This window comes from Streptomyces sp. NPDC050418, from assembly GCF_044458745.1.
GTDB lineage: Bacteria > Actinomycetota > Actinomycetes > Streptomycetales > Streptomycetaceae > Streptomyces.
This window is the reverse complement of sequence record NZ_JBITIG010000002.1, coordinates 335,953-393,623: the sequence shown is the minus strand read 5'-3', so window position 1 is coordinate 393,623 and position 57,671 is coordinate 335,953. Positions and strand designations below refer to the sequence as shown.

The following is a 57,671-nucleotide window of genomic DNA, read 5'->3' as shown; positions in this document are numbered from 1 at the left end:
GACGCGGGGTCCCACACGGGCTCGATCTTGTTCCAGACGCCGAGCGACTCCGTGCCGCCGGGCACCGCGAGCCGCTTGCCGTCCCGTACGACGTACTGGTGGTCGCCGAGCCGGGCGTCCAACGGGATCCCCGCCGCCGTGAGCTGGGTGACCGCGTCCGCGAGGGCGCGGGCGAAGGCCGGCGAGGCGGTGTTGAGAGTGTGCGGGGTGCGGACCGGATCGGCCGGGTCGAACGGCGACGCCCAGACGCCCTGCGGGCCGAGCGCCGCGCGCATTCCGCGCCAGAACCGGTCGTACAGGAGCGCGCCCCTGCTGTCCGCGTCCGTGGTCCGGTCCCAGCGGCCGATGACCTGGCAGGCCTCGGTGACGTCGACGGCCTTGCCGTCACTGCCCGTCGCCGTGCCCCCGGGCAGCGCCGCACACGCCTTCGCCGCGTCCGCCGCGCCCATGGTGCCCGCGGGCGCGCGATTGGCGAACTGCTGGCGCTGGAGGTCCTTGACGGTCAGCCTGCCGCGCTTCGCCATGGCGGACACGTCCTCGATGGCGCCCCGTGTGCGCATCGAGCGGGGTGTGTCGATGGTGCCGAAGACGCGCTCGTAGCCGCGCAGCGGCCGCTCCGCGTTGGCCAGCCAGGCGCTGTCGTTGGAGTTCTCGGCGTACGGGGCGTCGACCAGGGTCGGCATCCGCGACGGGCCCAGGATGCCGTCCTGCAGCGCGTCCTTGTCGCGGCCCAGACCGCAGTCGGAGCGCGAACCGTCGAGGACCGCGAGGCCGGCCGTCGGATACGTGACCTGGCCGAGCAGCGTGGAGCAGCGGGCCGCGATCTCGTCGGTGATCCGGGGCAGCACCTGCGACTGGGTGTAGAGCGAGTGGCCCTTCGAGTCCGCCGCGATCGTGTTCACCCATGGAAGGCCCTGCGTTCGGCGCAGCACGTCCTGGACACCCTTGACACTGCGGGCCTTGGCGAAGCCGAGCGCCGTGTCGGAGGCGCGCAGGTTCGAGGCGTTGGGGTCGTTGAGCGCGTACGCCGTCTGCGCCGTCCACGGCAGCGGCAGCTCCGCGCCGAGCGAGGTCACGACGGGCCCGTACTCCGTCCACCATTGGTCACGGGAGACGGGTGCGCCGCCCTTGACCTCGATGGTGACGGTCCGCTTCTGCATCTTCCGCGGCTTGCCGTCGACCAGATACGTGGTCGGGTCCGCCGGGTCCAGGGTCAGCTGGTGCAGATTCATCGGGACGCCCGTCGCCACGGTGTGACTCCAGGCGACGTACGGCGTGAACCCGATGGACGGGGTGACCGCACCGATCAACGAGCCGCCGGAGACGTTGAGTTCACCGGGGATCGTCTGCTGCACCTGCCAGAAGCGGCGGCCGCCCGCCCACGGGTAATGCGGGTTGCCGAGCAGCAGACCGCGGCCGTTGGCGGTCGTGCTGCCGTTGAAGGCGACCGCGTTGGAGCCCATCGCGCCGTCGTCGGTGGCGAAGAGCTCGCGTGCGGCCTTCGCCTTCGCCTCGGCCGAGGTGTCCGCCGCCTTCGTACCCGCGGCCGGCGGCTGGGCGCTGACGACCGCGTCGGCCGCGCGGCCCTGGCCGCCGAGCACGGACAGGGCGAACGCCAGGCGCGACATGTCGAGTTCGGTCACCGGCCGGACCCAGTCCGCGCCCTTGCACGCGGGGTCGGTGATCCGGTTCTGCTTCAGCCACGCGTTGTAGCCCGCCGCGAAGCCGCGGGCGAGCTTCTTCTGCTCGGGGCGGTTGCCCAGCGGCGGCGGCAGTTCGGCGAGCTTCTCGACCGTGCCCGCCTGCTTGATCCCGCGGAAGAACAGGTCGCTGGAGGCGTTCGTGGAGGCCGACGAGAGCGAGCCGTCCGGCTTCCGGTCCGCGGCGAAGTACTTCGAACGCTCGCCGTTCAGCGTGACGAAGTCCTCGGCGAGGATGCAGACGTTGTCCTCGGCCTGCGCCCAGCCGGTACCGAAGCCCAGGTCGGTGTAGTCGTCGGCGAGGATGTGCGGGATGCCGTACTCGGTGTACCGGATGGTGGCCGAGAGCCCGCCGTGCGACGGATGCCGTTCGCGGCGGTCCTGGTCGGCGGCGGGCGCGGGTGACGCGGTGGCGGCCGCGGTGAGCAGTGCGGTGATGAGCAGCAGACACTGTCTCAGGCGTCGGCGCATGGATCCTCCCAACAGGTGTGCGGGCAGGGGCGGTTCAACGTACCAACCGGTAGGTCTCCTGTCGTCGTCCGTGCACATGGTTGTGCGCGGGAACGGGGGAGGTGTGCGCTCACGCCTCTTGACCTGGGGTCGGGCTCCGCACAGGATCGCGGGCATGACGGGTGTACACAGCAACACGGTCGACGCCATGCTCCGCCGCAGCGCCCGGCGCACCCCCGAGCGGGTCGCCCTGCGCTACGCGGACCGCACCTGGACCTACGCCGAACTCGACGACGCCGTCTCGCGGGCGGCCCGTGTCCTGAGCGACGCGGGACTCGTACGCGGCGAGCGGGTGGGGGCGTACGGGCACAATTCCGACGCGTACCTGATCGGCTTTCTCGCCTGCTCGCGCGCGGGCCTGGTGCACGTGCCCGTCAACCACCACCTCACCGGCGACGACCTCGCGTACATCGTCCGCCAGTCCGGGTCCGCCCTGGTCCTCGCCGATCCGCAGCTCGCCGGCCGGCTGCCCGAGGGCGTACGGGTCCTCGCGCTGCGCGACCAGGACGACTCGCTGCTCGCGCGGCTGCGGACGGCTCCCGCGTACGACGGTACGGAACCCTCCGCGGACGACCTGGTGCAGTTGCTGTACACCTCCGGCACCACCGCGCTCCCCAAGGGCGCGATGATGACCCACCGGGCCCTGGTCCACGAGTACGTCAGCGCGATCCACGCGCTCGGTCTGGCGGATACCGACCGGCCCGTGCACTCGCTGCCGCTCTACCACTCGGCCCAGATGCATGTGTTCCTGATGCCGTATCTCGCGGTCGGCGCGGAGAACACGGTGATCGATGCGCCCGCCGCCGACCGGATCTTCGACCTGGTCGAGGCCGGACACGACAGCCTCTTCGCGCCGCCCACGGTGTGGATCGCGCTCGCCAATCACCCTGATTTCGCCAAGCGCGACCTGAGCGCCCTGCGCAAGGCGTTCTACGGGGCGTCGATCATGCCGGTGCCCGTACTGGAACGGCTCCGCGCGAAGCTGCCCGGGCTGGGCTTCTTCAACTGCTTCGGGCAGAGCGAGATCGGGCCGCTGGCCACGGTCCTCGGGCCCGACGAGCACGAGGGGCGGATGGACTCGTGCGGACGGCCCGTGCTGTTCGTCGAGGCGCGGGTCGTGGACGAGGACGGCAAGGAGGTCGCGGACGGTACGCCCGGCGAAGTCGTCTACCGCTCCCCGCAGTTGTGCGAGGGCTACTGGGACAAGCCGCAGGAGACGGCGGAGGCCTTCCGCGACGGCTGGTTCCGCTCCGGTGACCTCGCGGTGCGGGACGCCGAGGGGTACTTCACCGTCGTCGACCGCGTGAAGGACGTCATCAACTCCGGGGGAGTCCTGGTGGCTTCTCGGCAGGTCGAGGACGCGCTGTACACCCATGAGGCGGTGGCCGAGGCCGCTGTGATCGGGCTGCCGGACGAGCGCTGGATCGAGGCGGTCACGGCGGTCGTCGTGGCACGCGGCGAGGTCACCGAGGCCGAGCTGATCGCCCACGCCAAGGAGAGCCTCGCGGCCTTCAAGGCGCCCAAACGCGTCCTGTTCGTCGAGGAACTGCCGCGCAACGCGAGCGGCAAGATCCTCAAGCGGGAGCTGCGGGACCGGTTCGCCGACGCGGGCTGAGGGGCGGGGCGCCGGGCCCGTGGGTCTGTCAGCAGTGTGAGACGGCTGTGTACGCCATCGTGAGACGGCTGCGCACCGCTCGCGTCCGCAGGCCTATCGTCGGCGGCAGGACCTGTCGCCGACGTTGCGGCGCACCCGCCGCCAGGAGTACGCCATGCCGTCAGCCCCTCTCGCCGAGGATGCCGAGCCGTGTGAACCGAGCCCGGCCGGGCCGCTCTTCGTCCCCGTCCGGCCGGGTCCCGCGGGCTGCGCCGCCCGTGTCTTCCGCACGCCGCTCGGCTTCCGCACCGCCGTGGCCTTCACCTCGCCGCAGCTCCTCACCTCGCTCCTCGGCGCGCACCACCCCTACATCCGCCTCGCCGAACCGGCCCTGCGCGCCCTGACCGCACCCCTCGGCGTCACCCGGCTCACGGTCGACCCGCTGTTCTCGGCGCCGAGGGCCGGACGGCACGAGCACGCGTTCCGTACGACGCGGACGACCATTCCGCAGCCCGCGATGCGGGGGCACGCGGTGCGCTGATTCGCCGGGCGGGAACGCGGGCGGCTCATGCGGCGGTGGGCCGGTGCCACGTGAGCAACCAGCCGGCGGTGAGCACCGCCGCACACTGCTCGGCGAGGCGCTGGTCGCCGGTGCGGGCTGAGGGTTCACGTCACCGTTGCGTACCGGCGGGCCGGTGTCCTGTCGGACGATCGTCCAGCAGCCCGAAGCGCGCGGCCACGCGGCGCGCCAGGTCCTCGGGCGGGACCGTCCCGTCCACGGTGACGGTGGCGAGCCCGAGGTCCGTCGCCTGCCGGCGGACCTCCGCGTCCCAGAGCGCGTCGCGCGCGAGGCGCTTGGCCAGCATCCCGTCCGTGGCGGTGGCGCCCCATGTGGCACGGCTGCGCTCGGCGTCCGCGTAGCGCGAGGTGAGCGCCTGCGCCCTGAACTCGGGGGTGGGCAGCAGGAAGACGGCCTGCTCGGGGTGGAGGAGGAGGGGCGCCAGGTCGTTCGGCAGGATGCCGAAGTAGTCGACGAGGACCGTCCGGTCGTCCGGCAGTTCCAGCAGGTCCTCGACGAGGAAGCCGGTCATCTCGCCGTGCAGGCTCGGCATCGAGCGGAAGACCTCCTCCGCCTCGTTCTCCCGCCACAGGCTGCCGGGCGGCAGGTCGCGCAGGGCGGCGAGCCGGGGATGAAGCCGCGGCGAGCAGCGGGCAACCCAAGGTCCTTCGGCGCGGTCTCCGTCGAGGACCGCGGTGCCGTGGCGAGCGGCGAGGAGACGGGTCAGCGTGCTCTTGCCGGTGCCCGTGCCGCCCGCGATCCAGCGGACGTGGGCGAGGCGGTGTGCGAGGGCGGATGAGGCGGCCATGCCTCCATCGTGACGGAGAGATCGTCAACTCGGTTCCGGTGAGACCTCTTTGCTCGTACGGGCCCGTGTGCCATGGTCCGTTGCCCTCGCTGCCGCTTCCGTCGCCCTGGCTGCCGCTTCGGTTCCCGCCGTCCGCAGGCCCGGTGCGAGCGTGAGGGTCACCGTGAGCGAGAGGGCGGCCATCGCGGTGATCGCCGTCGTGGGGGAGGTGAGCTGGGCGACGGTACCCGCGAGCGTCGCCGCCACGCCCTGCAGCGTGAGCATGCCCGAGGAGTGCAGGCCCAGGGCCTGACCGCTCAGGTCCGGCGGGGTGAGCGTCATCAGGCGCTCCTGCTGGACGAGGCTCGCGGCGAAACCGGCCGAGGCGAGTGCGGCGAGGACGAGGGCGAGTGCGCGCGGCGGGTGCAGTGCGAAGAGGAGGTAGGGGCCGGCCAGGAGCAGAAGGAGGGGGATGCCCAGGCGGCGGCGGAGGGCGGGGGAGATGAAGCGGCCGATCAGGATGTCGCCCAGGAGCATGCCGCCCGCGGCGAACGCGAAGAGCAGACCCGCCTGCGAAGGCGCGTACGAGACGAAGAGCGACTCGACACCGGCGATCAGTCCGTTGGGCAGCCACAGGGCCAGATAGAGATGACGTCGGGAACGGTCCGACCACAGCAGGGAGTTGGTGCGCCACGTCTGGGAAACCGACGCGCGCCCCACCGCGCGCGCCGGGCGGCCCGACAGGCCGAAGCGGGCGGTGAGCGCCGCGACCAGGTAGAGGGCGGCGGCCATGAGGAGTGTGCCGCGTGCCGAGAGCGTCACCACCAGGACGCCGCCGACGGCGAAGCCGGTGACCTGCATCAGGCCTGCGCACATGTTGAGGAGCGAGCGCCCGAGGACGTAGCCGTCCTTGGGCAGCACCTCGGTGACCAGGCCGTAGCGCACCCCGCCGCCCAGCGATCCGGCGAGACCGAGGAACAGGAGCACGACGAAATTGCCCCACACCGGCATGCCCGGGACCGCCTGGAGTGCGGTGCCCGCGGCGAACAGGGCCGCAAGAGCCGTCATCGCCGCGCGCGGCGGCAGCCGGTCGGCAGCGGAGAGCAGCAGGGTCGCGCCGAGCACCTGCGCGAGCGAAGGGCCGAACATCGCGAGCGCGGTCAGGAGCGGTGAGCCCGTCGCCGCGTGGACGAGGGTGCCGAGCGCCAGACCGCTCATCGTCTGACCGGCGACGTGTCCGGCGGAGGCGAAGAACAGCGGCTTGAACTCGGGGACGGCGAACAGTTCGCGGTAGGTGCGCATGGGGGAGTGTGCGCATCAGGCCGACTGCGCCCGTTAATGTTTCGCGTACCCGCGAAAGGACGGATGCCATGGGGCTCTGGCACATCAGCACCGACACCCTCGCGGACAGCCGCTTCGTGATCTCCCCGCTCGCCGAGACCACCGCCTGCCTCAAAGTCCTCGAAACCGGAGCGGCGCAACACCCCGGCGAGCGGGCCTGGCTCGACGCCCATCTGCCCGCCTACCGTGAGCGCCTCGCCGCCGATCCGCTCACCGCGCGGACCATCAAGGCCGCGTTCGGTCCCACCTGGAACGCCGACTACCTCACCCGCCCACCGGACCCGGAGGGCAGGCTCTCCTTCGAGGAGGAGCTGGCCGAGATCAGGCAGACGCCTCCCGAGGCCGTACGCGCGGACCTGACCGTGTCGCTCGGCGGCCCGCTCCCGCCCGAACTCGACCGTGACGACCTGCCCGAGCGCACCGCCGACCTGCTGCGGTGGGTCTGGACCCGTACGGTGCAGCCGTCCTGGGAGCGCCGGCGCAGAATCCTCGAGGCGGATATCGCCGCACGCACCGCCCAGCTCGGCCGGGCCGGGTGGAGCGCCGCACTCGACGGGCTGCGGCCCGGCATGCGCTGGCTCGGCGACGGCAGGCTGCGGATCAACGCGTTCGACTATCCGCCGCGCCAACTCGACGGCACGCAGCTCCTGTTCGTGCCCGTGACCTTGAAGGCCGGCTGGGTCGCCTGGCGCGCCGATCACACCCGGCATGCGCTCGTGTACGCGTGTTCCGGTGCGCTGGCCGAGGCGGGGCGTGCCCACGTACCGGATTCCCTGGGTGCGCTGCTCGGCCCGGCCCGCGCACGGGTCCTGGTGCTGCTCGACACGCCGAAGAGCACCTCCCAGCTCGTCGCCCTGACGGCACAGGGCCTCGGCTCGGTCGGCCGCCATCTCAAGGTGCTTCTCGACGCGGGGTTGGCGGTGCGCCGACGGTCGGGGCGTTCGGTTCTGTACTTCCGGTCGGCGGCCGGAGAAGTGCTGGTCAACGCGGCAGCGGGAGACGCGGAGGGGCCGAAGCGCCGTAGCGGCGAAGGTTTCTGACGGTCGGCGCCCGGTCCTGACAGGCGGCCGCCTTCCACTCCTGACAGCACGTCAAACGGACACCCCGTCATCCTGACGGCACGTCAAGCCATTGGCCGAACTTCCTGACGGCCAGTCATCCGATTGGACCCCGCCGAGCGGCGGCGGCGCTCGCGCGGGGTTCTCCTCGTGCACGGGACACAGTGCTGCCTATGTGTTGCGGAGAAGGCTCCGCCCTGTGACCCGTGGAGGACGGATGTACCAGCAGGAGATAGGCGTGGGCTCCGGTCACGCCGCGGCCCTCACCGGGTGAGGGCGGCCGGAGCCGTGGCGCGGCCGGTGCGCGAGGCGTCCTGCTCGGGGACGTGTCACGAAGAAGCCTGCGGCCCGTCCGTCCGGTAGCGACCGGAAGGACGGGCCGCCGCGCGTTCCACGCGGCGCGGAGCCCGGCTACCGGGCGAAGACCCGCGCCCCGCCCACGAAGGTCTGCTCCACACGCGTCGCGCAGATCTCCTCCGCGGAACCCTCGAACGGGTCCCGGTCGAGTACCGCGAGATCCGCCAGATACCCGGGCGCGATCGTCCCCGTCTCGTCGTCGAGATGGTTCACGTACGCGCTGCCCGCCGTGTACGCCGCGAGCGCCGCGCCCAGGTCGATGCGCTGCTCCGGCAGAAACACCTCCGTCCCTTCGGGAGCGTCGGGCAGCCGCCGGTTGACCGCCGTGTGCAGGGCCAGCACCGGATCCGGGCTGCTCACCGGCCAGTCGCTGCCCGCGGCGAGGGTGGCCCCCGCATGCAGCAGCGAACCGAACGGGTACTGGTGGGCGGAGCGTTCGGCGCCGAGGAACGGAATCGTCAGCTCGTCCATCTGCGGTTCATGCACCGCCCACAGCGCCTGGAGATTGGCGCTCGCGCCCAGCGTGCGGAACCGCGGCACGTCGTCCGGGTGCACCACCTGGAGATGGGCCAGATGCGGCCGCGTATCCGAGAAGCCGTTCGCGCGCCGTGCTGCCTCCACCGCGTCCAGGGCCTCGCGCACCGCGCGGTCGCCGAGCGCGTGGAAGTGCACCTGGAAGCCGTGCGCGTCCAGTGCGGTCACGTATTTCTGCAGGTCCTGCGGCGGTACGAAGCTGATGCCGCTGTTGTCCGAGGCGCAGCCGCAGGAGTCCAGGTACGGGCCGAGCAGGGCGGCCGTGTGGTTCTCGGCGATACCGTCCTGCATGATCTTGACGGTCGTGCTGCGCAGCCGCCCCGCCGTGCCGGCCTCGCGCCGGGCGAGGAGTTCGTCGATCTGCTCGGTGCCGCGCGCCCGGTCCCACCACAGGGCTCCCACCACGCGTGCGGTGAGGCGGCCGTCATGGGCTGCTGTCAGGTAGGCGGCCGTCGGGTCCTTGAGGTTGCCGTGCTCGCCGAGGAGCGCGTCCTGCCAGGCCGTGATGCCCAGCGAGTGCAGGAGGTCCTGGGCGCGCAGGAGTCCGGAGAGGACCTCCTGGGCGGTGAGTTCGGGCAGCAGACGCCCGACCAGGTTCGCCGCGCCTTCCTGGAGCATGCCGGTCGGCGCACCGTCCGCGTCCCGCTCTATGCGGCCGTCGGCGGGGTCGGGGGTGCGCGCGTCGAGTCCGGCGCGCTCCAGGGCCGGGGAGTTGACCCAGGCTCCGTGGTGGTCGCGGTTGATCAGGTACACCGGGCGGTCGGGCACCAGCGCGTCCAGCTCGGCGGCCGTGGGCAGACCGCCGGGGAACGCCTCCATCGACCAGCCGCCGCCCGTGATCCACTCGGCGTCGGGGTGCGCGTCGGCGTAGGCGCGGATGCGGCGGCGGTACGCGTCGAGGGTCGTGACGCCACTGAGATCGCACTGTCCCAGTTCGATCCCGCCGCCGACCGGGTGCACATGGGCGTCCTGGAAGCCCGGAATCAGCAACTTCCCCTTCAGGTCGACGACTTCGGTGCGCGGCCCGATCAGCTCGCGGACCTCGTCATGCCCGACGGCGACGATCCGCTCGCCGCGTACGGCAACGGTCGTGGCGCGCGTACGGGCCGGGGAGACGGTGTGGACAGGGCCGCCGGTGAAGACCAGATCGGCGTGCATGCAGACTCCTTGCGGTGGAACGGGCAGCGCCTTGCAACAGGCGGTGCGGGACGTGCTGTGCGGGACGTATGGGCCGGAGGGCTCAGGACATGGACTCGGGCGCGGCGAGTGTGAAGCCGCGCTTCTCGAAGTACGGGGAGCGCCGCCGGTACTTCGCCCAGGCGGCCATCACCAGACCGGAGAGGACCACCCCGGCCGGCACGGCGAGCATGAACCAGCCGTTGTCCGGGCTGAGTTCGAAATGATCGCTCATCGTGAAGTACGAGTGCCCCAGGTAGCCGCCGATCCCGAGCAGCGCGAGGGCGGAGATCCCGGGCGCGAGGACGGAACGGACGGCCTGCGCGGGAGCGGTGCGCAGGTCGGAGCGGAAGCGTACGGCGCAGGCCAGCGCGGTGAGACCGTAGTAGAGGGCGACGATCAGGCCGATGGAGTTGACCGCCGCGAGGATCATCTCGTTGAGCTTCGGGATGGCCAGGGCGAGCAGGGCGACGAGCGCGGCGACCGTCATGACCACGACCGTACCGGCGGCCGGTGAACCGTAGCGCGGGCTGATCCGCGTCCACACCTTGCCCATCGTGCGGTCCCGGCCCATCGCGTGCAGACCGCGCGCCGTCGGGATGACACTGGACTGCAGCGACGCCACCGCCGAGCACATCAGCGCGAGCAGCGGCAAAGTCGCCCAGGGTTCGGCGGCCAGCTTCTCGCCGAGATACGTGAGGCCCTGCGGTCCCTGCTCGATGAGCTCGGGCAGCGACATCTCACGCTGGAACGCCACCGATCCGTACAGGAACATCGCCAGCATCGTGAAGAGCGCGATGAAGCCGCCGCGCCCCACGTCCCGGGTGTCCTTGGTCTCCTCGGTGACGCTGAACGCCGCGTCCCAGCCCCAGAAGAAGAACACCGCGAGCACCAGGCCCTGGGCGAAGGCCGTGCCGTCGTCGATCGCGAACGGGTCGAACCAGGACCAGTCGAAGCTCTGCCCGCCGGTGACGATCGCCCAGCCGCAGAACGCGATCAGCACGCCGTACTCGAAGACGAGCAGCCAGGTCTGGAAGCGCGTCGCGTGCCGCACACCGGTGACGGCGGTGACCGTCACGGCCGCGAGCACCACGAGGCCGAGTGCCGTGCTGAGCGCCGTGGAGTTGGGGTCGAGACGCAGACCGGCGAGGTCGTGAAGGCCCGCCTTGTCGGCGAACTGCAGGACCACGGAGCCGGTCACCGCACTCGTGTACGCCATGAAGATCACGGTGCCGACCAGGGTCACCCAGCCGGTCAGGAAGCCGAACCAGGGGCCGATCGACTTGCCGACCCACACATATCCGCTGCCCATGTTGGGCTCGGACCGGTTGAGGCGGGCATAGGCCGTCGCGATGCCGAGGATCGGCAGGAAGGCCACCAGGAGGATCGCCGGCGCCTGCAGTCCGACGGTCGCGGCGAGCGCGCCCATCCCGATGCCGATGCTGGTGGTGGCGGCGGTGCTGGACGCCGCGAGCGCGACGCCGTCGACGACGCCGAGAGAACGGCGCAGCGGCGGGGGTGCGGCGGGGGTCGTGGTGCTGCTCATCGTTGAGCTCCTCGGGCCAGGGACAAGGAGAGGACGGGGGAAGTGGTGCGGGCCGAGCGGAGGCGATGAGCCAACAGCCTTGCCAAGGTTGCGTCAATGGTGTTGACATAAGGGTGCGTGGACAGCGGGGCACTACGGGCTGGGAGGGAACGGCATGGTGCAGGGACGTGTACCGGTCGAGCGGCGCAGACGGCGGCCGACCAAGACGGGCACGGTGCTCACCGAGGAGCTGATCGTCGACTGCGCGCTGCGGCTCGCGGGCGAGCACGGCCCCGACGCGCTGAGCGTGCGCCGCCTCGGCGCGGCGCTCGGCTGCGATCCGAGCGCGCTCTACCGGTACTTCCACGACACGGACGATCTGCTGCTCGCCGTCGCCGACCGGATCATCGGCGAGACGATGGACGGCTTCGCGCCCGAGGGCGACTGGCTCGCGGGTCTGCGGGCGATGGCCCACCGGGTGTACGCGGGCTACAGCCGCCATCCGCGGATCGCCGCCATGGCCGCGTACCGCGTGACGCGCCGCGCGCACGAGTTCCGGGCCGTGGAGACCGGCGTCGGTCTGATGCTGCGCGGCGGTTTCGACAAGGCGACGGCGGTACGGCACTACGCGGCGTTCATCGACACCGTGCTCGGGCACGCCGCCCTGGACGCCGCGCATCTCGCGCTCGCGCCGGAGCGGCGCGGCGCGGACACGCGGGCGTGGACGGACGCGTACCAGTCGCTGCCGGCCGATACGCATCCCCAACTGGCCGCCGTACGCGAGGAGTTGCCGCTCATGGCGCACAGCTCGTTCGAGACGGCGCTTGAGCTGTTCCTCGAGGCGCTGGAGGCACGGGCAGCGGCGCAGTAGGCAGGGCCGGGGCCCCGGCTAGTCGCGCTCGTCGACGATCCGCCGGATCTTGCCGACCGAGCGCTCCAGCGTCTCCGGGTCCACGATCTCCACCCGCACCGAGACGCCCACCCCGTCCTTCACGCCCTGTGCGATGGCGGCCGCCGCCGCGTCCCGCTCGTCCGAGGATGCCGCCGCACGCGCCTCGGCCCGTACCGTCAGCGCGTCGAGGCGGCCCTCGCGGGTGAGCCGCAGCTGGAAGTGCGGGGCGACGCCCGGCGTGCGCAGCACGATCTCCTCGATCTGCGTCGGGAAGAGGTTGACCCCGCGCAGGATCACCATGTCGTCACTGCGCCCGGTCACCTTCTCCATGCGCCGGAACACCCGGGCCGTGCCGGGCAGCAGCCGTGTCAGGTCCCGGGTCCGGTACCGGATCACGGGCAGGGCCTCCTTGGTGAGCGAGGTGAACACCAGCTCACCCTGCTCGCCGTCCGGCAGCACCTCGCCCGTGACCGGATCGACCACCTCCGGGTAGAAGTGGTCCTCCCAGATGTGCAGCCCGTCCTTGGTCTCCACGCACTCCTGCGCCACACCCGGGCCCATCACCTCGGACAGCCCGTATATGTCCACGGCGTCGATCGCGAACCGCTGCTCGATCTCCGTGCGCATCTGCTCGGTCCACGGTTCGGCGCCGAAGATGCCGGTCCGCAGAGAGGTGGAGCGCGGGTCGATGCCCTGGCGCTCGAACTCGTCGAGGAGCGTCAGCATGTACGAGGGCGTCACCATGATGACCTCCGGACGGAAGTCCTGGATCAGCTGCACCTGGCGCGCGGTCATCCCGCCCGAGGCGGGCACGACGGTGCAGCCGAGCCGCTCCGCGCCGTAGTGCGCCCCGAGCCCGCCCGTGAACAGGCCGTATCCGTAAGCGACATGGATGATCTGGCCGGGCCGTCCGCCGGCCGCGCGGATCGAGCGGGCCACCACATCGGCCCAGACGTCCAGATCGCGCTCGGTGTACCCGACGACCGTCGGCCGGCCGGTCGTGCCGCTGGAGGCGTGGATCCGGCGGATCTCCGAGCGCTCGACGGCGAACATCCCGAACGGGTAGTTCTCCCGCAGATCCGACTTGGCGGTGAACGGGAAGCGCGCGAGATCGGCGAGCGAACGGCAGTCGTCGGGGTGCACCCCGGCCTTGTCGAACGCGGCACGGTAGTGCGGCACGCACGCGTACGCCTGCGCCAGTGTCGCGCGCAGCCGCGTCAGCTGGAGCTCCGCGAGCTCGTCCGCGCCGAGCCGCTCTCCCGCGTCGAGCCCTGCCTGGAGTCCCGCGTCACGTCCCGTGGTGAGCCCCGCGCCGACCCTGTCCGCCATCTGCCGCACTCCTGTCCCGTAACGCCCACGCGCGCCCGTATCGGACGACCGATCATTCGGTAGAGCTTGCCGGGATCAGTAATTCAGGCGAGGGCGGCCGCGGGCAAGGGGTCTGCGGGGGCGAGTTGGCGTGGGGCGAGTCGGCGCGGCGCACCCTGGTGGGGGTGCGCCGCGCCGTACCCGGGTGCGGATGTGGCAGGGACGGGGTGTCACATCCGCGGCGGCGGGTCACCGCCCTTGCGGCCCCCACAGGCGCCGCTTGGGCAGTGGATCCGCGTAACCGCCCGCCTTGCTGGTGGTGAGACCCAGCGCGACGAGGGACTCGGCGAGCCGCACCGCGGCCCCGACCCCGTCCACCACGGGCAGGCCCAGCTTGTCGCCGACCTCCCGCTGCAGACCGGTCATGCCCGCACAGCCCAGGACGAGCACCTCGGCGCCCGCCTCCTTGGCGCGCTCCGCGGCGTGCACGAAGGCGTCAAGGGTGCGCTCGGGATCGGCGAGTTCGAGCACACCGAGCCCGGTGCCGATCACGGCGGTGCAGTGGGCGGCCACACCCGCCGTGTGCAGGCTGTCCTCGATCTGGCCGCGGGCCCGGTCGAGGGTGGTGATCACCGCGTACCGCCGTCCGATCAGGCAGGCCAGATGCGCGGCCGCCTCGGTGATGTCGACGACGGGGACGCCGAGCAGCTCGCGCGCGCCTTCGCGCCCGTGCTCCCCGAAGCCCGCCATCACGACCGCGTCGCACTCGCCCTCGTACCGCCTGAGGGTGTCGAGCACCGCGGCCGCCGACAGATAGCTGTCAAGCCATCCCTCGGCCGACTCCGGGCCCCAGTCCGGGGTGAGTCCGGTGACGGTGGTGCCGGGGCTCGCGGCGGCGCGCGCGCCCGCCACGATCTCGTCGGTCATGGACGCCGTGGTGTTGCAGTTGGTGACCAGGACGTGCATCCGCTCAGGCCTCCGCGTCGGCGGCCCGCTGGGCGGGGACGTCCGCGGCCGTGGCGCGCTCGCCGCGGCACAGCGTGGCGTACAGGGCCGCGGAGAGCGCCACACCGATGAACCAGGAGTACGGGGCCACCACGTCGAAGGCCGGCGCCAGGGCCAGCACCCCGGTGATGGCCGCACTCGGCACGAAGGCCCACAGCGCCTTGGGGTTGAACCCCTTGCGGTAGTGGTACGGCGAGTCCGGTCCCGCGTTGAAGAGCTGGTCTACGTCGACCTTGCCGCGCTTGACCCACAGGTAGTCGACCATGATGACGCCGAACAGCGGGCCGAGGAAGGCCCCGAGGCCGCCGAGGAAGTAGTTCACGACGGTCGGGTTGGAGTACAGGTTCCACGGCGTGACGAGCAGCGCGGCGACGGTGGAGATGAAGCCGCCGACCTTGAACGTGATCTTCTGCGGCCAGACGTTCGCCAGGTCGTACGCGGGGGAGACGAAGTTGGCCACGATGTTCACGCCCATCGTGGCGATGGCGAAGGTGAGCGCGCCGAGGAAGAGGACGAAGGTGTTGTCCACCTTGGCGACGAGCAGGGCCGGGTCGGTGATGGCCTCGCCGTACACCTCCATGCTGCCGGCGGTGACGATCACCGAGAGCACCACGAACGCGGTCGAGTTGATGGGCAGGCCCCAGAAGTTGCCGCGCTTGACCGTGCGGTAGTCGGGGGCGAAGCGCGAGAAGTCGCAGAAGTTCAGCATCAGCGTGCCGTACGTGGCGAGGATCAGACCGATCGCGCCGAACCACAGCCGGAACTGCTCGCCCGTGGACACGGGCGCGAAGCTCTCGGTGAGCGAGATCGTCCAGTCGGCCGCCGAGAGGATCCAGACGGCGAGCGCGATCATCACGACCCAGATCGCCGGACCGCAGAAGTCCTGGAACTTGCGGACCGACTCCATGCCCTGCGTCATGATCAGCGCCTGCACCACCCACAGGGCCAGGAACGACACCCAGCCGAGCGCGTCGAGTCCCAGGAACGAGTGCTCGGTCCAGGACTCCAGACCCGGCCAGGCGGCGAGCAGCATCACGTTCACGGCGACCGAGGCGAGATACGTCTGGATGCCGTACCAGGCGATGGCGATCACGGCGCGGATCAGGGCCGGGATGTTCGCGCCCCAGACGCCGAAGCTGATCCGGCTGATGACCGGGAAGGGCACGCCGTGCCTCTGGCCGATCTTCCCCATCGCGTTCATCCCGATGTAGATCAGGACGAAGCCGACGAGCAGGGAGGTGAAGACCTGCCAGACGCTCATGCCGATGACCAGAAGGCCCGCGGCGAACGTGTAGTTGCCGAGGTTGTGGACGTCGGACATCCAGAGAGCGAAGAGGTCGAAGACCTTCCAGCGGCGCTCCTTCGCGGGCGCCAGGTCTTCGTTGGTGAGGCGGGGATCCGGGGTGGTGGGGGCACCCGGAGGGCGTGTGCCGTCGAGGACGGACATGAGGCCTCCATCGGGAAGGGGACGGGAGGGTGCATCGCGTCGGCCGGTACGCGGGCATGGCGCTGGAACCGCGTTTGGTATACCAACGACGACGCGGTCATCGTCCCGCTGCCACCGGCACGCGGCAATGTCCCGTCGGTTACGAGTAGGTAAAAGGCAGCCGGGGCGTGAGCGGCGATCTCCACGGCGCGAACGGCGTTGCGGGGATGGCCGGTTAGGGCCGCCGGGCTTCGGCCGATCACCGACCCCAGGCCCCTGAAAACGGGCCGGGGCAGGTTAAATGTGCTCATGACCACTGCTGAACGCTCGCTCGGTGCCGTCCGCGAAAAGGTGCTCGCCGAGCTGCGGCAGGACATCGTGGCGGGCCGGCTGCGCCCGGGCGACCGCCTGGTCGAGCGGGAGCTCGCCGAGCGGCTCGGGGTGTCACGGGTCCCGGTGCGCGAGGCGGTCCGAGCGCTGGTCGCCGAGGGGTTCGTGCACTTCGACACCCCGCGGCGCGCGCTGGTACGGCGCCTGGACGCCACCGACGTACAGGAACTCTTCGAACTGCGCGAGGCGTTGGAGGTCTACGCGGCGGGGCTGGCGGCGCAGCGTGCGACGCCGGAGGCGCTGGCGGACCTTTCGGAGCTGCTCGACCGGGCCGCGGTCGCCACCGGAGCGGAGGACGCCGAGACGATCACGGACATCAACACCCTGTTCCACGACAGGATCCTGGCCATGGCGGGCAACGGGCTGCTGATGTCGGTGATGGAGCCGGTCGACGGCCGGCTGCGCTGGATGACCCGGCGCAACGAGGAGTGGCCCACGCTCCTGGCGGAACACCGCGAGCTGTACGCGGCCCTGGCGTCGGGCGATCCGGAGCGGGCGCGGGCCAGTGCGCTGGGGCATGTCCGGACCAACTACCGCAATACGGTGCGGCAGTTGTTCGGTGAAGGGGAGCCGGGCGAGGAGTGAGCCTGCTCGCCCCGGGTCAGCTCGCGTGCCCCGCAGGCCGCCGCACCAGGAACACATCCACCGGATCCTCCGACTCCAGGACGAACCCGTGCCGTTCGTACAGACGGCGGGCGGGACTGCCCTGCAGCACGTTGAGGCGTACGGTCGCGGCGGCCGCGTCCGTTCCGGCGAGCAGGGTGTGCAGGACCGCCGAGCCGACGCCGTTCCCGTGCAGGTCGGGCCGGAGGTAGAAGTGCTCGAGCCACCAGCCGTCGTCGCCGGGGCGCAGCGCCACCGATCCGGCGAACGTGCCGTCGTGGAGGATCACGGAGGTGTGCTCCGGGACGTACGCGTCGCGCAGCCGCTGACGGACCCGCCGGCCGTCGAAGCGCCCGAGCCGTTCGAGGTCGGGCCGCATGACGACGGCACGCAGCTCGACGATCGCCTCCAGGTCGCCGCGTGTGGCCGCCCGCAGCGTCGTCCGCTCTCCGACCTGCGTGATTGTCGTCATGAGGGCAGTGTGGCAGGGGGTGTTCGGCCGGGGACCCGTCAGGGTCGGGGCGCGGGCGTTCACCGGTGGTGAATTGCCTTGCGGACGCGGTGATCCCGCGGTGAAGATCACCGCATGCCCACCTTCGAAGCCCCTGACGGCACCCGCCTCGCCTACCGCACCATCGGCTCCGGAGAGCCGCTGATCTGCGTGCCCGGCGGGGCGATGCGCGCGAGCGAGTATCTCGGCGAGCTGGGCGGCCTGGCCGGCGAGCGGCAGCTGGTCCTCCTCGATCTGCGCGGCACCGGCGCCTCCGCAGCCCCCGCGGACCCGGCGACGTACCGCTGTGACCGCCAGGTCGCGGACATCGAGGCGCTCCGCGCGCACCTCGGGCTCGACCGCGTCGACCTGCTCGCACACTCCGCCGGTTCCAATCTGGCCCTCCTGTACGCGGCGGCCCATCCCGGCCGGGTGCGCCGCCTGGCCCTGATCACGCCGACGCTGTGGGCCGTCGGGATCCCGGTCACCCCCGAGCAGCGGCGCGAGGCCGCGCTCCTTCGTTCCGGGGAGCCGTGGTTCGAGGAGGCGTGGCCGCACTTCGAGGCGCGGCTGCGCGGCGAGACCCCCGACGGTCCGTACGCGGCCTTCTTCCACGGGCGCTGGGACGAGCGGGCCCAGGCGCTCGAAGCGGCAGGGTCAGGACAGATCAATCCGGAAGCGGCGCAGCGGTACGCGTCCGAGGGCGCCTTCGATCCGCCCGCCACGCGTGCCGCGCTCGCGGACCTCGGCGCGGAGGTCCTGGTGCTCACCGGCGCACTGGACGGAGGACCGCTTCCGCGGGTCGCCCAGCGGCTCGACGAGGTGCTGCCCGCCGCGGAGTTCGTGGTGCAGCCGGGTGCCGGTCACTTCCCGTGGCTCGACGACCCGGACGCGTTCCGCCGCACACTTGCCGCGTTCCTCGACCCGTCGGTCCGTACCGTCCGTACCGCCCGCGGTCGCCTGGCCTACACGGTCACGGGGCCGGAAACAGCGACCGAAGCGCCGCCCGTCGTGCTCGTCCACGGCCGGGGCGCCGACCGCCGCACCTGGGCGGACATCGCCGACGAACTCGCCGCCGACCGAAGGGTGTTCGCGCTCGACCTCGGCGGGCACGGGCTCAGCGACTGGCCCGGTACATACTCGTTCGCGGGCTTCCGCGACGACCTGCGCGCCTTCATCGAGGCGCTCGGCCTCTCCGGCGCCACGGTGATCGGGCACTCGCTGGGCGGGGCCGCGGCATGGCTGCTCGCGCAGGAGCAGCCGGGGCTGATCGGGCGGCTGGTCCTGGAGGAGGCGCCGCCCCTGGTCCCGCTCGACCCGCGCCGTGCCCCGGCCGAACGCCCTGCCGGCGCCCTGCCCTTCGACTGGCCCCTTGTCCCCGCCACCGACCGCGACCTCAACGACCCGGACCCCTCCTGGCGCGCGGGCTACGAACGGATCACCGCGCCCACACTCGTCATCGCGGGCGGTACGAAGAGCCACGTACCGCAGCGGCAGATCGCGGCGATGGCCGCCCGCATCCCGCACGCGCGCCTCGTCACGATCGACGCGGGGCATCTGGTGCACGAGGAGCGGTCCGAGGAATTCGTCGCGGCGGTAAGGGAGTTCGGAGTCTGAGGGGTCTGAGGGGTCTGAGGGGTGTGAGGGGCGCGAAGGGTCCTGGCGTCGGACTGATCCCGACGAGTCACGAGCGACGTCTTCTGCTCGGCGGCGCGGGCGCATAGCCTTGCCGCCGATCGGTGACGGGGGCACCCACTTGTGCGCCCGCCCGCGTCGACGGGAGGCCACGGTGACCGAGCAGCTCACTCCGGTGCAGGCGCGCCGCCGTTATGTCGCGGTGTGTCTGCTGTTCTGGCTGCCCACGGCCATGACGCTCGCGCCGGGGATCCTGCTCTTCACCGAGCGCGGGATGGCGCTCGCGGCCATCGCCGGCTTCTTCGCCGCGCACTCGCTCACCGCCGCGCTGCTCGAACTGCCCACGGGCGGTCTGTCCGACGTCATCGGCCGCCGCGCCGTGCTCGCCGCCGCGGGAGTCTTCGACGTCCTCGCGTTCGTGTGCGTCGGACTCGGCACCACCGCCTGGATCCTGGCGCTGGGCATGGCGCTCAAGGGCGTGGGGCGCGCGCTGCACAGCGGACCCGCGGAGTCCTGGTACGTGGAGACGGTGCAGGCGCACTCGGGTCCCGAGGCCGATCTGCGGACGGGGCTCGCGCGCGGTGCCACCGCGACCTCCACGGCGCTCGCCGCCGGCACCCTGATCGGCGGCGCCATCCCCTGGCTGCTCGGACTCGGACCCGACCTCGGCACCAAGCTGGCCGAGGCGACCGGCGGCCAGGTGATCGCCCTGTCCGTCCCGGCGCTTGTCGCCTCCGTGCTGTCCGCCGTCTTCGTCGCGTACGTGATCCTCGCCCTGCCCGAGAAGCCCCGCCCGAAGACGACCCTGGGCGCCACGCTCCGCGGCGTGCCCGGCACGGTCATCGGCGGTCTGCGGCTCGGCGCGCGCGACAGGATCGTACGGCGCGTGCTGATCACCGCCGCCGCCGTGGGCGCGGCGCTCTGCTCCATCGAACTTCTCACGCCGGGACGGGTCGCGGAGCTGAGCGGCGCGGCCGAGTCGGGCGCCGCCCTGTTCGCCGGGCTCGCCTGCGCGGGCTTCGTCTGCTCGGCCGTCGGCAGCCAGTTCGCGCCGCTGGTGGCCCGGTGGGCGGGCAGTGGCGGCCGGGCTGTGCTGTTCGCGCTGGCCGCCGCGGGCGGCGGTCTGCTCGCGCTCGCCGTGACCGTGACGGCCGACGGCGCGCTCGCCGTGGTGATCGCGGCCGCCGGATACTGCCTCGTCTACATCGGGCTCGGTGCCGCGAGCCCCAACCAGAACGAACTGCTGCACCGCCGTGTCACCAACGACGCCCGGGCGACCGCCCTTTCCGTGCAGTCGCTCGCGCTGCAACTGGTCGGCGCGCTCGCCGCACTCGTCGCCGGCGCCCTGCCGCCCGGCCCGCTGCCCTGGCTGGTGGGCGCGGTGGCGCTGCTGTGCGCGGCGCTGCTGTGGGCGGGGCGTGTCCCCGACAGCGCGCAGGAGCGGGAGCAGCCCCGGGCCGCCGGGGAGACGGTCGCCGATCCCGGTCTCGTGGACGGGCAGGCCACGGGCTGAACCGGTCCCCGTCGGCGTGACGAGGACCGGCGGCCGGCCGGTGGCCTACAGTCCGGCTTCCTTCTCGGCCAGCGCCTTGGCCCAGCGGTAGTCCGCCTTGCCGCTGGGGGAGCGCTGGATGTGGTCCGTGACGACCAGCTGGCGGGGGATCTTGTAGCCCGCGACATGGGTGCGGCAGTGGGTCTGGATGGCGTCGAGGCTCAACTGCTCGGCACCGTCGCGCAGTTGGACGACGGCCGCCACATGGTTGCCCCACTTGGGGTCGGGCACGCCCGCGACCAGGGCGTCGTAGACGTCCGGGTGCGACTTGAGCGCCTGCTCGACCTCCTCCGGATAGACCTTCTCGCCGCCCGTGTTGATGCACTGCGAGCCGCGGCCGAGGACCGTGACGATGCCGTTCTCGTCGACCGTGGCCATGTCGCCGAGCAGCACCCAGCGCAGACCGTCGCGCTGGAAGAAGGTCTCGGCGGTCTTCACCGGGTCGTTGTAGTAGCCGAGCGGTACGTGGCCGCGCTGGGCGAGCCGTCCCACCTCGCCGACGGCCACCGGCGCGTACGTGGCCGGATCGACCACCTGCGTCCGCTCGTTGACCTCGATGCGGAAGCCCTTCTCGGGGCCCGAGTCGGCGGTCGCGCGGCCGTTGGAGCCGGACTCCGAGGAACCGAAGTTGTTGAGCAGCATCACGTTCGGCACGAGCTCCTGGAACTCCGCGCGGACCGTGTCCGACATGATCGCGCCGGAGGACGAGAGGCTGAACAGCGAGGACATGTCCGTGCCCGCGCAGGGGCCGCGGAGCGCGTCCACCAGCGGGCGGAGCATCGCGTCGCCGACGAGGGAGACGCTGAAGACCTTCTCCTTCTCGATGGTCCTGAGCACCTCCTCCGGGGCGTACTTGCGGTGCAGCACGACCTTCTGCCCGTAGTCGAAGGCCACGAACGTGGTGAGTGTGGACGTGCCGTGCATCAGTGGCGGCGTGGGGAAGAAGGTCAGGCCCGCGTTGCCCGCCGCGACCCGCTCGGCCAGCTCCTCCGGCCGCTTGACAGGCTCACCGGACGGCGCACCGCCGAACAGCCCCGCGAAGAACAGGTCCTCCTGGCGCCACATCACGCCCTTCGGCATGCCCGTCGTGCCGCCGGTGTAGATGATGAACAGGTCGTCCGCCGAGCGCGCCCCGAAGCCCCGCCCGACGGAGCCGGCCGCCTCCGCGTCCGTGAACGCGACCGCGTCGAGTGCCGGTGCGTCCGCGGGCGCCTCTCCCACCCGGACGAGATGGCGCAGCTTCTCCGTCTTCGGGAGCGCCGACGCCACCCGCTCGCTGAACTCCGCGTCGAAGACGAGGGCGGCGAGATCGGCGTCCTTGTACAGGTACACCAGCTCTTCTTCCACGTACCGGTAGTTGACGTTCACCGGGACGAGGCGCGCCTTGAGGCAGGCCAGCATGGTCTGCACGTACTCGATGCCGTTGTAGAGGTGCAGGCCCAGGTGCTCGCCGGGCTGCAGGCCCGCGGCGATCAGGTGGTGGGCGATGCGGTTGGCCGCTTCGTCGAGCTCCCGGTAGGTGAGCCGGCGCTCGGCCCCCGTTCCCGGGTGGTCGACGTAGACGAGCGCCTCGCGGTCGGGGACCACGTCGACGATCGACTCGAACAGGTCGGCAAGGTTGTACTCCACCGTTCCTCCTGACACCGGACGAACCCCGGCTGAACCCCGGACGGCTCTGCGACGGTCCCTGAAAATCCCCATGAATGTGCTCGCTCGGCGGTCATTAGATCGCCGCATCGGGCAACTGGGAAGAGGCACCGGCGAAGAAATCTGACTGGCTGTCAGAAAACTATTGAACTGGACCTCCGCCTACTGCAACCTGTTCCAGGTCTTGAGGTCAACAGTGCGGGAGGCAGCACATGGGCGGGACCGAACACCTCACCGTGGAGCGCAAGGGCGCGACACTGGTGCTCACGATGAACCGGCCCGAGGCCAAGAACGCGTTGTCGCTTCCCCTGCTCGTGGGCCTCTACGACGGCTGGCTCGAGGCCGACGCGGACGACTCGGTCCGCTCCATCGTGCTGACCGGCGCGGGCGGCGACTTCTGCGCGGGCATGGACCTCAAGGCGCTGGCAGGCAAGGGCATGGCGGGGCAGCAGTACCAGGCCCGGATGAAGGAAGTGCCCGATCTGCACTGGAAGGCGATGCTGCGCGAGCACCGCCCCAGGAAGCCCGTGATCGCCGCCGTCGAGGGCTACTGCGTGGCGGGCGGCACGGAGATCCTGCAGGGCACCGACATCCGCGTCGCCGGGGACAGCGCCACCTTCGGGCTCTCCGAGGTCAAGCGCGCCCTGTTCCCGATCGGCGGCTCCACGGTCCGCCTCCAGCGGCAGATCCCGCGCACCCACGCGCTGGAGATGCTGCTCACCGGCCGCCACTACAGCGCCCAGGAAGCCCTCTCCATCGGCCTGATCGGCAACGTCGTGCCCGCGGGAACGGCCCTCGACAAGGCACTGGAGATCGCCGAGATGGTCAACTCCTGCGGCCCGCTCGCCGTCGAGGCCGTCAAGGCCTCCGTGTACGAGACCGCGGAGATGACCGAGACCGAAGGGCTCAAGTCCGAGCTGGAGCGCGGCTGGCCGATCTTCGCGACCGAGGACGCCAAGGAGGGGCCGAAGGCCTTCGCCGAGAAGCGCCCGCCCGTCTACAAGCGCGCCTGACCGCGGCCGCCCACGCCCCGTCCCCCGTAGCCAAGGAGACACGCACGTGCCCGAACTCCTCAAAGCACCCCTCGTCGTCGAGTTCCCCTTCACCCGTTCCCTCAGCCCCGTGCAGAGCGCCTTCCTCACCGGGCTGCGCGAGCGCACCGTCCTCGGTGTGCGGACCGGCGGGGACAAGGTCCTCGTCCCGCCCGTCGAGTACGACCCCGAGACCGCCGAGGAGCTCCGCGAGCTCGTCGAGGTCGGCTCCACCGGCACCGTCACCACCTGGGCGTGGAACCCGGAGCCCCGCCGCGGCCAGCCCCTCGACCGGCCCTTCGCCTGGGTCCTGGTCAAGCTGGACGGCGCCGACACCGCCCTGCTGCACGCCCTCGACGCCGAGGGACCCCAAGCGGTGCACTCCGGTCTGCGGGTCAGGATCCGCTGGGCCGAGGAGCGGACCGGCGCCATCACGGACATCGCCTGCTTCGAACCGTACGACGGCACCGAGAGCGCCGAAGCCACCGGGCACGACGGGGAGTTCGAGGACAAAGTGAGCGGCATCGTCGCCCCGGCCCGCCTCGACTACAGCTACTCGCCGGGCCATGCGCAGACCGAGTACATCAACGCGCTGTCCGAACGCAAGACGATCGGCCACCGCTGCCCCAGCTGCTCCAAGGTGTACGTACCGCCACGCGGTGCGTGCCCGACCTGCGGTGTGGCCACCGGCGAGCAGGTGGAGGTCGGGCCCGGCGGCACCGTCACCACCTTCTGCATCGTCAACGTCAAGGCCAAGAACCTCGACATCGAACTGCCCTATGTCTACGCGCACATCGCCCTCGACGGCGCCGACCTCGCCTTCAGCGGCCGGATCGCCGGCATCCCGTACGACCAGGTGCGGATGGGCCTGCGGGTCGAACCGGTGTGGACCGAAGGCGGCCGCTACCCCGATCACTTCCGCCCGACCGGCGAACCGGACGCCGACTATGACACGTACAAGGAGCTGGTGTAGATGCGAGAGGTCGCGATCGTCGCCTTCGCACAGAGCGACCACGTGCGGCACTCGGACGAGCGGTCCGAGGTCGAGATCCTCATGCCCGTCCTGCACCAGGTCAAGGAGCAGACCGGCCTCGGTGCCAGTGACATCGGCTTCACCTGCTCCGGCTCCTCCGACTACCTCGCGGGCCGTGCCTTCTCCTTCACGATGACCCTCGACGGCGTCGGCGCCTGGCCGCCGATCTCCGAGTCCCACGTGGAGATGGACGGGGCCTGGGCGCTGTACGAGGCCTGGGTGAAGATCCTCACCGGCGAGGTCGACACGGCTCTGGTCTACGCGTACGGGAAGTCCTCACCCGGCTCCGTACGCGATGTCCTGACCCGGCAGCTCGACCCGTACTACGTGGCCCCGCTGTGGCCGGACTCGGTGGCGCTCGCCGCGCTGCAGGCGCAGGCCCTGATCGACTCCGGTGAGACCGACGAGCCCGCTCTCGCCTCGATCGCCGCCCGCAGCCGCGAGGCCGCGGCCGCGAACCCGCACGCGCAGGTGACAGGTGACGTCCCGCAAGGCGACTACGTCGTCCAGCCGTTGCGCAAGGGCGACTGCCCGCCGGTCAGCGACGGCGCCGTCGCCGTGATCCTCGCCGCCGGCGACAAGGCGCGCGAGCTGTGCGCGCGGCCCGCGTGGATCCGCGGCATGGACCACCGCATCGAGGCGCACAGCCTCGGGGTGCGCGACCTCACCGACTCCCCGTCGGCCCGGCTCGCCGCCGAACGCGCCGGGGCCTTCGACCGGCCGGTGGACACCGCCGAGCTGCACGCGCCGTTCACCTCGCAGGAGGTCGTCCTGCGCAAGGCGCTGAAACTCGGCGACGACGTGAAGATCAATCCGTCGGGCGGCCCGCTCGCCGCCAACACCGTGATGGCCGCGGGCCTGCTGCGCATCGGCGAGGCCGCGGCCCGCATCCACCGCGGCGAGTCAGACCGGGCGCTCGCCCACGCGACCTCGGGACCCTGTCTGCAGCAGAACCTCGTCGCCGTACTGGAAGGGGACGCCCAGTGAGTGCCGCGAAAGAACCGGTGGCCGTCGTCGGCATCGGACAGACCAAGCACGTCGCCGCCCGCAAGGACGTCTCCATCGCGGGCCTCGTCCGCGAGGCTGCGCAACGGGCGTTGGCGGACGCCCAGTTGACCTGGGCGGACATCGACGCCGTCGTCATAGGCAAGGCGCCCGACTTCTTCGAGGGCGTCATGATGCCGGAGCTCTATCTCGCCGACGCGCTCGGCGCGGTGGGCAAGCCGATGCTGCGGGTGCACACGGCGGGCTCCGTCGGGGGCTCGACCGCGCTCGTCGCCTCGAACCTCGTCGCGTCCCGTGTGCACAGGACGGTGCTGACGCTCGCCTTCGAGAAGCAGTCCGAGTCCAACGCGATGTGGGGCCTGTCCCTGCCCGTCCCGTTCCAGCAGCCGCTGCTCGCGGGCGCCGGCGGTTTCTTCGCCCCGCATGTGCGCGCCTACATGCGGCGCGCGGGCGCACCCGACCACATCGGCTCGCTCGTCGCGTACAAGGACCGGCGCAACGCGCTCAAGAACCCCTACGCGCATCTGCACGAGAAGGACATCACCCTGGAGAAGGTGCAGTCCTCGCCGATGCTGTGGGACCCGGTGCGCTACTCCGAGACCTGCCCGTCGTCCGACGGCGCCTGCGCGATGATCCTCACCGACCGTGCAGGGGCGGCCCGTTCACCGCAGCCGCCCGCCTGGATGCACGGCGGGGCGATGCGCTCGGAGCCGACGATGTTCGCCGGCAAGGACTTCGTCTCGCCGCAGGCCGGCAAGGACTGCGCGGCCGACGTCTACCGGCAGGCCGGCATCAAGGACCCGCGCCGGGAGATCGACGCGGTCGAGATGTACGTGCCGTTCTCCTGGTACGAGCCGATGTGGCTGGAGAACCTCGGCTTCGCCGACGAGGGTGAGGGCTGGAAGCTCACCGAGTCCGGTGTCACCGAACTCGACGGCGATCTGCCGGTCAACATGTCCGGCGGTGTGCTCTCCAGCAACCCCATCGGCGCCTCCGGGATGATCCGGTTCGCCGAGGCCGCGCTGCAGGTCCGCGGCCAGGCGGGCGAGCACCAGGTCGAGGGCGCGCGCAAGGCGCTCGGTCATGCGTACGGCGGCGGATCGCAGTTCTTCGCCATGTGGCTGGTCGGTGCGGAGCCGCCGCAGAACTGATGTCACCGGTGCCGGGCGGGCCTCCTCCTTCCGTGGCCTGTCCGGCGCCCGCGCCGCTCGCTAGTCTGGCGTGCGGACGACATACCGGGAGGAGCAGGGACGTGGCCGAGAGCACCACCACCACCCGACAGCACCCGTTCGAGGGCTGGGAGAAGCCCGACCTCGACTTGAGCCGTGCGGACTGGCAGTCGGGCACCCGCAATCAGGGAGATGTGCAGATCGCGTTCGTCGAGGGCTTCATCGCGATGCGCAACGGAGGCCGCCCCGAGAGCCCTTCCCTGATCTTCACGCCCGCCGAGTGGCGGGCGTTCGTACTGGGCGCGAGGGACGGCGAGTTCGACCTCACCTAGCACAACACGCCTGACGCTCCTGGCTCTTGTAGATCCCTACGAAGTCCGGGTCCCGGCAGGCTTGGCTCTTCATGGCTTCGCCTCCTGGCTGTGCGGCCCGCACGGGCGATGTACTCCTCGCATGACACGCGGCACACGCCGCGGCTTCGACGACGTGCGGGGGCACAACGCGATGAGCACACAGCTGTACGACGGGATCGGCGAGGCCTTCGAGGGCTTCAAGGCGCTGCCGCTGGCGCAGTACGGAGAGGTACCCAGCGTGCTGTCCCTGGTCGGGGACGTGACCGGTAAGTCCGTCCTCGACCTGGCGTCCGGGACCGGCTTCTACAGCCGGGAGTTCAAGCGGCGCGGCGCCACCGATGTGCTCGGCATCGACATCTCCGGCGAGATGATCGCGGTGTCGCAGCGCCTCGAGGACGCCGCCCCGCTCGGCGTGCGCTACGAGGTCGGTGACGCGGCCGGGCTGCGCGACCTCGGCGAGCGCTTCGACCTCGCCGTCGGTGTGCAGCTGCTGCACTACGCCGAGGACGAGGCCGCCATGGAGCGCATGTGCGCCGCGGTGCACCGCAGCCTCAAGCCGGGCGGCGAGTTCATCATCCTCAACCAGTCGCCGGACTTCCGCTTCGACGGACCCTCCATCGACAAGTACGGCTTCCGCAGCGAACTGACCGGCGAGGAGGCCGAGACCGGCCCGCTGGTCCGGCTCACCGCGCATCTGCCCGACCACCCGGTCAGCTTCGTGACCGCGCGCCCGCGCCGCGAGGTCTTCGAGCGCTCGCTCGCGGCCGCCGGCTTCCGCGACCTCACCTGGGTGCCGCTGCACATCTCGGACGAGGGTATCGAGGAGTACGGCGAGGAGTTCTGGGCCGACCTCTTCGTCAACCCGCCGCTGGAACTGGCGCGCTGCCGCGCCTGAACCACCGGGGTGCCACGCACGTCCGCCCCGGCTCCGGAGCGCGTCCGGAGCCGGGGCGGGCCTGTGCGGTCAGTGCCATGGACTGTGCGGGTCACTGCCTCAGCGGCGGGCCTTCTCGAAGCGGTCCGCCCAGTACGCGGTCCGGTCCAGATAGGCCGTCTCGGCCGCCTCGCCCTCCTTCCCGTACGCGCCGTCGAAGGTCAGATACCCGTGGCCGTCCGGCGGCGAGCTGTCCGCGGGCTCGATGGAACTGCCCTCGTGCCACTCGTTGAACGAGGTCACGGAGACCCAGGTCGGTGACCCGCCGATCGCCGGGTCCAGGGCGTTGTTCCACTGCCGGTCGTACGCCGCGCCGTCCGCGCGCTCCACCGTGGGCGTCGTGTTCCCGGGCACCGCACGGTCGTCGAGATAGCCGGGGGCCACGGATGGCGCCCAGACCAGACCGTTCGCGCGGGCGTACTCCCCGGCCTGCTTCCAGCCGGGAGCCGTGGCGCCCGCGATCCCGTCGTAGGTGTAGAGCCCCGAGAAGTGCGCGATCTTCGTGGTGTCGGTGGTCTGCGCGAGGACGATGCTGGTGTCGTCGACCGCGTCGAGCGCCGACCAGTCGGAGATCCTGAGACTCTCGAAGACATAGAACGCGGACTTCCCGCCGTGTGCCGCCGAGCGGTAGAACGCCGGATGAGATCCGTATGTGGCGTTGAGGTACTCGATGTCCTCGACCGTGGAGGCCGCCGTGCGGTCCGCGTACGGCTCAAGGTGCCAGGCGACCTTGATGTCCTCCTTCGCCGCGGCGTCGAGCACGCCCTTGGCGAGCCTGTCCTCGTAGCCGCCGCGGCCCCACCAGCTGTAGACGATCACGCCGGCGCCGGACTGCTTCACCCAGCGCATGTGCTGAGCGACCGCGTCCGCCATGTCACCCGAGTCGTACGGACCGAGCGCCGGATAGAAATCTGCGCCGATGTCCTCGGGCGGGGTGCGCCCGCCCTGCTGCCAGTGCCGCCACGTCCCGTGCACCTGCGGACTGCCGTACCAGGGGTAGTAGAAGAGGTGCACGTCGGACGAGCCCGCCTCGGCGGCCGGTTCGGTGCTCAGCGCGAACGTGTCGACGTCGAACAGTGCGCCCGAGCCGCCGGTGAAGCGCAGCACGAGCGGCCCGGAAGCCGTACCGCCGAGCTCGGCGGTGACCGTCGTGAACGTCTCCCAGCCGCCGGTCACCGGCACGTCGACCGTGCCGAGCAGCGTGCCGTCCGCGGACCCGGAGCGGATCTCGATCGTGCCGCCCGTACCGGCCGAGGACACCTGCGCGGTGAAGCGCCGAGCGCCGTCCGTGGGGACGGTGGAATACGCGGCCCAGTCGCCGTGGTCGATGTGCCCGAGCGTCGCGCCGCCGCTCGCGGGGGCGTGCGGGGCGCGCTGCACCCCGGAGCCCGACGTGAACGACTCGGCCTCGACGGTCGCCGCTCCGGTGCGCGGTGAGCAGTCGGCAGGGGCCTGCCCGGCCGCGTACCGCACCGCGCCGAGGAGCAGAGTCCGGAAGGCCGGATCGGCGTACGACTCGGCGGTGTGCCCGAGCCCGGTGTAGAACGAGCGGCCCTGGCCCTGGGCGTGGCACCAGGTGATGGGGTGGTCGCCCGCCATCTCGCCGCCGCTGTACGTCGATTCGTCGAGCGACTGCAGCACCCGTACCCCGGAGCGCGGGTTGGCGCGGTAGTTGTACCACTCGTCGGTCCGTGACCAGGTGGCGCCGAGGTGCGCGGTCGCCGGGTGCTCGCGGTCCTCGGTGACGACGGTGGCCTGCTGGATCGAGGGGTGGCTCTTGAACCAGGCGCCGACCAGCTGCCCGTAGTACGGCCAGTCGTACTCGGTGTCGGCGGCCGCGTGCACCCCGACGTAGCCGCCGCCGGAGTCCACGTACGACTCCAGGGCGCTCTGCCGGCTGCTGTCGAGCACGTCACCCGTCGTGTTGAGGAAGACCACCGCCTCGTATCCGGCGAGGTTCTCCTCCGTGAAGACCGCGGAGTCCTCGGTGGCCGTCACGGTGAAGTCGTTCGCCTGGCCGAGCGCCCGCAGGGCGTCGATGCCCGCCGGGATGGAGTCGTGCCGGAACCCGGCCGTCTTGGAGAAGACGAGCACGTCGAAGGGCGCGGCCGCCGCCGCGGGGACGGGGGCGAGCAGGGTCGCGGCGAGTGCGAGGACCATGGCGGCGGGGCCGCGGCGCAGAAGCTTTCTCATCGTCAACGCCCCTTCTTCGCTGCCGAGTCGGTGCCGAGCGTGAAGGCGTCCATGTCGAAGAGGTTGCCCTGGCCCGTCGGGCCCTTGAAGAGCAGCACCAGGTCGGTCGAACCGGACGGTCCGGCGGACAGGTTCGTCGTGACGTCCTGGAAGTTCTCCCAGCCGCCCGTCACCGGCACGTTCACCGAGCCGAGGAGCGCTCCTGCGGGTGAGCCGGCGCGGATCTCGATGGTGCCGCCCGCGCCGCCGGAGGAGATCCGGGCGGTGAAGGTGGTGGCGCCCGCGAGGGCGTACGGCGTGAAGGAGATCCAGTCGCCGTTGTCGGTGAACCCGACGGTGTTGCCGCCCTCCGCGGGGCCGTGGCCGGCGATCTGGATGCCGGACTGGTCCGAGAAGTGCTCGGCCTGCCGGTGCCGCGGCTGCAGGATCCGCTTGGAGTGCGAGGTCAGACCGTCGTTGTCGGTGTACTCGGCGTCGAAGACCCCGTACAGATTCGCCGCGCTGTCGTGCTCGCCGTCGGCCGGCACGGTGAGGGTGCCGCTGCAGCCGTTCTTCGAAGTGATGGCGTGCTCGTGGCTGTCATGGCCGAGGAGATAGGTGACCTTGACCTTGGCGCAGTCGACCGCACCGTCCTCCGGGTCGGTGACCGTCACCTCGAAGGGCACGGTGTCGCCGAAGGAGAACGGCTGCCCGTTCAGCGGCTTGGCGAGTGTCACCGTCGGCGCCGTGTTCCCGGCCGTCACCACCAGGCTCGACGACCCGGTCAGACCTTCGGGGTCCTTCACGGTGAGGGTCGGGCGGTACGTGCCCTCGGTGGTGTACGTGTGCGACGGGTTCGCCTCTGTGGACGTGGATCCGTCCCCGAAGTCCCAGTGGTGCGTGAGGGGTTGGCCCTCGGGGTCGGAGCTGCCCGCGGAGGAGAACTTGACGGTGAGCGGCAACGCCCCTGAGGTGCGGTCCGCGGCCGCCTTCGCGACAGGGCTGCGGTTGCTGCCCGCGAGGTACTCGATGCGGTACAGGGCCTGGTTGCCGGAGCCCGTCCCGTAGTCGAGGACGTACAGCGCGCCGTCCGGACCGAAGTCGCTGTCGATGATCTGCGTGCCGGTCCACGGGAAGTCCTCGATCACCCCGGGCGAGCCGTCGGCCTTCACCTCGATCGACTTGATCCACTTGCGGCCGTACTCGGTGGCGAGGAAGCGCCCGTCGAGCGATTCGGGGAACTTCACGTCCGAGTCGAGCTGCGGGTCGTAGCGGTAGACCTCGCCGCCCATCGGCGACTCCGAGCCGCTGCCGAACTCGGGCGGCGAACCTTCCCAGCCGTACTTGATCCAACTGGCCTTCGCGGGCGGCAGCTTCGCCTGCCCGGTGTTGCGGAAGGAGTTGTTGGACGGGCCGCCCGCACAGTCGTACTTGGCGCCGGACGGGCCGCTGGGGAACGTGAACTCGTTGTACGTCTCGGCGGTCGTGTTGGTGCCGGTGCAGTACGGCCAGCCGTAGTTGCCGGGCGCGGCCACGCGGTCGAACTCGACCTGGCCGCCCGGACCGCGGTTCGCGTCGCCGCCGCCCGCGTCCGGACCGTAGTCGCCGAGGTAGACGACACCGGTCTCCTTGTCGACGCTCATACGGAACGGGTTGCGGAAGCCCATCGCGTAGATCTCGGGCCGGGTGTCCGCGGTGCCGGGAGCGAAGAGGTTGCCGGACGGGATCGTGTAGCCGCCGTCGGCGGTCGGCTTGATCCGCAGCAGCTTGCCGCGCAGGTCGTCGGTGTTGCCGGAGGAGCGCTGGGCGTCGAACTGCGGGTTGCGGTCGGTGCGTTCGTCGATCGGCGCGTAGCCGGCCGAGTCGAACGGGTTGGTGTCGTCGCCGGTGGTGAGATACAGGTTCCCGGCGCCGTCGAAGTCGATGTCACCACCCACGTGGCAGCACTGGCCGCGGTCGTTGGCGACTTCGAGCACGACCTTCTCGCTCGCCATGTCGAGCGTGTGATCCGCCTTGAGCGTGAAGCGGGAGAGGTTGAGATGCCCCTTCCACGGTTCGAAGTCGGCGGCGCTGCCGGTCGTCGGTGCGTCACCGCCGGGGGTGCTGAGCTTGGGGGAGTAGTACACGTACACATGGCGGCTCGTGGTGAAGTCGGGGGCCGCCGCGATGCCCTGCAGCCCCTCCTCGTCATGCGTGTAGACGTCCAGCTTCCCGGCTGCCGTGGTGTTGCCCGCGGGATCGGTGAAGCGGATCGTGCCGTCGCGTGCCGTGTGCAGGACCGAACGGTCCGGCAGCACGGTGAGCGACATCGGCTCGCCCAACTCCGCGCCACCGGTGGCGAGTTGAACCTGCTGGTAGTCCTCGGGCGGAATGTCCCGCGCGGCTGATGAGGCCGGGACCGACGCGACGGTGACGCCGGTCAGGACGAGGGCGAGTGCGCTGAGCAGTCTCAGCCCTGTACGAGGGCGTGAGGGCATGGGGCATCCTCCTGACGCTTGGGGGTGTGTCAGGCAGGGCGCGCGCCGGCCGCGCTTGCTGCGGGGGGTGTGCCGGATCGGTCGCTGCGTGAATTGCGCGTTCAGTGCAGCTGATTACGTATAACTGTGAACGTCTTGCATGCTCGCGATCCCCTGCCGCAATTGTCAAGGGCCTGTCAAAATTGCCCCGTACACGGGTCTGGGCGTCATGGCGTACGGGGGGCGGGCCGCCCGTCGCGTCACCGGAGGACGACGCACCCCCGCCGCTCCAGCTCCTCGGCGGCACCGCAGTCCTGGTCCAGCGGGTTCCAGCGCAGATCCAGCTTCTCCAGGGCGGGGAGTTCCGTGATCCAGTGGGGCACGGTGCGGATACGGTTCGCGCGCAGGTCGATCCGGCGCAGCCGCGGGAGGGGGTGGAGGGCGGGTGGGACCTCGGTGAAGCGGTTCTCGCGCAGTTCGATCTCGCGCAGTTCCGTCAACCGGCCCGCGCTGTCGGGGAGGACAGTGAGCTGGTTGCCGCGGAGCCACAGTTCACGCAGCGCGCCGAGCGCGCCCATCGCGTCCGGAAGCGTGGCCAACCGGTTGTTCTGGGCGCGCAGTTCCACGAGCGCGGCCAGTCCGCCCAGTGTCTCCGGGAGCCGGGTGAGGCGGTTGTCGCCGACGTTCAGATAGCGCAGCCGGGTGAGACGGCCCAGGGTGTCGGGCAAGGTGGTCAGCCGGTTGTCGTGCAGATAGAGGAAGCGGGAGAGCCCGGTGAGCTCGCCCAGTTCGTCCGGCACCTCGGTGAGGTGGTTGTGCCCGAGGTCCAGGGTGTGCAGACGGCTCAGCGTCCCGATGCGCGCGGGCAGCCGCGTCAGCGCGTTGTCCGCGAGCAGCAGCACCTCCGCCTCCGGCTGCCAGACGTCCGCCGGTACCTCCGTCAGCCCGGCCCGCCAGTGGTCGATCCGTGTCACGGCCACAGCAACTGCCGCTCCCAGCCGCCGTTCCCGTTCGCGCGATACGTCAGACGGGTGTGGCTGCGGGCCTTGTCGCCCTGCCAGAACTCCACCGACTCCGCGCGTACCGTGAGCAACTGCCAGCCCTCGGGTACGAGTCCGGGCTCCCGCCCGACTCGCGCGAGCGACGCGGCGACCGCGGCCGTGCGCTCCGCCGGATCGGTGAGCGGCTGCGACTGCCGCCCGAGCAGCGACTCGGCGCGTGCGCCGGGGCCGCGGGCCAGGAAGTCGGCGCGCGAGGCCTCGGGGCTCGCCGGGGTCACCGGGCCGCGGACCCGTACCTGGCGGGCGAGCGCCGGCCAGTAGAAGGTGAGCGCGGCGAACGGCCGCTCACGCAGCTCACGGCCCTTGGCACCGCCGCGGTCCGAGGCGAACTGCCAGCCCTGCGCGTCCACGTTCTTGAGGATCAGGACCCGGGCCGACGGATTGCCGTCCGCACCCGCCGTCGACAGTGTCATCGCGTGTGGCTCGCGCACCCCCGCGTCGATGGCGTGCAGCAGCCACTGCGTGAACAGTTCCTCGGGTGTCGCCGGTGCGGCCGAGGCGTCGAAGACGGGCAGTTCGCCCGCGAACACCTCGATGCCGCGCAGTACCGTGCGCAGGTCCTCGGCCACGTACCCTCCCCGTGCGTTGATCCCCATGCGCGGACCACATGGACTGATGCGCTGACCCCATGCGCTGATCCCATGTACCGATCCGTGCGTTAATGGTTGCTGGCGAAGCTATCATTAGCGGCATGCCGGAATCCATGGGCGTCCCGCAGGGCGCAGTGCGGGGTGCGACGGACGCGCAGCTGGTCCTCGACCTGGCCCTCACCATTCGCCACGACGGACACGGCGGCGTCGCCGACGACCTCGCCGAGCCCGCCGGGCTCACGGTCTGGGTGCGCGAACGGATCGCGACGCTCGACCTGTTCGCGGCGGACGCCGACGCGCTCGCCGCCGTGCGCGAACTGAGAGCGGCGGTGCGCGCGCTGTTCGCCAAAGCCGTACGGCCGGGGGAGCCCAGCCCGGCCGACGCGCGGAGCCTGATGCCCGAGTCCGAGGCGGTCGCGCGGCTGAACGGGGCCGCCGCCCTGGTCCCGGTCGTGCCCGTACTCGACTGGTCCGGAGCGGAACCCGTCACCGCACTCCGCCCCGCGGCGCCCGCCGACCCGCTCGACGTCCTCCTCGCGGAACTGGCCAGGGCGGCCGTCGCCTTCCTCGCGGGACCGGACCGCGCGAAGCTCCGCGCATGCCACGCACCGCGCTGCGTGCGCTACTTCCTCAAGGGGCACCCCCGTCAGGAGTGGTGCAAACCCTCCTGCGGCAACCGCGCCCGCGTCGCCCGCCACCACGAACGCCACCGAGAGGACTCCCTGTGATCCGCGACCTCTACAACGTCCGCCCGGTCGGCGCCCAGGGGGACCCCGTGCCGGTCACCCCGCTCACGCCGGAGGAGGAGCTCCGCGTACGACGCGTCCTGTTCACCGAGCTCGGCAACGACCTCGCGGACCACGGCGAGGTCACCTTCCCCGCCCACACGCCCGCCGAGCGCCGGCGCCTGATCGACATCGGCCGCGCACTCGGCGAGCACTGGGGGATCCCGGTCGCGGTCGAGGCGGTGGACGAGCTGCGGATGCGGCTGTATCTGCCGACGGCGGAGATTCGTCCGTAGCGGGCCGCGGATCAAGGGTGCCGCCCGGCCGGCGGCGAGAGATATTCCTTGACGGGGATATTCGTATTGAGGAATACTTCTCGTCATGGAGGAGCAGACCGCATCCGCACTCGGCGACGCCGCCCGCTGGCGCATCGTCGAGCTGCTGGCCGGACGCCCCCGGTCCGTCGGTGAACTGGCCGAGCTGACCGGGCTGAGGCAGCCGCAGACCACGAAACACCTGCAGACGCTCGTACGGGCCGGGCTCGCCACGGTCCATCCGCTGGGGCAGCGGCGTGTGTACGCGCTGGAGGCCGCGCCCCTGGAAGCCCTCGGGCAACAGCTGCGCTCGCTGATCGAGACGGCGGGCGCGCACCAGGGCGATCTCGATGTGATCGCCCGCTATCAGGCCGCCATCGAGGCGGAGACGGCCGCCGCGCACGCGGGCGGCGACCGCTGGGCCGACGGCCGGACCTTCGTGTTCGAGCGCGGGTTCGCCGCGGACCGTTCGACGGTCTGGCGGCACTGGACCGACCCCGGCCTGCTCGCCACGTGGTGGGCCCCGCCGTCGATGACCGTCACCGCCTGCGCCCTCGACCCCGTGCCGGGCGGCCGCGCGGTCCTCGACTACCGCGACGCGGAGGGCACCTACCGGTCCTCCGGGAACGTGCACGCTGCGCGGGAAGGCGAGCGGCTCGTCTTCGACCTGTCCGTGCGCGACGCCGAGGGTGCTGCCACCTTCACCGGCCACTACGACCTGACCCTCACGGACGCCGACGGCGGCGGTACGCGACTGCGGTTGCAGCTGGGCCTGTCGGCCACCGCCGTCGAGGCCGCCCATCAGATCGCCGGGATCGAGACCGGCTGGGGTCAAGTCCTCGACCAGCTGACCGACGCAGTCGACGCAACTCGCCCTGCTCACCCTGACAACTAGGAGCTTCGTCATGACCAGCCGGACCACGCGCAAGGTGACCGCCAACATCAGCCTCACCCTCGACGGGCGCTACCACGGTGCCTCGGGCCCCGGCGACATGGGAGCGATCGTCCCGTACGCCGTCACCGACGTGGCACGCGACCACCTCGCGCGCATCCACGAGGGCAAGACCACCGCCGTCCTCGGCCGGGGCAACGCCCTGGGATTCGTGGGCTATTGGTCGGCCGTCGCCGAGGACGAGAACGCCGACCCCCGGGACCGCGCGTACGCGAAGTGGCTCGTAGGGGCGGAGAAGGTGGTGTTCTCCACGACCCTCACCGAGGGGCCCTGGGAGCGCACCCGCGTGGTCAACGGCCCGGTGGCCGACATCGTGCGCGAACTCAAGGCCTCGGGTGAGGGCGACATCCTCGTCAACACCGCGCCCAGCATTCTCAAGCCCCTCCTCGCCGCCGACCTCGTCGACCGCCTCCACCTCATGATCTGCCCCGAGATCACCGGCGGTGGCGAGCGCCTCTTCGAGGACGGCCTTCCCGCGACCCGGTGGACCCTGGCCCACCAGGACGCCGGCAAGCAGGGCGAACTCGCCCTGGTCTACGACAGGGTGCGCTGACACACCGGAGTGCGCCCCCGCCCGCCCCCTCACACCGGCCCCACACACCTCCGTCACATTCCCCACCCCAACTCCCCGAACATCAGGGTCCCGCAACCCTGTACGGGCGTACCCTGATGTGCCTGTAAGCCGCCACGGCGCGCACCGGCTCCCCGCGCCCGCGCACCACCGCGGCAGGGGGTGCGTGATGAGGCAGGACATACCGTCGGAGCGGTCCGGTCCGAGGGCCGGTGTGCCGCGGGCGCGGCGCACGCTCTTCGAGCGGGAGAGCGAACTCGCCGCTGTCGACGAGGCGTTGAGCGATCTTGCCGGGCTCGCTCCGGACGGCGTCGATCCGCTCGACCGGCCGCGTGGCGCACTCCTCGCGTTCTCCGGGCGGGCCGGACTCGGCAAGACGAGCCTCGTGACCGAAGTGCGCCGGCGTGCGCTGGCCAAAGGCTGCACCGTGCTCGCCGCCCGAGGCGGCGACCAGGAGCAGCACGTCGCCTTCCATGTCGCGCGGCAGCTCGTCCAGCCGCTGCTCGCCGGTGCCTCGCAGGAGGAGATCCGTTCCGCGCTCGGCAGTTGGTACGACATCGTGGGCCCCGCGCTCGGGCTGTGCGCCCCCGCCGAGGGCGCACCGCCCGACCCGCAGGGTCTGCGCGACGGCCTCGACTGGGTGCTCACCCACCTCGCCGTGCAGCGCGCGCCCATGGTGCTCGTCCTCGACGACGCCCACTGGGCCGACCGTGAGTCCCTGAGCTGGCTCGCCTCCTTCGCGCCCCGCGCCGAACAGCTTCCGCTGCTCCTCGTCGTCGCCTACCGGCCCGAGGAACTCCCGGACTACGCCGATGAGTTCAGGGGTCTGCCGGGCCGGGCGGGCCAGCGGCCCGTCGACCTGCAACCGCTCAGCGCACCCGCCATCGCCCGCCTCGTCCGCGAATCCGTGGGCGCGCACGCGGACGACGCGTTCTGCCGTGAGACCTGGGCCGTCACCGCCGGGAACCCCTTCGAGGCCGTCGAGGTCACCGCGAAGGTCCGCGACCGCGGCCTCGACCCCACCGAGGCGGGCGCCCATCTGCTCCGCGACATGGCCGCCGCCGTCAAGGGCAGCGGGCTCGTGGCCCGGCTCGAACGGCTCGGCACCTCCACCGTGCGCTTCGCGTGGGCGTGCGCCGTCCTCGGCACCGAGATCTCCCCGCACCTCGCCGCCTCCGTCGCCGGACTCGGCGGCGAGGAGGCCGGGGACTGCGCGGACCGGCTGCGCGGCGCCCGTATCATCACCGGCGCCGACACCCTGGAGTTCGTCCACCCGCTGATCGCCACCGCCGTCTACCGCGCCATCCCCGGCGCCGTCCGCGTCGCCCTGCACGGGCAGGCCGCCTGGGCCGTCACCGACGAGGGCCTCGGCGCCTCGGCCGCCGCGCGCCACCTCATGGAGACCCACCCCGAGGGCGACCCGTGGGTCGTCTCGCAACTGCGCGCCGCCGCCCAGGAAGTCCAGCGCGCCGGGGCGCCCGACGCGGCCCGCCGCTACCTGGCGCGGGCGCTGCGCGAGCCGCCCGAGTTCGACGAACGGGCCAGCGTGCTCTACGAGTTGGGCTGCGCCTCGCTGCTCACCGAACCCGCCACCACCGTCAACCACCTGCGCGCCGCACTCGCCGAACCCATCAGTGACCCGTGTCTGCGGCACAACATCGTTTATCGGCTCTCCCAGGTCCTCGCCCACTCCGACCGTCTCGCCGAGGCCTCCGCCACCTTGGAGCACGAGACACGGCTCACCCAGGACCCGCGGGTGCGGCTGCGGATGCAGAGCGAGCAGTTCATGTGGGACGCGTTCCGCTCCGACGAACCCGACTCGCCCGCCCGCTCCCGCCGGCTGGCGCGCCTCGCCGACAGGCTCACCGGCCGCGATCTCACCGAGCGCTACATCATCGGACTGCGCGCCTGGGACGCCACCCTGCGCGCCGAACCGGCCGAGGTCGCCGTCCACCACGCCGAACGGGCCCTCGTCGGCGGGCTCGCCTGGGCCGAGGAGGACCGTGGCTTCGAGGTGCCCGTCCTCACCGCGCTCGCCTTCCTCTACGCCGACCGGCCCGGCCGCGCCGAGGAGTTGTTCGCCGCGGGCATCGCCGACTTCGAGGGGCACGGCTGGCGCGGCGCCCACCTCTCCTTCGGCTACACGCTGCTCGGCTACGTACGGCTGCGGCGCGGCAGGCTCGCCGAGGCCGAGGACTTCGCGCGCGCCGGACTGCGCCTGGCCGAGCGCGTCGGCCGCAGACTGCCCGCGCACTGGTACGCGGTCAGCGTCCTCGTCGAGGTGCTGCTCGCGCGTGGCCGGGTCACCGAGGCGGCGGCGATCGGCGAGGAGTACGGCTTCGGACCGCCGTTCCCCGCCGCCGTCACCTTCCCCGACTCGCAGACCGTCTACGGCGAACTCCTGCTGGCCCGCGGCGAGTTGCGGGCCGCCGCCGCCGAGCTCTCCGCGGCCGGGCGCCGGCTCGACCCGCGCGGCATGCGCAACCCCGCCTGGTGCCCCTGGATGCTGCACCTGGCCCGCGCCGAGTTCCCCGACGCGCCCACGCGGGCCGCGGCCCTCGCGCACGAAGGGGTGCAGCGGGCCCGTCAGTACGGCACGCCGTCCGCGATCGGGTACGCCCTGCGCATCGAGGCCGAGGTCGGACCGGCCGCAGACCGGGTCAAGCTCCTCGAGGAGTCCGTGGCCCATCTGGAGCGCTCCCCGGCCGCGTACGAGCTCACCTGTTCGCTGGTTGCCCTGGGCGCCGAGCTGCGGCGTACGGGACGGCCCAAGGAGGCCGCCGACGTGCTGTACCGCGGCCTCGATGCCGCCGTGCAGTGCGGGGCCGACGGTCTGGTCGAGCAGTCCCGCGACGAGCTCGCCGCCATGGGCCAGCGCCCGCGCCGTCTGCACAGCACCGAGACGGACACCCTCACGGCCCGCGAACGCGCGGCGGCCGCACTGGCCGCCCGGGGCCGCACCCCGCAGGAGATCGCCGTCGAGCTGACATCAGACGAGCCCACGGTCGTCCGGCTGCTCTCCGCCGTCTACCGCAAGGTCGGCACCGACCAGGGCGGCCTGGCGGCGGCACTGGGGGAACCGGGCGGAGGGAACTGACGGGGCAGGGGCCCCTTTGCCCCGAGGGCCGCGTCGGAAACCCCGCGCGGCCCCGTACCATGGGCGCATGTCCTTCCTCCGCCGCCGCAGCGCCCCCACTCCCGCCGGGCCGGACTTCGACGTCCTCGCCATGGACCCGGGAGACTGGCCGGGCAATCTCGGCGCGGGTCTGCTGCCCGCCCCCGACGGCAGCTGCCAGGGCGTCTTCCTACGGTACGACCTGTTCGGCGGCCGCGGCCCCGCGATGGTCATCGGCAATCTGCCCGAGGGCTCGCCCGCCCGTGAGCTGGGCGACAAGCAGGTGCCCTTCGAGGTCGCGCAGCTGCTTCTCGCGCTGGAGAACGACGAGGAGGTCGAGGTGCTCGACACCGAGGACGTCCCCGTGATGCAGGGCGACAACCTCCTGATCGTGCGCCGCCTCAAGCTCTCCGAGAGCCGCGTCTCCTGCGTCCAGTTCGACCGCAGTGACAACGTCCTCGTGACGATCGCCGCCTGGGACCGTCCGATCACCGACGATCTGTACGCGCTCCTGAAGCCGCTGCCCGCGGAGCTGTTCCAGCAGGGCTGAAGCACCCCACGACACCGAAGGGGCCGCGGCACACGCCGCGGCCCCTTCGTCTGTCCGTACCCCCCCGGGTGACGTCAGCCGCGGGACGACCGCACGTCGACATCCGCGGCGCGCACGTACGCGATGCGGTGCCCGAACTGGATCTCGTAGTACTGGTCCTTGCCGCGCACGACCTTGTGGCCCGTGACGTCGAAGGTCGGCGAGAAGTAGTACTCACCGGGCATCTTGTCCCCGGTCGCGTACTTCTGGCCCGCGAGGAGCTTGTACGGCAGCGGCGAGACCGGCTGCGGTGCGATGCCCGTGCCCTCGTACGCGGCTTCCTCCGGGTAGGCCCGCCCGTACACCGGGACCTCCGTCTTCCCGGCCTTCGGCGTGATCACGGAGCCCGCCGCGTCCACGGCGGTCGGCTGCTTCTTCGGATTCTTGAACCAGGCCTTCTGCCCGAGGTACCAGATCGCCGTCCAGTCACCCTTGCGCTCCGCGACCGCGTACCGCTGCCCGGTCGAGACCCGCGACCCGAGGTCGTTGACCCCGATCGTCGACGGGCCGCCGCCCGGCCGCAGACCGATGTCCTTGATCAGCGGCGCGTCCTCACGCGGCGCCGTGTACACGCGCACCGCACTCGAACCGTGCGCCGGGCACTTCTCGCCGGCCTTGGTGCAGCCGGTGAACTCCGGGGTGTGCTCGTCGTACTCGGGCAGGATCGTGACAAGACCGCCCGACGGCGAGGCACTGCGGTGGAACGGCTTGCCCATCAGCGTGAAGTAGTGCTGCCAGTCCCAGTACGGACCCGGGTCCGTGTGCATCAGCGGGATGTTGGCCGAGGTCGGGCCCGGCACCGTGTCGTGGCCGAGGATGTGCTGACGGTCCAGCGGGATGTCGTACCGCTTGGACAGGTACTTCACCAGGCGCGCCGAGGACCGGTACATCGCCTCCGTGTACCAGGTGTCCGGTGCGGTGAGGAAGCCCTCGTGCTCCAGGCCGACGGACTTGCTGTTGACCGCCCAGTTGCCCGCGTGCCAGGCCACGTCCTTGAGCTTCACATGCTGGGCGATGTGCCCGTCCGTGGCGCGCAGCGTGTACTGCCAGGACACGTACGTGGGGTCCTGGACCAGCTTCAGCGTCGTGTCCCAGCTGCCCTCGGTGTCATGCACGACGATGTAGTCGATCGACTGGTCGCTCGGCCGGTCGGCCTTGTCGTGGTTGCCGTAGTCGCCCTCGCCGAACTCCTCGTACGGCGCCGGGATCCACTCGCAGGACACGGTCTTCGGACACTCCGTCGCGCCCGCAGCGGCCCGGCGCAGGCCGAGCCCTTCGAGCTGGGCTGCGTCCGGTGACGCGGCGTCGGTGGGCGTGAGTGCGACTCGCTGGCCCGCGTCCGTGGTGCGCGCGGCGCCGTCCCGGATCACGGCGAAGACCTCGTTGGCGTACGAGGCCGCGGAGGCCTCGTCGTCGGCGCCCGAGTAGGCGGCGACCGCCGCGTACCAGTCGGACGGGTCGTCGCTCAGCGGCTTGCCTGCCTTGCGCTGCGCTTCGGCGAGCAGGGCCGCGCCGCCGCGCAGGTTGGCCGCCGAATCGCTGCGCAGCGACTCGGCGGAGAGGCCGGTCAGCTCGGCCGCACGGGGCAACGTCCGCAGCCGTGCGGGCAGTTCGCCCGTCTCCGGCAGCTTCGCCTCGGGGACCCGTGCCGGGCGCGAGGTGTCGCCGCGGGCGTCCTCGGCGCCCTCGCTGTGGTGCGGTGCCTCGCGCTTCAGCGCGGTCGCGGCGTCGGTGAGGTGCATCGGGCCGTAGCCGCCCGCGACGCTCGGCGCCCCGGCGTGCGCGTCCCAGCGGGACTGCAGATAGGAGACGGCGAGGAGCACGCTCTGCGGCACCTGGTACTCGGCGGCCGCGGCACCGAACGCACGCTGCAGCCGGCTGTCGGCCGCCTGCGCTTCGGTGGAACCGGAGGGCGCCGCGGCGATCAGCGGCAGCAGAAGCGCCGCCGTGGCGATGGCGCCGGTCGTGCGGGGCAGCCGTCTGCGGACGGCAGCGGCCTGGGCAGGATCGGGTCGTCGTCGCAAAGCAGCCTCCGGGACGGTGGGGCGCCAAGGGCGCGCATGGGGCGTACGGGGCCGGGCGTCGTCAGTGGTACCGGTTGCCCGACGATCCGTCAATCATGCGTCAGCAAACGGGATTTCCCATGTCAGGACGGGGTTCGGGCGGTTTCCCTCGCGGTGGCCGGACGGCCTGCGGTGCGTCAGTGGTGTGGACCAATGCACCGTGATGAGCAGGCGAAATGACGATCCCTCAGCTGGGAACGCCGTCTCGGTATGTGGTCAGGCGGACGTCGCGGAGAGCGCCCGGTCCACCTGATCGGGGGACAGGGCGTGTTCGATCGCAAGGATGCCCGCGCCGACCGCCGCCGCGTTCTCGCCGGTGCGGCTGGGCTCGATCCGCAGCACGTGCGTGGCCAGCGGATGCGACCGTCGGTACACCGCCTCGCGGACCCCGGCGAGCAGCTGGTCGTGCACGGCCGCGAGCGCGCCGCCCACCACGACCGTGTCCGGGTTGAAGAAGTTCACCAGGCCGGCCAGGACCTCGCCGACCGCGCGCCCGGCCTCGCGCACCATCCGGACCGCGTCGCGGTTGCCGGACTTCACCAGCCGTACGACATCGCTGCCGTTCGCCGCGTCGAGACCGAGGTCGGTCAGCCGCCGCGCGAGGGCAGCGCCACCCGCGACGGCCTCCAGGCAGCCGGAGTTGCCGCAGCGGCAGGGCTCGGTGTCGTCGGCCACACGGATATGGCCGATGTCGCCGGCGCTGCCCTGCGCGCCGCGGTGCAGCCGCCCGTCGGCGATGATGCCGCAGCCGATGCCGGTGCCGACCTTGATGTAGAGGAGATAGCGCGTCCCGGGGAAGGCGACGCGCTGTTCGGCGAGCGCCATCACGTTCACGTCGTTGTCGACGAGCGCGCGCACCCCGAAGCGGTCCGCGAAGAACTCCGGGATCGGGTACTGGTGCCAGCCCGGCATGATCGGCGGATCGACCGGACGGCCCGTGGTGAACTCGACCGGGCCGGGCACCCCGACCCCGATCGCCTGCAGGGACCGCGGGGCGTGCCCCGCCTCCTTGAGCAGCGCGTGCAGCGTCTTGTCGACATGGCCGAGGACGGCCTGCGGACCGTCGGCGATGGAGAGCGGATCCTCGCGCTGCGCAAGCGTCGCGCCGGTGAGGTCGAGCAAGGCGACCCGGCAGTGCGAGGCACCCAAGTCGACGCCCGCGACGGCGTGTTCCCCGGTGCGCAGCTGGAGCCTGCGCGGGGGCCGGCCGCCGGTGGAGCCGCCGTCCGCGTTGTCCTCGTCGACGAAGCCGGCGGCGATCAGCGCATCCACGCGCTGCGACACCGTGGAGCGGGCCAGACCCGTCAGACGGGCGATGTCGGCCCGTGTCTCGACGGAGCCCGAACGGATCAGCGCGAGCACATCGCCCGCGGAGGCGGAGGAGACATCGGGAGCCGTCGGCATGCGGCCACCATAGGGCTCCGCTTCCGCTGCGGACAAGGCTGCAACTGTTCGCTAGTCGACATAAGTCTCCGTCAAAAACCTTGTGCAGAACGGTGCTTGGGCCCTTGACAGGTAAAAGCTGCGCCAGGACATTGCTCGGCGGTGGTCCGTAGAAACCGCTGTCTGCCGAAGGAGCCCTCGTATGCCGGTTCCCCACCAGTCACCTCCGTCCCGTGCGCCTTCGGCACCCCTGCTGGCCATGCGGAACGTGTCCAAGAGCTTTCTCGGCGTACGGGTCCTGCACGACGTCGGCCTCGACCTTGCCGCCGGAGAAGTGCACGCCCTGGTCGGTGAGAACGGCGCGGGCAAGTCCACGCTGATGAAGGTGCTCGCCGGCGAGCACGTCCCCGACACCGGAACCATCGAACTCGACGGCACCGCCCACGCGTTCACGCACCCGCAGCAGGCCCAGGCGGCGGGCGTCGGCATCATCCACCAGGAGTTCGCGCTCCTCGAACACCGCACCGTCGCCGAGAACGTCTTCCTCGGCCGCGAACCCACCCGGTACGGCCTGGTCGACCGCCGCGCGATGGAGCAGCGCACCGGACAGCTGCTCGGCGAACTCGGCGAGACCGGTATCTCCCCGCGCACCTTGGTGCGCGACCTGTCCGTGGCCCGCCGCCAGACCGTCGAGATCGTCAAGGCGCTCGCCTCCGACGTACGCGTCCTGGTCATGGACGAGCCGACAGCACCGCTCGCCGAGCACGAGGCACAGCTCCTGCACGCCCTCGTACGACGGCTCGCGGACCGCGGCCTCGGCATCCTCTACATCTCGCACCGCCTGCGCGAGGTCTTCGAACTCTCGCAGCGCATCACGGTGTTGAAGGACGGCCGCCACGTCACGACCGTCGCCACGGCCGAGACGGACACGGACGCGATCGTCCGGGCGATGGTCGGGCGTGAGCTCGGCGCGTACTACCCGCCGCGCGCCGCCGCCGAGGACCTCGGCGAGGTCGCCCTGACCGTGCGCGGCGGAGCCAACCGGCGTCTGCGGGGCATCGACCTCGACCTGCGCGCGGGGGAGGTCACCGGGATCGCCGGGCTCCAGGGCTCGGGCCGCACCTCGCTCGCCCGCGCGCTGTTCGGCGCGGCCCCGTTCACCTCAGGCGCCATGACCGTCGGCGCGCGCACGGTACGGCCGCGCGGCGCCCGCGAGGCGATCCGCGCCGGGATCGCCCTGGTCACCGAGGACCGCAAGGGCGAAGGTCTCGCGCTGCGCCAGTCCGTACGCGACAACGCGCTGCTCGTCACCCGCGCCGTCCCCGGACAGCAGCACGCCACCGCGGCGCGGGACCTCTCGGAGCTACTGGAGCGGGTCCGGCTGCAGGCACGGGGCGGGCCCGAGCAGCAGGTGCAGTTCCTGTCCGGAGGCAACCAGCAGAAGGTCGTCATCGCCAAGTGGCTGGCCGCGAAGCCTCTGGTGCTGCTCTTCGACGAACCCACCCGCGGGGTCGACGTCGGCGCGAAAGCGGCGATCCACACCCTCGTCCGCGACCTCGCCAAGGAAGGACTCGCCGTCCTGATCGTCTCCTCGGAACTGCCCGAACTCATCGGCATGAGCGACCGGATCCTCGTCATGAGCGACGGCCGGCTCGCCGGTGAACTGCCCGCAGGAGCCTCCGAGGAGGACATCATGCGCCTCGCCACGCGGCCCGCCGAAGCCACCGGTCCCACCGGCGAAGGGAAGGGCGCCGCATGACCCCGACGGCCCTCGTCCCCTCCGTGCTCAAGTCCGCACCGGCACGGCGCCTCAGGTTCACCGACCCGGCCGTCGGCGTCTGGCTCGCCGCCGCCGTGGTGATCGCCCTCGGCTGGCTGATCGTCACCCTCGACGGCGGCAGCTTCTTCGCCCGCGCCAACCTCACCACCATCCTGTCCAACTGCGTGGCGCTAGGCCTGGTCGCCGTCGGCCAGAGCGCGGTGATCCTCACCGGCTCGCTCGACCTGTCCGTCGCGTACCTGATCTCGCTCGGCACGCTCGTGGCCGCCGAGACCATGCAGGACGGCAGCGTGGTCACCGGCATCCTGGCCGTCCTCGCGCTGTCCGTGGCCGTCGGGCTCGCCAACGGCCTGATCGTCACCGGCCTGAAGGTCAACGCGTTCATCGCCACCCTCGGCACCGCGTTCATCCTGCGCGGCTGGATCGAGGACAACTACACCGGACCCGCCGGGCAGGTCCCGCCGTCCTTCCGGCACCTGGGCTACGACCGCATCGGCTTCGTCCCCGTCTCGGTCTTCCTGCTCGCGGCCGTCGCCGCCGCGCTCTGGTTCGTCACCAGGCGCACCCGGCTCGGCCATCACATGTACGCGACCGGCGGCGACGAGCAAGCGGCCCGGCTCTCCGGGGTCCGCACCCGCCGCACCGTGATCATCGCGCACGTCCTGTGCTCGCTGTGCGTGGGCGCCGCGGCGCTCTTCCTCGCCTCACGGCTCGGCGCGGGCGCGCCCTGGGCCGGCACGGAGGCGCGCTACGACCTGGAATCCATCGCGGCCGTGGTGCTCGGCGGCACGGCGCTCGCGGGCGGGCGCGGGGGAGTGGCGGGCACGCTCGGCGGGGTGCTGATCCTCGCCGTTCTCGACAGCGTCTTCAACCAGCTCTCCGTGGACCCCTTCTTCAAGAACGTCGTACGCGGCGTGGTGATCATCGCAGCCGTCGCCCTGTACGCCCGGCGCGGAAGGAAGTCCGTATGACGACGGCGACCGCAACCCCGGCCCCGTACAAGCGACTCGTGGCGGCGCTCGGCACCGGCATCCCGGTCTACGCGCTGCTCGTGGTGCTGCTGCTCGCGCTCGCGGCCACGGACCCCGGCTTCTACGAACTCGACCGCTTCCTCGCCTTCGTCAAGCGCGCCGCACCGCTGGTGATCCTCGCCGCCGGACAGTATCTGGTGATCGTCAGCGGCGAGTTCGACCTGTCCGTGGGCGCCATCGTCACCGCGGGCGTGGTGGTCGCCGCACAGCTCTACGGCTCGTTCCCCGACGCGCACTGGCTCGTCATCAGCCTCGCCCTGGTGCTCGGGGGCGCCGTCGTGGGGCTGGCCAACGGGCTGATCACCACGGCGCTGCGCGTGCCGTCCTTCATCACCACGCTCGGCATGATGCTGATCCTCGAAGGCGCCGTCTTCTACTGGACCGGCGGCTCCCCGAAGGGCGTCCTGCCCGAGGACTTCCGGGCGCTGGGCCGCAACTCCGCCTTCGACTGGCTCCCTTGGGCCGTCCTCGTCTGCCTCGCCGTCGGCGCGTTCGCGGTGTGGCTGATGCGCCGCGACTACGGGCGCACCCTGCTCGCCACCGGCGACAGCGAACGCACCGCGGCGCTCTCGGGCGTACGGGTGCACCGCGTGCGGGTCGTCGCCTTCGTGCTGTCCGGTGTGGCCGCCGCGCTCGCCGCGATCCTCGTCGGCGGCTTCTCCGGGGTCTCCGCCCAGGCCGGGCGCGGCCTGGAGTTCGAGGCCATCACCGCCGTGGTGCTCGGCGGCGTGGTCCTCGGCGGCGGACGCGGCTCCGTGGTGGCCGCCATGGCCGGCGCGTTCTCGCTGCAGGCCCTGTTCACGCTGCTCAACCTCCAAGGCGTCTCCGGCGCCCTGGAGTCCACCGTCCAGGGCGTCATCGTCATCGCCGCCGTCGGCCTGGGCGCCGCCAACTGGTCCCGTATCCGCCGCCGTACCGACTCACCGGGAGGCACACCCTCATGAACCGCAGACGACTGCTCGCCCCGGGCGCCGCGCTCTTCGCGGCCGTGCTGCTCGCGTCCTGCTCCAGTGACGCGCCGCCCGACAGCCCCGGTGCGTCCGGCTCGCAGAGCCAGGACGACAACAAGGCCACCGAGGAGTCGAAGTTCTTCGAACAGGCCGAGTACGACCGGCAGATCAAGCTCGCCGACGTCACCCCCGAGGGCCCCGCGGACAAGCCCTGGGAGCAGATGCTCGAACCCGAGATGCGCGACACCGCCGAGTTCAAGAAGAAGGGTGGCCTCGACGGCACCCACCTGTGCTTCTCCAACGCCGGGGTGTTCAACCCCTGGCGGCAGGTGGGCCTCAAGAACATGCAGGCCGAGGTGAAGCAGCACAAGGAGATCACCAAGTTCACCGTCCTCGACGCCCAGGGCAAGGACGACAAGCAGATCTCCGACATCGAGGAGCTCACCGGGAAGGGCTGCGACGCCCTGATCGTCTCGCCCAACACCACCGCCACGCTCACCCCGGCCGTCGAGGCCGCCTGCGCAAAGGTGCCGGTGATCGTCTTCGACCGCGGGGTGCAGACCGACTGCCCCGTCACCTTCATCAACCCCATTGGCGGCTACGGGTACGGAGCGACCGCCGCCGACTTCCTCGTCGAGAAGGTCGAGCCCAAGGGCAAGATCCTCGCGCTGCGCATCTCACCCGGCGTGGACGTCCTGGAGAACCGCTGGTCCGCCGCGAAGGTCGCCTTCGACAAGAGCGAACTCGACGTCGTGGACATCAAGTTCACCGAGGGCGACACCGCCAAGACCAAGTCGATCGTCGCCGACGCCATCTCCCGGCACGGCAAGATCGACGGTGTCTGGATGGACGCGGGCGCCACCTCCGTCGCCGCCATCGAGGCCTTCGAGGACGCGGGCGTCGACGTACCCCCGATCACCGGCGAGGACCAGCAGGACTTCCTGAAGGCATGGAAGGACAAGAAGCTCACCGCCATCGCCCCGACGTACCCCACCTTCCAGTGGCGCACCCCGGTGATCGCGGCACTCGACATCCTCGCCGGGAACGAGGTCCCGAAGGAGTGGAAGCTGCCGCAGCCCACCGTCACCGAGGAGAACCTCGACGAGTACCTGCAGGAGGGCATGCCGCCGCTGCACTACGCGATGTGCGGCTGTGAGGACCTGCCGGGCTTCCCGAAGGACTGGGGCGGCAAGTGACCCCTGCCGTACGGAGGATCGGCGCCAACCCGTGGATCTGGCACTCCCCGGTCGGCCCGGCGGCACTCGCCGAAGTGCTGCCGCGCCTGGCCGGATGGGGCTTCGACTGTGTCGAACTGCCGCTGGAGCAGCCCGACGACTGGGAGCCCGCCGCGACCGTGAAACTCCTCGACGCCACGGGGCTGCGGCCCGCCGCGGTGATCGCCGTGATGCCGCCCGACCGCGACCTCGTCCGCACAGGCCCCGAGACCGTCCGCGCCACCCAGGACTATCTGCGGCGCTGCATCGACGCGGCCCACGCCATCAGCGCACCCGTCGTGGCCGGGCCCGTGTACACGGCGGTCGGCCGGACCTGGCGCATGGACCGCTGCGAGCGCGACGCGGCGTACGAGGAGTGGCGCGAGCACATCGCACCCGTCGCCGAGTACGCCCAGCGGGCCGGGGTACGGATCGGTGTCGAACCGCTCAACCGGTACGAGACCAGTCTGTTCAACACCGTCGCGCAGACCCTCGAAGGTCTGGAGGGGCTGCCTCCCGCGGCGATCGGCGTCGCGCTCGACACGTACCACCAGAACATCGAGGAACGCTCCCTGGCCGCCGCGGTCCACGCGGCGGCCGGGCGGATCGCCCACGTCCAGGTGTGCGCCAACGACCGGGGTGCGCCCGGGGCCGACCATCTGGACTGGGGCGGCTTCCTCGACGCGCTGGACGCGGTGGACTTCCATGGGCCGCTCTGCATCGAGTCGTTCACCGCGCACAACGAGACCATCGCGGTCGCCGCCTCCGTCTGGCGCCCGCTGGCCACCACCCAGGACGCCATCGCCACCGACGGCCTGGGTTTTCTGCGCCGGCACCTGGCCGCGCGCACCTGAACGCACCATCTCCGGCACCGCTCTGACATCCGGCACCCCCCGCACAGCCGTAACGACAGAGAGGAACCCTCATGGGATGTCATGCACGTGACACCCGAAGAGTCCGCCGAGGCCTGGTCGCCGGGCTCAGCGGACTGCTCCTGATCGGCGGCGTCCTGCCCGCGGCCGCCGCCGAGATCGTCGACCGCAAGGAACCCGCCTTCCGCGCCCTCGTGTTCACCGAGGCCCGCGGCTACGTCCACGGCTCGATCCCCGACGGCATCAAGATGTTCGAGGAGGAGGCCGCCGAGAACAACTTCGAGCTCGTCAAGAGCGACGACTCGAAGATCTTCGCCGACCCCGCGCTCAACGACTTCGACGCGATCGTCATGCTGCAGAACTCCGGCATGGTCTGGGACAACGACGCCGAGAAGGAGGGCCTGCAGAAGTTCGTCCGCTCCGGCAAGGGCATCGTCGCCATCCACAACACCCTCGACATGGGCGTCGAGGGCGAGGACCAGTTCCCCTGGTGGGACGAGACCATCAACGCCGGCGCCCACATGCCCTCGCACTCACCTGGCGTCCTGCAGGGCACCGCCAAGGTCGCCGACCAGGTGCACCCCTCCACCAAGGGACTTCCCGAACGCTGGGAGCGCCCCGAGGAGTGGTACAACTTCGACAAGAACCCCCGCGGCGACGTCCACGTCCTCGTCACGGCCGACGAGACCACCTACAACCCGGGCGGCGACGCCATGGGCGCCGACCACCCGATCTCCTGGTGCCGCGGCACCGAGGGCGGCCGGATCTGGGCCACCGCGATGGGCCACGACAAGGCCTCGTACACCGAGGCGTACTTCCGCGACCACGTCGTCGGCGGCCTCAAGTGGGCCGCGGGCACGGCGGCGGGCGACTGCGGCGGCACCGTCTGGAACGGGTACGAGAAGGTCACCCTCGACGACAACACCGCCGACCCCATGGAGCTCGACGTCGCCAAGGACGGCAAGGTCTACTACGCCCAGCGCAACGGCGAGGTGAAGATCTTCGACCCCGAGACCCACGCCACCACCAGCGCCGGCAAGCTGGACGTCTACACCGGCGGCGAGGACGGCCTGGTCGGCCTGGAGCTCGACCCGTCGTTCGCCGAGAACAAGTGGATCTACCTCTACTACGCACCCGCCGGCGCCACCGAGGACATCAACCGGCTCTCCCGCTTCACCGTCAAGGACGGCAAGCTGGATGCGGCCGGCGAGAAGAAGCTGCTCGACGTCCCCGCGTACCGCGACCGCTCCTTCCCGGAGCCCGGACACACCGGCGGCGCCGTCGAGTTCGGCCCCGGCCGCACGCTCTACCTGTCGACCGGCGACGACGTACCGCCGAACCTCGACCCCGACTGGCAGGGCTACGCCCCCATCGACTGGCGCCCCGGCAAGGAGCGCCTGGACGCCGCCCGCACCGCGGGCAGCACCAATGACCTGCGCGGCAAGATCCTGCGCATCAAGCCCAAGGACGGCGGCGGTTACTCCATCCCCAAGGGCAACCTCTTCGCCAAGGGCACGGAGAAGACCCGGCCCGAGATCTACGCGATGGGCTTCCGTAACCCGTTCCGCTTCACCGTCGACCCGAAGACCGGCTACGTCCACGTCTCCGACTACGGACCCGACCGCGGCGGACCCACGACGGACCGTGGCCCCGAGGGCCTCGTCGAGTACAACGTCATCAAGAAGCCAGGCAACTTCGGCTGGCCGTTCTGCCACGGCAACAACCAGGCGTATGCGCCGTACAACCCCGACACCGAGGAAGTCGGCGCCAAGTTCGACTGCGCCGACCCCACCAACCCCTCGCCGAACAACACCGGTCTCAAGGACCTGCCGTCGCTGCAGCTGCCCGAGGTCTGGTACGGCTACGGCACCTCCGCGGAGTTCCCCGAGATGGGCTCCGGCGGCTCCGCGCCGATGAGCGGACCCGTCTACCGCTACGACGCCAAGAGCAAGTCGGAGACGAAGTTCCCGCAGTACTTCGACGGGGCGAACTTCTTCTACGAGTGGGCGCGCAACGACATCAAGGAAATGCGCTTCGACCAGGACGAGAAGCTTCTCAAGATCAATGACGTCTTCGAGTCCTTCAAGTTCGCCAAGCCCATGGACATGACCTTCGGTCCCGACGGCTCGCTCTATGTCCTCGAATGGGGCTCGCAGTTCGGCGGCGGCAACAACGACTCCGGTCTCTTCCGTATCGACTACGCCCAGGGCAAGCGCAGCCCGGTCGCCAAGGCCGAGGCATCCGTCACCAACGGACCCACCCCGCTGAAGGTCGACTTCTCCAGCGAGGGCACCAAGGACCCGGACGGCGACGCGCTCAGCTACTCCTGGGACTTCGACGGGGACGGCACCGCCGACTCCACCGAGGCCGACCCCAGCCACACCTACACCCAGGCCGGTGACTTCAACGCACAGCTGAAGGTCACCGACTCCACCGGCAAGGAGGGCTTCGCCAACGTCCCGATCACCGCGGGCAACACCGCGCCCGTGGTGAAGATCGAGACACCGGTCGACGGCAAGCTCATCGAGTTCGGCGACAAGATCCCGTACAAGGTGACCGTCACCGACCCCGAGGACGGCGAGATCGACTGCACCAAGGTCACCGTCAACCCGGCCCTCGGCCATGACGACCACGAGCACCCGACGACCGACCTGCCCGGCTGCGAAGGCACCGTGGACACCGGTGACCTGGGCGGGCACCCCGAGGGCGCCGACCTCACGTACGTCCTGAACGCCAAGTACACGGACAAGGGCGGCAACGGGGCGAGCGCGCTCACCGGTTACGGGCGGTCCGTGCTGCATCCCAAGCACAAGCAGGCCGAGTACTACGACGACCAGTCCGGGACCCGGATCGTCTCCCAGGCGGGCGCCGAGAACGGCAAGCGCATCGGGGACATCAGCAACGGCGACTGGGTGGCCTTCGAACCGATGAGCGTCGAGGGCATCGCCCAGGTCGGCTACAAGGTGTCCTCGCCCTACGGAGTCGGCGCGATCGAACTGCGCGCGGACGCACCCGACGGCAAGCTGCTCGCCACCACCCCCGTGCAGAACACGGGTGGTTGGGACACCTACCAGGACACCGTCAAGGTGCCGGTGGAGCCGCTGGCCGGGACGCACAAGCTGTATCTGGTCTTCACCTCGCCCCAGGGCAGCCCCTACGACCTGGACTCGGTGACCTTCCACAGCCCGTAGCCACCACCCGCCGGGACTCTGCTCGGTGGCCCCCCGCCGAGCGGACCTGAGCGGCCTCGGGTCCCTTGCTTCCCCCTGAACATCAAGGGACCCGAGGCCGCAGGCAAAGGCCCCTCGTCACCCCCCGGTCAAGGGGAGTGACGAGGGGCCTTCGCGCTCCCCGTCAGCGAGTGCCGACCGCCGCCCTCACGGCCCTGCGGGCCAGCGCGCAGTCGTCGTGCAGCCGCCTGAGCAGCAGCCGCTGTTCCTCGCCGGACGGCGCAGCACCGGGATGGGCCGGGCCCGGTGCCGCCGGGGTCGCCTCGCGCATCGTGCGCTGCACCGCCATCTCGTAGGTCCTTATCTCCCGGGTCAGCACCAGCATCAGGTTGACCAGGAAGGCGTCGCGGGCGGCCGGGCCCGCGGACTGCGCGAGCTGGCTGATCTGGCGCCGCGCGACCGGTGCGTCGGCGAGCACCGCCCAGAGCGTGGCCAGGTCGTACCCCGGCAGATACCAGCCGGCGTGCTCCCAGTCGACCAGGACCGGGCCCGCGGGGGACAGGAGCATGTTCGACAACAGCGCGTCACCATGGCAGAACTGGCCCATGGAACCGCTGCCCGCGGACTGCGCGATGCCGTGCAGCAGCTTCTGCAGATCGCCCAGATCACGGTCGGTCAGCAGACCGAGCTCGTGATAGCGGTTGATCCGCGCCGCATAGTCCAGCGGGGCGTCGAACATCCCGGCCGGCGGCCGCCACGCGTTCAGCCGGCAGATCGCCCCGAGAGCGGCCCTTATGTCGGCGCGCGGCGGCGCCTCGGCCGGATGGCGTTGCAGGGCCGCCACCCGGCCGGGCATCCGCTCGATCACCAGGGTGCCATTCTCGGGATCGGCGGCGATCAGCCGTGGCACACGGACCGGGGGCCGGTGCCTCACGAACGAGCGATACGTGGCTATTTCATGGCGGATCCGCTCCGACCACGCCGGAGAGTGATCCACTAAGCACTTCGCCACGGCGGTCATACGCCCCGTCGTACCGACGAGGAGAACCGAGCGGCCACTGCGGCGCAGCACCTGCACGGGGCTGAACTCCGGACAGATCCGGTGCACCGCCGCGACAGCCGTACGCAACTGGGCGCCCTGAGGGCCGGACAAGTCGAGTCTCCCGCTGAGCGGTTGAGTGCCGAACCCCGTGGAGCCGGGCGCCCCAGGAGCGCGCTGCGTCCGACCGCCCAGAACGGGAGCCGTCGGGCGGGAGGGGGCGAGGTAGGGGCCCCCGGCCTGCCGGGTGGTGGACGGCCGGGGCGGGGCGGACACGGAGGACGATGCTGTGTACATGGGCGAGACAGATCCCTTCGTGCGCCGACAAGTCACGTGCGCTGCCCGCCCCGGCCGCCGTTCGCACCCTGGGGAATGCGGCCGGCCGCCGGGTCGGGGTGGCGCATTGCTACCTGACACCCGATGCGCCATGGCGAACCATCGGGTGCACCCTGGCGAACCCTGGCGAATAGTCGCTCAGCAACTGACAGACGGTTACTGTCAACTCAGCCGAGAACCTGGGGGCTTGACGTGAGCAGCGAACCGAACGCCCGACTGAGCGACCTGTTCGGCCTGGCCGGCTGGTCCAAGGGTGAGCTCGCGAGGCTGGTCAACCGGCAGGCGGCGGCCATGGGCCATCCGCAGCTGGCGACCGACACTTCGCGGGTGCGGCGCTGGATCGACATGGGAGAGATCCCGCGCGATCCCGTGCCGCGGGTACTTGCAGCGCTGTTCACCGAGCGGCTCGGCCGTGTCGTGACCATCGAGGACCTCGGTCTGGTCCGGCACGGGCGCACGGGGAAACGGCAGGGCGGTAGGGAGAGCGAACATCCCGACTCACTGCCGTGGGCGCCCGAGCGGACGGCTGCGGTCCTCACCGAATTCACGGGAATGGACCTCATGCTCAACCGACGCGGCTTGGTGGGCGCGGGCGCCGCGCTTGCCGCGGGCTCCGCACTCAGCAGCGCCATGCACGACTGGCTGCACACCGATCCGGCCCTGACCCCCGACGCACCCCGTATCTCCGATCCCCTGCACGCCGACCCCGCTGGGTACGACCGCTATGAGGCCGCCCCCATCGGGTCGCAGGAGATCGAGGAGCTGGAGCGTTCGGTGGAGGTCTTCCGCGCGTGGGACGCGGCCCGCGGCGGCGGGCTGCAGCGCAAGGCCGTGGTGGGGCAGCTCAACGAGGTGGGAGGCATGCTCTCCTACCGCCACCCCGACCATCTGCAGCGCCGCCTGTGGGGCGTCGCCGCCAATCTCGCCGTCCTCGCGGGCTGGATGTCGCATGACGTCGGCCTGGAGCCCACGGCCCAGAAGTACTTCGTCATCGCGGCCCATGCGGCGCGCGAGGGCGGCGACCGGCCCCGCGCCGGCGAGGCGCTCTCGCGGGCGGCCCGCCAGATGGTGCATCTGGGCCGTCCCGACGACGCACTCGACCTCATGAAGCTCGCCAAGTCCGGCTCGGGAGAAGAGGTCCTGCCGCGTACGAGGGCGATGCTCTACACCATCGAGGCCTGGGCCCAGGCGTCCATGGGCAAGGGGCAGGCCATGCGCCGCACCCTCGGCGAGGCCGAGGACCTGTTCGTCTCGGACAAGGGCGATGTGCCGCCACCGAGTTGGATGCAGATGTTCGACGAGGCGGATCTGCACGGCATGCAGGCCCTGGCGTACCGCACCCTCGCCGACCACGATCCCGCCGCCGCATCGGTCGCGCAGCGCCATGCGAAGGAAGCGCTAGAGCTGCGGGCCAAGGGCCGGCAGCGCTCCCAGATCTTCGACTACATCTCGCTGGCCTCGGCCTGCTTCATCGCCGACGATCCCGAACAGGCCGACCGCTATGCGCGGTTGGCGCTGATGTCCATGGGCGAGACCTCGTCCCACCGGACATGGGACAGGCTGCGCGAGATGTACCGGCTGACCGGGCAGTACTCGGGCTACCCGAAGATCCAGGACCTCCGCGAGGAGATCCAGCTGGCGCTGCCGAAGGGAGCCAAGGGGGGTACGGCGAGGGCGTGACGGGGCCGGTGGTCCGGACCGGTCCCGTGCCTCTGCGCCCGCGCCTCTGCGTCAGGATCTGTCAACTCACCCGCGCACGCGTCCCGTTCAGGGCCGCGTGCGCCTAGCTTCCGACCAGTCCCACCAGCACGCACGCATCGTCCTCGCGGCGCTCCCCGAACTCCTCGACCACGGCACGGACGCAGTCCTGCGCCGTACGGGCCGTGGCGAAGCGGGGTGCCAGGGACAGCAGGCGGGTGCGGGAGGCCTCGCCGTCGCGGTGCGGCGCGAGGCCGTCCGTGTGGAGGACCAGGAGGTCGCCCGGCTCCAGCTGCTCGCTGGCCTGCTCGTACACGGCGCCCGACGTGGCACCGAGGAGCACGCCGGCCGGTGCGCCGAGGGCGCGGCCCGTGCCGTCACGGAAGAGCAGCGGGGCCGGGTGGCCGGCCTGGGACCAGGTGAGGGTGCGGGTGTGCGGGTTGTACCGGCAGCACACCGCGCTGCCGAGGGCGGGCTGCACCGAGGCGTCGAGCAGCTCGTTGAGCCAGCCCATCAGACGGCCCGGCTCGGCGCCTGCGACGGCCATGCCGCGCAGCGCCCCGAGCAGCATGGCCATGCCCGAGGTGGCGGTGACGCCATGGCCCGTCAGGTCGCCGACGCTCAGCATCGTCGAGCCGTCGGCCAGTTCGAGCGCGTCGTACCAGTCGCCGCCGATGAGGGCGCTGCTGGCGGCCGGCAGGTAGTGCGCCGCGAGGTCGAGCGCGTCGGGCGCGCCGTGCGGGAACCGCAGGGGGCCGCGCCACGGCGGCAGCACGGCCTCCTGCAGCTCGACCGCAAGCCGGTGCTCTGTCTCGGCGATCTGCCGCTGGCGCTGCAGAGAGTCACGGGTCTCGCGCAGGGCCAGCTGACTGCGCCGCAGCTCGCTGACGTCGCGCAGGACCGCCCACATGGAGGCGGTGGCGCCGTCGGCGTCGAGCACGGGCTCGCCCATCATGTGGAGCGTGCGCACACTGCCGTCGTCGCGGACGATACGGAACTCGCCGTCGATGGGCCGGCCGTCGATCAGACAGTCCGTCACCATCTGCGTCAGCAGGTCGCGGTCCTCCGCGAAGACGAAGGTGGGCAGCTCGTCGAGGGTCAGCGGGGGTTGGCCGGGGGAGCGGCCGAAGATCTGGTAGAGCTCACCGGACCAGACGACCTCGTCGGTGAGGAGGTTCCACTCCGCGCTGCCCACCCGGCTCAGGAGCGAACCGCGCCCGGCCTCGGGGGCGAGTTCGGCCTCCAGGCCGTCGAGCAGCTCCTGCTCGGCGGGGTCGGCGGGCGTGCCGTCGCGCAGCTGCGCCAAGTGGTCGTCCAGATCGTCGAGCTGGTGCACGGCCAGCTCGCACAGGGCGCGCTGCCAGCGGCCCTGCGGGTCGTCCTCGTCCACCGTCGCGTCCCGGCGCACCGCGTCGACCTCGCCGCGGAGCCGGCGCGTCTGCTGAATCAGCGCGTCGACCGTGCCGCGCTCAGGCGGCTGCGCGGCGGGGCGGTCCGCGAAGATATGGGACGGCATCTCGTACTCCGATACAGGCGCGGTACGACCAAGTCTGACGGAAGGGCCGGTTATGACTGTCGCACAGGTCAGGTGGCCCCGTAAGCCATTTGGCAAGACACGATACGGTGGTGCTTCTGGCATATGTCAAAGTCCAGTCGGAACCGCGGCCTTGGTGATGGCCGAAACTCAATCACCCGCTCCCTTAAGGGAATTGAAAGCCGCCGCTCCCGGACGCGGCGGCTACGCCGTGCGCCGGGCGTATCTGGCCGGTTCGCTCCCCGGGCACCTTGTGCGCTCGTGAAGGCGTCAGAGCCGCTCGTGAACTTGTCGTAAACCTACAAGAACCGTTCGGCAGGCTCGGTGGCGGACGCCATCCATGGATGCCCCTGTTGTCTGGAAGTGTCGAGTTCAGGTGATCAAGTTCCCGTGCCGCATCGGCGGCCGGGCTTGTGGACTTCCTACTCACCGGACAAGGGGC

44 protein-coding genes (1 of these 44 running past the window's edge) are annotated in these 57,671 nt (G+C 71.3%); 26 read left to right on the top strand and 18 right to left on the bottom strand.

All coding sequences use genetic code 11. The features are described from left to right. Positions 1 to 2,171, bottom strand: the 5' portion of a protein-coding gene (locus ACIBI4_RS06040; RefSeq protein WP_399202391.1) for a penicillin acylase family protein. 247 nt of this gene lie to the left of the window's left edge; the window shows 2,171 of its 2,418 coding nt (coding positions 1-2,171); the start codon lies at positions 2,169 to 2,171; the stop codon falls past the left edge of the window. Positions 2,172 to 2,325: 154 nt separating this feature from the next. Here ACIBI4_RS06040 and ACIBI4_RS06035 point away from each other — a divergent pair, with 154 nt between their 5' ends. Both ACIBI4_RS06035 and ACIBI4_RS06030 read left to right on the top strand, forming a co-directional pair. Further along, a complete protein-coding gene (locus ACIBI4_RS06035; RefSeq protein ID WP_399202390.1) occupies positions 2,326 to 3,825 on the top strand; it encodes an acyl-CoA synthetase in 1,500 nt (499 codons plus the stop codon). A 154-nt stretch (positions 3,826 to 3,979) separates the two neighbouring features. Further along, entirely contained in the window at positions 3,980 to 4,345 is a 366-nt protein-coding gene (locus tag ACIBI4_RS06030) for an SAV_915 family protein (RefSeq protein WP_399202389.1), read from the top strand. A gap of 130 nt (positions 4,346 to 4,475) precedes the next feature. Here the strand turns inward: ACIBI4_RS06030 and ACIBI4_RS06025 are convergent, their stop codons facing one another. Then, positions 4,476 to 5,171, bottom strand: coding sequence for a hypothetical protein (locus ACIBI4_RS06025; RefSeq protein ID WP_399202388.1), 696 nt, complete (start codon positions 5,169 to 5,171; stop codon positions 4,476 to 4,478). Between the two features lie 24 nt (positions 5,172 to 5,195). Next, positions 5,196 to 6,452 (bottom strand): MFS transporter, encoded by a 1,257-nt coding sequence (locus tag ACIBI4_RS06020; protein ID WP_399202387.1) that lies wholly within the window; start codon positions 6,450 to 6,452, stop codon positions 5,196 to 5,198. Positions 6,453 to 6,520: 68 nt separating this feature from the next. Between ACIBI4_RS06020 and ACIBI4_RS06015 the strand changes: the two genes are divergently transcribed. Continuing rightward, positions 6,521 to 7,531, top strand: a complete 1,011-nt coding sequence (locus tag ACIBI4_RS06015) for a transcriptional regulator (protein ID WP_399202386.1) — start codon at positions 6,521 to 6,523, stop codon at positions 7,529 to 7,531. Positions 7,532 to 7,960: 429 nt separating this feature from the next. On the opposite strand, the gene ACIBI4_RS06010 is transcribed toward ACIBI4_RS06015, so the two are convergent. Both ACIBI4_RS06010 and ACIBI4_RS06005 read right to left on the bottom strand, forming a co-directional pair. Continuing rightward, entirely contained in the window at positions 7,961 to 9,598 is a 1,638-nt protein-coding gene (locus ACIBI4_RS06010) for an amidohydrolase (RefSeq protein ID WP_399202385.1), read from the bottom strand. Between the two features lie 82 nt (positions 9,599 to 9,680). After that, complete coding sequence (locus ACIBI4_RS06005) at positions 9,681 to 11,162, bottom strand: APC family permease (protein WP_399202384.1); 1,482 nt, start codon at positions 11,160 to 11,162, stop codon at positions 9,681 to 9,683. Positions 11,163 to 11,319: 157 nt separating this feature from the next. Here ACIBI4_RS06005 and ACIBI4_RS06000 point away from each other — a divergent pair, with 157 nt between their 5' ends. Beyond that, positions 11,320 to 12,012 (top strand): TetR/AcrR family transcriptional regulator, encoded by a 693-nt coding sequence (locus ACIBI4_RS06000; RefSeq protein WP_399202656.1) that lies wholly within the window; start codon positions 11,320 to 11,322, stop codon positions 12,010 to 12,012. A gap of 18 nt (positions 12,013 to 12,030) precedes the next feature. Here ACIBI4_RS06000 and paaK read toward each other — a convergent pair whose 3' ends face one another. From paaK to ACIBI4_RS05985, 3 genes are all read right to left on the bottom strand, one after another. After that, a complete protein-coding gene (gene paaK / locus ACIBI4_RS05995) occupies positions 12,031 to 13,362 on the bottom strand; it encodes a phenylacetate--CoA ligase PaaK (RefSeq protein WP_399202383.1) in 1,332 nt (443 codons plus the stop codon). 228 nt (positions 13,363 to 13,590) lie between these two features. Continuing rightward, positions 13,591 to 14,307, bottom strand: a complete 717-nt coding sequence (locus ACIBI4_RS05990) for an aspartate/glutamate racemase family protein (protein WP_399202382.1) — start codon at positions 14,305 to 14,307, stop codon at positions 13,591 to 13,593. A gap of 4 nt (positions 14,308 to 14,311) precedes the next feature. Next, complete coding sequence (locus ACIBI4_RS05985; protein WP_399202381.1) at positions 14,312 to 15,793, bottom strand: NCS1 family nucleobase:cation symporter-1; 1,482 nt, start codon at positions 15,791 to 15,793, stop codon at positions 14,312 to 14,314. Positions 15,794 to 16,081: 288 nt separating this feature from the next. Here ACIBI4_RS05985 and ACIBI4_RS05980 point away from each other — a divergent pair, with 288 nt between their 5' ends. Continuing rightward, a complete protein-coding gene (locus tag ACIBI4_RS05980) occupies positions 16,082 to 16,747 on the top strand; it encodes a GntR family transcriptional regulator (protein WP_399202380.1) in 666 nt (221 codons plus the stop codon). A 16-nt stretch (positions 16,748 to 16,763) separates the two neighbouring features. Here ACIBI4_RS05980 and ACIBI4_RS05975 read toward each other — a convergent pair whose 3' ends face one another. After that, the gene (locus ACIBI4_RS05975) at positions 16,764 to 17,237 is read right to left on the bottom strand and encodes a GNAT family N-acetyltransferase (protein WP_399202379.1); all 474 of its coding nucleotides are present in this window, start codon (positions 17,235 to 17,237) and stop codon (positions 16,764 to 16,766) included. A gap of 114 nt (positions 17,238 to 17,351) precedes the next feature. Here ACIBI4_RS05975 and ACIBI4_RS05970 point away from each other — a divergent pair, with 114 nt between their 5' ends. After that, positions 17,352 to 18,872 carry an alpha/beta fold hydrolase gene (locus ACIBI4_RS05970; protein ID WP_399202378.1) on the top strand — a complete coding sequence of 507 codons (1,521 nt, stop codon included), beginning with the start codon at positions 17,352 to 17,354 and terminating at the stop codon, positions 18,870 to 18,872. Between the two features lie 172 nt (positions 18,873 to 19,044). Continuing rightward, positions 19,045 to 20,403, top strand: a complete 1,359-nt coding sequence (locus ACIBI4_RS05965; protein ID WP_399202377.1) for an MFS transporter — start codon at positions 19,045 to 19,047, stop codon at positions 20,401 to 20,403. 45 nt (positions 20,404 to 20,448) lie between these two features. Here the strand turns inward: ACIBI4_RS05965 and ACIBI4_RS05960 are convergent, their stop codons facing one another. Next, a complete protein-coding gene (locus ACIBI4_RS05960; protein WP_399202376.1) occupies positions 20,449 to 22,071 on the bottom strand; it encodes an acyl-CoA synthetase in 1,623 nt (540 codons plus the stop codon). A 230-nt stretch (positions 22,072 to 22,301) separates the two neighbouring features. Between ACIBI4_RS05960 and ACIBI4_RS05955 the strand changes: the two genes are divergently transcribed. The 6 genes from ACIBI4_RS05955 (at position 22,302) to ACIBI4_RS05930 (ending at position 27,575) form a co-directional block, all read left to right on the top strand. Then, positions 22,302 to 23,102 (top strand): crotonase/enoyl-CoA hydratase family protein, encoded by an 801-nt coding sequence (locus tag ACIBI4_RS05955; protein WP_399202375.1) that lies wholly within the window; start codon positions 22,302 to 22,304, stop codon positions 23,100 to 23,102. A 46-nt stretch (positions 23,103 to 23,148) separates the two neighbouring features. Then, positions 23,149 to 24,093: a Zn-ribbon domain-containing OB-fold protein gene (locus ACIBI4_RS05950; RefSeq protein WP_399202374.1), complete on the top strand. Its 945-nt coding sequence runs from the start codon at positions 23,149 to 23,151 to the stop codon at positions 24,091 to 24,093. Further along, entirely contained in the window at positions 24,094 to 25,140 is a 1,047-nt protein-coding gene (locus ACIBI4_RS05945) for a thiolase domain-containing protein (RefSeq protein ID WP_399202373.1), read from the top strand. Beyond that, positions 25,137 to 26,309 (top strand): thiolase domain-containing protein, encoded by a 1,173-nt coding sequence (locus ACIBI4_RS05940; protein WP_399202372.1) that lies wholly within the window; start codon positions 25,137 to 25,139, stop codon positions 26,307 to 26,309. The genes ACIBI4_RS05945 and ACIBI4_RS05940 overlap by 4 nt, the downstream gene beginning before the upstream one ends. A gap of 101 nt (positions 26,310 to 26,410) precedes the next feature. Beyond that, positions 26,411 to 26,659 (top strand): DUF397 domain-containing protein, encoded by a 249-nt coding sequence (locus ACIBI4_RS05935; protein ID WP_187815462.1) that lies wholly within the window; start codon positions 26,411 to 26,413, stop codon positions 26,657 to 26,659. A 172-nt stretch (positions 26,660 to 26,831) separates the two neighbouring features. Continuing rightward, positions 26,832 to 27,575, top strand: coding sequence for a class I SAM-dependent methyltransferase (locus ACIBI4_RS05930; protein WP_399202655.1), 744 nt, complete (start codon positions 26,832 to 26,834; stop codon positions 27,573 to 27,575). A 99-nt stretch (positions 27,576 to 27,674) separates the two neighbouring features. Here ACIBI4_RS05930 and ACIBI4_RS05925 read toward each other — a convergent pair whose 3' ends face one another. From ACIBI4_RS05925 to ACIBI4_RS05910, 4 genes are all read right to left on the bottom strand, one after another. Then, entirely contained in the window at positions 27,675 to 29,807 is a 2,133-nt protein-coding gene (locus ACIBI4_RS05925; RefSeq protein ID WP_399202371.1) for a ThuA domain-containing protein, read from the bottom strand. A 2-nt stretch (positions 29,808 to 29,809) separates the two neighbouring features. After that, positions 29,810 to 32,263: a PQQ-dependent sugar dehydrogenase gene (locus ACIBI4_RS05920; RefSeq protein WP_399202370.1), complete on the bottom strand. Its 2,454-nt coding sequence runs from the start codon at positions 32,261 to 32,263 to the stop codon at positions 29,810 to 29,812. Between the two features lie 239 nt (positions 32,264 to 32,502). Beyond that, on the bottom strand, positions 32,503 to 33,222 hold the full coding sequence (locus ACIBI4_RS05915; RefSeq protein ID WP_399202369.1) for a leucine-rich repeat domain-containing protein: 720 nt from the start codon (positions 33,220 to 33,222) through the stop codon (positions 32,503 to 32,505). Beyond that, a complete protein-coding gene (locus tag ACIBI4_RS05910; protein WP_399202368.1) occupies positions 33,213 to 33,899 on the bottom strand; it encodes a pyridoxal 5'-phosphate synthase in 687 nt (228 codons plus the stop codon). The genes ACIBI4_RS05915 and ACIBI4_RS05910 overlap by 10 nt, the downstream gene beginning before the upstream one ends. A 95-nt stretch (positions 33,900 to 33,994) precedes the next feature. On the opposite strand from ACIBI4_RS05910, the gene ACIBI4_RS05905 reads away from it, so the two are divergent. The 6 genes from ACIBI4_RS05905 to ACIBI4_RS05880 all read left to right on the top strand — a co-directional run bounded on the left by ACIBI4_RS05905 (position 33,995) and on the right by ACIBI4_RS05880 (position 40,120). Next, entirely contained in the window at positions 33,995 to 34,621 is a 627-nt protein-coding gene (locus ACIBI4_RS05905; RefSeq protein ID WP_399202367.1) for a CGNR zinc finger domain-containing protein, read from the top strand. Continuing rightward, positions 34,618 to 34,914 carry a hypothetical protein gene (locus tag ACIBI4_RS05900; protein WP_399202366.1) on the top strand — a complete coding sequence of 99 codons (297 nt, stop codon included), beginning with the start codon at positions 34,618 to 34,620 and terminating at the stop codon, positions 34,912 to 34,914. The genes ACIBI4_RS05905 and ACIBI4_RS05900 overlap by 4 nt, the downstream gene beginning before the upstream one ends. A gap of 85 nt (positions 34,915 to 34,999) precedes the next feature. Continuing rightward, the gene (locus ACIBI4_RS05895) at positions 35,000 to 35,827 is read left to right on the top strand and encodes a metalloregulator ArsR/SmtB family transcription factor (protein ID WP_399202365.1); all 828 of its coding nucleotides are present in this window, start codon (positions 35,000 to 35,002) and stop codon (positions 35,825 to 35,827) included. A gap of 10 nt (positions 35,828 to 35,837) precedes the next feature. Continuing rightward, positions 35,838 to 36,437, top strand: a complete 600-nt coding sequence (locus tag ACIBI4_RS05890) for a dihydrofolate reductase family protein (RefSeq protein ID WP_399202364.1) — start codon at positions 35,838 to 35,840, stop codon at positions 36,435 to 36,437. Positions 36,438 to 36,624: 187 nt separating this feature from the next. Next, positions 36,625 to 39,552: an ATP-binding protein gene (locus tag ACIBI4_RS05885; RefSeq protein WP_399202363.1), complete on the top strand. Its 2,928-nt coding sequence runs from the start codon at positions 36,625 to 36,627 to the stop codon at positions 39,550 to 39,552. Between the two features lie 67 nt (positions 39,553 to 39,619). After that, a complete protein-coding gene (locus ACIBI4_RS05880) occupies positions 39,620 to 40,120 on the top strand; it encodes a hypothetical protein (protein WP_399202362.1) in 501 nt (166 codons plus the stop codon). A gap of 74 nt (positions 40,121 to 40,194) precedes the next feature. Here ACIBI4_RS05880 and ACIBI4_RS05875 read toward each other — a convergent pair whose 3' ends face one another. Together ACIBI4_RS05875 and ACIBI4_RS05870 are read right to left on the bottom strand one after the other, a co-directional pair. Continuing rightward, positions 40,195 to 42,135, bottom strand: coding sequence for an N-acetylmuramoyl-L-alanine amidase (locus tag ACIBI4_RS05875; RefSeq protein WP_399202654.1), 1,941 nt, complete (start codon positions 42,133 to 42,135; stop codon positions 40,195 to 40,197). Positions 42,136 to 42,438: 303 nt separating this feature from the next. After that, positions 42,439 to 43,626: an ROK family transcriptional regulator gene (locus ACIBI4_RS05870; protein ID WP_399202361.1), complete on the bottom strand. Its 1,188-nt coding sequence runs from the start codon at positions 43,624 to 43,626 to the stop codon at positions 42,439 to 42,441. Between the two features lie 229 nt (positions 43,627 to 43,855). On the opposite strand from ACIBI4_RS05870, the gene ACIBI4_RS05865 reads away from it, so the two are divergent. The 6 genes from ACIBI4_RS05865 to ACIBI4_RS05840 all read left to right on the top strand — a co-directional run bounded on the left by ACIBI4_RS05865 (position 43,856) and on the right by ACIBI4_RS05840 (position 52,643). After that, positions 43,856 to 45,364, top strand: coding sequence for a sugar ABC transporter ATP-binding protein (locus tag ACIBI4_RS05865; protein WP_399202653.1), 1,509 nt, complete (start codon positions 43,856 to 43,858; stop codon positions 45,362 to 45,364). Next, positions 45,361 to 46,356, top strand: a complete 996-nt coding sequence (locus ACIBI4_RS05860) for an ABC transporter permease (RefSeq protein ID WP_399202360.1) — start codon at positions 45,361 to 45,363, stop codon at positions 46,354 to 46,356. Before ACIBI4_RS05865 ends, ACIBI4_RS05860 begins: the two co-directional genes overlap by 4 nt. Beyond that, positions 46,353 to 47,360, top strand: a complete 1,008-nt coding sequence (locus ACIBI4_RS05855; protein ID WP_399202359.1) for an ABC transporter permease — start codon at positions 46,353 to 46,355, stop codon at positions 47,358 to 47,360. Before ACIBI4_RS05860 ends, ACIBI4_RS05855 begins: the two co-directional genes overlap by 4 nt. Beyond that, positions 47,357 to 48,562, top strand: a complete 1,206-nt coding sequence (locus ACIBI4_RS05850) for an ABC transporter substrate-binding protein (protein WP_399202358.1) — start codon at positions 47,357 to 47,359, stop codon at positions 48,560 to 48,562. The genes ACIBI4_RS05855 and ACIBI4_RS05850 overlap by 4 nt, the downstream gene beginning before the upstream one ends. After that, positions 48,559 to 49,434, top strand: a complete 876-nt coding sequence (locus tag ACIBI4_RS05845; protein ID WP_399202357.1) for a sugar phosphate isomerase/epimerase family protein — start codon at positions 48,559 to 48,561, stop codon at positions 49,432 to 49,434. Before ACIBI4_RS05850 ends, ACIBI4_RS05845 begins: the two co-directional genes overlap by 4 nt. 71 nt (positions 49,435 to 49,505) lie before the next feature. Then, positions 49,506 to 52,643, top strand: coding sequence for a ThuA domain-containing protein (locus tag ACIBI4_RS05840; protein WP_399202356.1), 3,138 nt, complete (start codon positions 49,506 to 49,508; stop codon positions 52,641 to 52,643). A gap of 163 nt (positions 52,644 to 52,806) precedes the next feature. Here ACIBI4_RS05840 and ACIBI4_RS05835 read toward each other — a convergent pair whose 3' ends face one another. Further along, positions 52,807 to 53,958: an aminoglycoside phosphotransferase family protein gene (locus ACIBI4_RS05835; RefSeq protein ID WP_399202355.1), complete on the bottom strand. Its 1,152-nt coding sequence runs from the start codon at positions 53,956 to 53,958 to the stop codon at positions 52,807 to 52,809. Between the two features lie 231 nt (positions 53,959 to 54,189). Here ACIBI4_RS05835 and ACIBI4_RS05830 point away from each other — a divergent pair, with 231 nt between their 5' ends. Next, positions 54,190 to 55,677, top strand: a complete 1,488-nt coding sequence (locus ACIBI4_RS05830; protein WP_399202354.1) for a hypothetical protein — start codon at positions 54,190 to 54,192, stop codon at positions 55,675 to 55,677. Positions 55,678 to 55,780: 103 nt separating this feature from the next. On the opposite strand, the gene ACIBI4_RS05825 is transcribed toward ACIBI4_RS05830, so the two are convergent. After that, positions 55,781 to 57,211: a PP2C family protein-serine/threonine phosphatase gene (locus ACIBI4_RS05825; protein ID WP_399202353.1), complete on the bottom strand. Its 1,431-nt coding sequence runs from the start codon at positions 57,209 to 57,211 to the stop codon at positions 55,781 to 55,783. Positions 57,212 to 57,671: the final 460 nt, after the last annotated feature.

What these genes read in the sequence shown, in the direction of transcription:
- ACIBI4_RS05825 (WP_399202353.1), bottom strand. Translation starts at nt 57,211, where the DNA reads ATGCCGTCCCATATCTTCGCGGACCGCCCCGCCGCGCAGCCGCCTGAG.
- ACIBI4_RS05895 (WP_399202365.1), top strand. Translation starts at nt 35,000, where the DNA reads ATGGAGGAGCAGACCGCATCCGCACTCGGCGACGCCGCCCGCTGGCGC.
- paaK (WP_399202383.1), bottom strand. Translation starts at nt 13,362, where the DNA reads ATGGCGGACAGGGTCGGCGCGGGGCTCACCACGGGACGTGACGCGGGA.
- ACIBI4_RS05955 (WP_399202375.1), top strand. Translation starts at nt 22,302, where the DNA reads ATGGGCGGGACCGAACACCTCACCGTGGAGCGCAAGGGCGCGACACTG.
- ACIBI4_RS05945 (WP_399202373.1), top strand. Translation starts at nt 24,094, where the DNA reads ATGCGAGAGGTCGCGATCGTCGCCTTCGCACAGAGCGACCACGTGCGG.
- ACIBI4_RS06035 (WP_399202390.1), top strand. Translation starts at nt 2,326, where the DNA reads ATGACGGGTGTACACAGCAACACGGTCGACGCCATGCTCCGCCGCAGC.
- ACIBI4_RS05930 (WP_399202655.1), top strand. Translation starts at nt 26,832, where the DNA reads ATGAGCACACAGCTGTACGACGGGATCGGCGAGGCCTTCGAGGGCTTC.
- ACIBI4_RS05885 (WP_399202363.1), top strand. Translation starts at nt 36,625, where the DNA reads ATGAGGCAGGACATACCGTCGGAGCGGTCCGGTCCGAGGGCCGGTGTG.
- ACIBI4_RS06030 (WP_399202389.1), top strand. Translation starts at nt 3,980, where the DNA reads ATGCCGTCAGCCCCTCTCGCCGAGGATGCCGAGCCGTGTGAACCGAGC.
- ACIBI4_RS05975 (WP_399202379.1), bottom strand. Translation starts at nt 17,237, where the DNA reads ATGACGACAATCACGCAGGTCGGAGAGCGGACGACGCTGCGGGCGGCC.
- ACIBI4_RS06010 (WP_399202385.1), bottom strand. Translation starts at nt 9,598, where the DNA reads ATGCACGCCGATCTGGTCTTCACCGGCGGCCCTGTCCACACCGTCTCC.
- ACIBI4_RS05980 (WP_399202380.1), top strand. Translation starts at nt 16,082, where the DNA reads ATGACCACTGCTGAACGCTCGCTCGGTGCCGTCCGCGAAAAGGTGCTC.
- ACIBI4_RS06020 (WP_399202387.1), bottom strand. Translation starts at nt 6,452, where the DNA reads ATGCGCACCTACCGCGAACTGTTCGCCGTCCCCGAGTTCAAGCCGCTG.
- ACIBI4_RS05905 (WP_399202367.1), top strand. Translation starts at nt 33,995, where the DNA reads ATGCCGGAATCCATGGGCGTCCCGCAGGGCGCAGTGCGGGGTGCGACG.
- ACIBI4_RS05920 (WP_399202370.1), bottom strand. Translation starts at nt 32,263, where the DNA reads ATGCCCTCACGCCCTCGTACAGGGCTGAGACTGCTCAGCGCACTCGCC.
- ACIBI4_RS05985 (WP_399202381.1), bottom strand. Translation starts at nt 15,793, where the DNA reads ATGTCCGTCCTCGACGGCACACGCCCTCCGGGTGCCCCCACCACCCCG.
- ACIBI4_RS06005 (WP_399202384.1), bottom strand. Translation starts at nt 11,162, where the DNA reads ATGAGCAGCACCACGACCCCCGCCGCACCCCCGCCGCTGCGCCGTTCT.
- ACIBI4_RS05855 (WP_399202359.1), top strand. Translation starts at nt 46,353, where the DNA reads ATGACGACGGCGACCGCAACCCCGGCCCCGTACAAGCGACTCGTGGCG.
- ACIBI4_RS05970 (WP_399202378.1), top strand. Translation starts at nt 17,352, where the DNA reads ATGCCCACCTTCGAAGCCCCTGACGGCACCCGCCTCGCCTACCGCACC.
- ACIBI4_RS05880 (WP_399202362.1), top strand. Translation starts at nt 39,620, where the DNA reads ATGTCCTTCCTCCGCCGCCGCAGCGCCCCCACTCCCGCCGGGCCGGAC.
- ACIBI4_RS05990 (WP_399202382.1), bottom strand. Translation starts at nt 14,307, where the DNA reads ATGCACGTCCTGGTCACCAACTGCAACACCACGGCGTCCATGACCGAC.
- ACIBI4_RS05850 (WP_399202358.1), top strand. Translation starts at nt 47,357, where the DNA reads ATGAACCGCAGACGACTGCTCGCCCCGGGCGCCGCGCTCTTCGCGGCC.
- ACIBI4_RS05840 (WP_399202356.1), top strand. Translation starts at nt 49,506, where the DNA reads ATGGGATGTCATGCACGTGACACCCGAAGAGTCCGCCGAGGCCTGGTC.
- ACIBI4_RS06025 (WP_399202388.1), bottom strand. Translation starts at nt 5,171, where the DNA reads ATGGCCGCCTCATCCGCCCTCGCACACCGCCTCGCCCACGTCCGCTGG.
- ACIBI4_RS06015 (WP_399202386.1), top strand. Translation starts at nt 6,521, where the DNA reads ATGGGGCTCTGGCACATCAGCACCGACACCCTCGCGGACAGCCGCTTC.
- ACIBI4_RS05925 (WP_399202371.1), bottom strand. Translation starts at nt 29,807, where the DNA reads ATGAGAAAGCTTCTGCGCCGCGGCCCCGCCGCCATGGTCCTCGCACTC.
- ACIBI4_RS05860 (WP_399202360.1), top strand. Translation starts at nt 45,361, where the DNA reads ATGACCCCGACGGCCCTCGTCCCCTCCGTGCTCAAGTCCGCACCGGCA.
- ACIBI4_RS05890 (WP_399202364.1), top strand. Translation starts at nt 35,838, where the DNA reads ATGACCAGCCGGACCACGCGCAAGGTGACCGCCAACATCAGCCTCACC.
- ACIBI4_RS05835 (WP_399202355.1), bottom strand. Translation starts at nt 53,958, where the DNA reads ATGTACACAGCATCGTCCTCCGTGTCCGCCCCGCCCCGGCCGTCCACC.
- ACIBI4_RS05870 (WP_399202361.1), bottom strand. Translation starts at nt 43,626, where the DNA reads ATGCCGACGGCTCCCGATGTCTCCTCCGCCTCCGCGGGCGATGTGCTC.
- ACIBI4_RS05910 (WP_399202368.1), bottom strand. Translation starts at nt 33,899, where the DNA reads ATGGGGATCAACGCACGGGGAGGGTACGTGGCCGAGGACCTGCGCACG.